Here is a 57,671-nt window from a genome sequence, read left to right as displayed (position 1 = left end):
AGCGAAGAAATCGCAAGAGTTCTGAGAGGACAAAGAGCTAGAGGGTGGAAAATCCATATCCATTTCGACCGAAGCGAAGCGTAGCGGAGAAATCTTCAGTAAATCGCAAGACCTGAGATCTCTCCGCTCACTGTGTTCGGTCGAGATGGAATACATTTCACATTAATGACAAAGAGAAGATACGACAACCCATTTCGACTGAAGCGAAGCGTAGCGGAGAAATCTTCAGTAAATCGCAAGACCTGAGATCTCTTCGCTCACTGTGTTCGGTCGAGATGGAATATATTTCACATTAATGACAAAGAGAAGATACGACAACCCATTTCGACCGAAGCGAAGCGTAGCGGAGAAATCTTCAGTAAATCGCAAGACCTGAGATCTCTCCGCTCACTGTGTTCGGTCGAGATGGAATATGTTTCACATTAATGACAAAGAGAAGATACGACAACCCATTTCGACCGAAGCGAAGCGGAACGGAGAAATCTCAAGTGTATAGTGCAAATAAAGAGATCTCTCCGTGCATTCGCTATAGCTCATTTAGTCGAGATGGTTTATAGGTATTCTTGTTATTATATTAATCATATGGGTTAAAAGTATTACCCATTTCGACTGAAGCGAAGCGGAATGGAGAAATCTCCAGTAAATCGCAAGACCTGAGATCTCCACTCCATGCACTCGATGCAGATCGTTATAAATTATACCATTCCAACTAAGACTCAATAGACATCAAACTCCAAACGTGGTACACTTAAAGACAGATATAGACAATAAATGTCTAGTATCGCGAAAGGAGGTATAAATGGCAGGTGACATTATTGCAGTACTTCCAGAAGAAGTAAAAGGAACTGGTATATGCGCTCGCATTTATAGCCAAACAGAAGTCAAACTTAGTCTCAAAACTCCAAGCCTTTACCTAGATACTATGTATAAGGATAAGGGCAAAAACAAAAAGTTGGTAAATAAACAAATTAGCAGAGAACTCCAAATAAGTAAAAACCTACCATATGTTATAGACACTAGTCACGTATTTTTTGCCTTCAAATATAGGAAAGCTATATATGACAAACAGTCACGTGGATTTGTAAATGTAAAATATGTAAAAAAGATAGTAGGTCCCGAGATTATTCTAATAACAGGAGAATCGGTAGCAACTCTTGCTACAAGACAAACCCTAATAACTAACTTAAATAATGCTAAGCTAATGTTGTATAAAGAAATTAATAAGTCGTTAATAGAATCAGATGCAAACATTAGATATATAACTGCTCGTATTCTAGATGATTATGTATAGTAAATTAGTAAGAAAAAGTAAACAAGTAAAAGCTTGACTAAAAGGTTAATAGTGCTAAAATAATAAAGAACTATACGTTTTATTAAACAAAGATTAATACCAATAGGTAAAATCTTAATTATGAGTGCATAAGTAAACGGTAGTTTCAAATAGATTGTAGTAACTTTATATCAATTTAAATAAATACAAATATCTTTTATGTTTATTGAAAAATAGAGGATATGCATTCTATTGCCATCTATAATCACAAAGATTATAAATTACACATTAGTTACAATATTGAAGATATTGTGAGCATTAGTTAAACTATATTTTTTAGAAAAATTGAGAAAATGCAATAAATGTGTTGCAAAAATGTAGAATCTAGTGTACTATAGATAGTGTAAAGTGAGTACTATTTAAGATACAAATAGTAATTAAAAAAATAAGGAGATAACTTATAATGAAAAGAAATAAAATTGCTGCTGGTGCATTAGCATTAGCAATGGGTTTAAGTGCAGTAGCTCCATCATTTGCTGCTGAGGGAAAAGATACAAAACCATCTGAATACACATATGATTATAAAAAAGCAAAAGAAGAATTCGTAAAAGAATGGAACAAGGTTAGAAATGCTGAGAAAAATTTAGAATCTGCAAAAGCTTCAGAAGCTACAGCAGAAGCTAATTACGAAAAAGCTCTTCAAAAATTAGCTGAACTTGAAGCTAGATACGGAAAAGTTGCAAATGATCCAGATTCTAAATATCAAGAAGATGTTGATAGAGTTGATTCTGAAAGACAAGCAGCTATACAAAAATATGAAGGAAACATTTCTTCAGGATTTACAGGAAAACCTAACTATGATTATTTAACTGAGAAATATTTAAATAATTTCTCACAATATATTGATCAATCTGTAGATCAACCATCTCAAGAAGCTCAAGCTGAAGCTATCAAAGACATCATTTCATTAAATGAAAGAAAAAAAGCTCTTAAAGATGAATATAAAGAAGTAGAAAATAAAAGATCAGAACTTCAATCAGAAGTTTCTAGAAGACTTGGGGATTACAACGAAGCTAAGAATAAAACACAAGAAGCTAAAAATGTATTAGCAAAATTAACAAACAATGCTAAGACAGGCACATATGATAAAGCTAAAGCAGAATTAATCTCAGAAGGTCTTTCTGTCGATACAATAAACAAAGCTGAAAAAGCAGGTGACATCAATATCGTTATTGATGCAGATAAAGAAGAAAAACCATCTAAAAAAGCTCCAACAAAAGAAGAATTAGCTGAACTCGATGCAGCTATCCAAGATGCTAAAGCAACACTTAAAGCTGTTGATATTCTTAAAAAGAAAGCTGAACACATTTCAGATAAAAATGAAGCTTACCTTAACAAATTAGTAAAAGAAGCTAACGAACTAATCAAAAAAGGTGAAGCTGCACTTAAAGATTACAACTACAAAAAAGTAGCTTTCTCTGTATTCTCAACAGCATATGCTGCTGAAGAAGAAGCAGTTGAAGAAGAATATGATGTTAAGGATCTTACAAACAAGATCAGAGACAAAGATGCTGAATTACAAGATGCTATAGAAGCAATCGACAAAGAAGAAGAAATCGAAGATAAAAAAGAAGATAAAAAAGACAATAAAGAAGAAGACAAAAAAGAAGATAAAAAAGACAACAAAGAAGAAGACAAAAAAGAAGATAAAAAAGACAACAAAGAAGAAGACAAAAAAGAAGACAAAAAAGAAGATAAAAAAGATGAAAAAGTAACAAATGTTGTTACACCATCTAAAAAAGCTTCTTCAAACAGAACAGCTGGACGTAATGCTAAAACAGGTATTGCTGGTGTTGCTGGTGTTGCAGGTGTATTAGCAGCAGCTTCAGTTGCTTACGCAGCAAGCAAAAAAAATAACTAATTAATAGTTAGATTTACTAAAAAATATTAATAGAGCCAAAAAAGAGTGCACTCGCTAGGGGCTCTATAGATAAATATTAGATACCGCGGTACTCACTTGAAAGATCTTCCACCAAAAGGTGGAAGATTTTTTTGTGCTTATTATATAAACTATTTCGCTTTCGCTATCTCGACTTAACTGTCTTGGTGAGCGCAAATATATTATTGACGTTTACTAATACTTTGTATATTAAGCAAGATATTTCTTTTTTTTACTTAAATCATCTACTAATAACTTTTTTAAAAAATTTCGGGAAAAATTCCTCTTGATTTCTATATACATATGTAGGGCCACTACAAAAACAAAAAACGGAGGAAAATATGAAATTACAAATCAAATTTAAAGTTGAATCAGAAGAAGGATCATTAAAAAAAGTAAGCAAGACATTTTCTCAAATAGATGAAAATGCAGGTGCAGAAAACTTCAAAAACTTTGCTCTAGCATATACTGCTTTAGTAGATGCTACAGAAGTCGAAGTATATTTAATAGATGTTAAGGAAATATAAGGGAGGATATATAAATGGCAAGCAGAAAATTAAAATTATATTTTAAAGATCAAGCAAATAATTCAAAATCAGTTACAGTAGATTATCCTAAAGGAAGCTATACATCAGAAGATATAAAACTAGCTATGGATTCTATGATTAAATCAGGAGTACTATTAACCAAAAATGGACCATTAGCAAATAAGGCTAAAGCTGAAATAGAAACAATAGATAGAGAAGAACTTACAATAGCTTAATATGTGAAAAGATGCGGAGGTATATAAATATCTCCGTATTTTTATTTTGCCTCACTCTGGTCGAAATAGATAGTGCTTTAATTTTAAAATAAAAAACCGTCTCGACTAAATGAGTGGTAGCGAATGCATGGAGAGATCCCAATTCTTAATCTTACAAGAGATTTCTCCATTTCGCTTCGCTCCAGTCGAAATGTGTGGTGGTATTTGTGCTAGAATGTTATTGTAAAAAATATCCCAACTCGACTGAACGAAGTGAGCGGAGAGATCTCATTTATTGATAATATAATAAAGCTATTTAGTCTGCTTTATTTATGATAATTTATAAAAATTTCTCAAATTTTTTATAGCTAAACTAGATCTATTAGCAACCGTTTTATAAGAAATATTCATCACTTTAGCAATTTCGGCTAAGTTCATATCATAAAAAAACTTGTACATAATAATTTTTCTATCTTTCATATCTAAGTTATTTATAGCCTTATACAAAGATTTATATTCTTCTTTGTTAAATAGCATTTCTTCAAAATCAAAGTCATCTATTAAAGTATCTATTATAGCTTGACCATTGCTATCCAAATCATCCAAGGAATTTACTGGATCAATCTTTGATTTATCTAGATAATGATACAAAAGCTTAAGCTTTAAGAAATTACCAAAACTCCCTTTACTTTCATCGTATTCACAAATTGCTTCAATAGCTAACATTTTTGATTCATCTATCATTTCATCGTATTCAAATCTAGAAAATTTTCTGGCATTTGCCTTGATTAGTGGCATATAAGCATCAATAATTTGCTCTGAATTGTCTATATTTATTTGCATATTAAACCTTTCAAAGCGCGCGCTTATTTTATTTGTCGACACTTGTATGGTATATCAAATTATCAGAAAAGTTTAATTGGATAAGTAGAGATAAAGCTTAGAAAATAAGTCTATATGGATAATAGGTAAACATAATAAGCTTCTAAGATCTATATAGGCTAAAGGGAAAAATTTTACTATTTTTCTATATACATATAGGGGGTGATGATATGGCAGTTATTTTAATATATTCAGAAAATGAAGAAAATGACGATCAAGAAATAAAAAAAGAAGACTAAATTATAAAGAAAGGAGTGGCGCACCTATCTTAAGGAGTTTTGAAAGAGAAACTGACAAATAGTCTTTTCTATTAAGATAATAAGCTTTTTAGAAATTAGCCGAAATATTAAATGGATATAACAAAATTAATAGGTGATTTAGGATTTCCGATAGTAGTAACTCTCATCATGATTTACAAAGTAGATGTAAAACTTGATGAAATATTAAAGGAAATTAGAGAACTTAAAAATAATAAGGAATAAAGGAGTGTATATGTCATCAATTGAAAACATGTTAGATTATGCAAAAAGTAAACACAGAAGAGTCCGTTATTCTATGGCTTATCCTCAAAGGTTAGGCCCAGAATATCTGGATTGTTCATCTTTTGTATATTATAGCTTAAAAGCTGGAGGATTTTTATCAACCAACCATCCTATAGGAAATACTGAAACTCTATATAAATTGAAAGGAACAGTTCTAGATGAAGTTTATTCATATGAAAGTATTAAGTCTGGAGATATATTTATAAGGGGAAAAGAAGGGAGAAGCTTAGGTGCAGCCGGTCATACTGGGATTTTCTTAAAAAAGGGTGAGATAATACATTGCAATGCCTTTAATGGAACGGTCAGCATAAACAATGAATCGAGTTTTATAAGGTATTTTTTGGATTGTAAAAGAAGTGAAAATGAAAGATATTTTAGACCAATTATAAATCAGAAAGAATTAAAAAATAAGTCACATATAAAAATGGCAAGGGTAAAAGCGGCAACCTATGTTAGATCTGCTCCAAGTACAAATGCCCATGCAGTATCAAGTTATCATCCTGGTCAAGTTATATATTATGATAGTATTGTTAAGGCAAATGGCTATTATTGGCTATCATATATAGGACAAGAGAGCGGGAAGAGGAGATATGTAGCTTATAAGAATTATAGGGGATTTTCTTGGATGGATTTGTAATGTGAATATAAAAGAGATTTCTCCATTTCACTTCAGCCGAAATGGAGGTATTACGCTAAGATATTAATGTAAAAAATATCCCATCTCGACCGAACGAAGTGAGCGGAGAGATCTTGTTATTAGAGTGATTATGCTAGATTTCTCCACTCCGCTTCGCTCTGGTCGAAATGGATAGTGCTTTAATTTTAAAATAAAAAAACCATCTCGACTAAATGAGCGATAGCGAATGCATGGAGAGCTCTCAGTATTTGGTCTGAGATTTCTCCGTTTCGCTTCAGCCGAAATGGAGGTATTACGCTAAGATATTAATGTAAAAAATATCCCATCTCGACCGAACGAAGTGAGCGGAGAGATCTTGTTATTAGAGTGATTATGCTAGATTTCTCCACTCCGCTTCGCTCTGGTCGAAATGGATAGTGCTTTAATTTTAAAATAAAAAAACCATCTCGACTAAATGAGCGATAGCGAATGCATGGAGAGCTCTCAGTATTTGGTCTGAGATTTCTCCGTTTCGCTTCAGTCGAAATGGAGGTATTACGCTAAGATATTAATGTAAAAAATATTCCATCTCGACCGAACGAAGTGAGCGGAGAGATCTTGTTATTAGAGTGATTATGCTAGATTTCTCCACTCCGCTTCGCTCTGGTCGAAATGGATAATGCTTTAATTTTAAAATAAAAAAACCATCTCGACTAAATGAGCGATAGCGAATGCATGGAGAGATCTCTCTTTTTTATATCTTTTTAGTCGAAATGGATTATAAAATCTTGTTTATTTTTCTTCCTTTTTTTCTATTTCTTTTCTATTTGTATCTTGCATTTCTTTAATTAGTTCGTTTATACGCTTTTTGTTTAGCCTTGATAGACCGCTTCTTTCGCTATCGAACTTTTCGTCATATGGCTTTTTGCCCATTTCATCTTCCATAACTTCTAAAACTCTTGGTTTACAGAATTGACCTTGGCAGAATCCCATTCCTGCACGTGTTCTTCTCTTTACTGCATCTAGAGTTTCTACTGGTATGCCTCTATTCATTGCATCTCTAATTGTTTTTTCTGTTACTTGTTCGCAACGGCAGACAATTCTTTCTGGATCCCCTAATGGTAGGTTGACTTTGTCTTTAATCTTGTTCATATCTTCAAGTTCTTTGTATTCTATAATTGGATCTCTATGTGGATCATAATTTGGATCCTCTTCTAGATTTAGGCCACTATCTTTTAGTATGCTCTCTACAATTTTAGCGATTTCTGGACTTGATGTGATTCCTGGTGACTGGATGCCAACAACATTTATAAACCCTGGAACATTGCTTTCTTCTATGATAAAGTCATGGGTTGAGCTTGCTGGACGCAAGCCAGTGAAAGATCTGATGAATTCTCTTAGATTTATTACATCATCTTTTACAGATTTTTGAGCTTCTTCATATATATACATTAGTCTATCTTCATGGGTTGATAAGTCTATTTCTTCTTCGTCTATAGCATCTGGTCCTAGAAGTAGGTTTTGGTGGAAAGTTCTTGTGGCAAGTATACCTTTTGATTTTTCTGTTGGTACTTGAAATAACACGTTGTTTATTTTTTTGCCTGTTCCTTTTTGGAAAATTAAGTATTCACCACTTCTTGGGTGGATATCAAAGTCTGTTTCTGCTATCATTTTTGAAACTATAGCACCTTCAAGGCCTGAAGCATTTATGACATATTTTGCTTCTAATTCTTTATCGTTTTCTGTTTTTACAACAAAATGATCATCATCTTTTTTTATGTCACACACTCTAGAGTTTAGGAAAAGTTCTGCCCCATTTGCTACAGCATTTTCTACTAAAGCTATTACATACTCATATGGTGAACATACACCTGCACCCTTGCACCATAAGGCTGCAATAGCATCGTCGGAAACATTTGGTTCTATTTCTCTAAGTTTTTCTTGATCGATGATTTCCATATCTGGTAAACCATTTTCTATACCCATATCATAGAGCTTTTGTAGGGCATCTTTGTCTTCTTCTTCAAAGGCTAATACTAGTGAACCATTTGCAACAAAACCAAAGTTTAACTCCTTGTTTAATTCTTCAAATTGTGTTCTGCCTGGATAGCAAATTCTACCGCGGAGCTCCTCATGTGGTTCTGCATAACCACCGTGCACTATAGCTGAATTAGCCTTACTGGCACCCATAGAAACATCAACATCTTTTTCTACTATTGCTATATCTAGCTTATATCTTGATAGACGACGAGCTATTGAAGCTCCAGATACACCAGCGCCTATAATTAAAACATCATACATATATATTCCTTCTTTCTCTAAATAATTTATAATAATAAAAGGGCAAGTATATTATAATACTTACCCTCTTTAGCTATATTTCTTATATAATAATTATACAATAAGAAGAAAAGCTATCAATAATTAATTAAAATATCCAGTTATAGCAAAGTACTGCTATTAATCCACCAACTATTGGTGCTATGACAGGAATCCATGAATAGTCCCACATAACATCTGCTTTTTTATCAAATGGAAGTATTTGATACATAATTCTAGGTCCAAGATCACGAGCTGGGTTAATAGCATAACCTGTTAATCCACCTAAACTCATACCAACAGATACTATAAGACCGTTTACATATAAGAAGTTCATTCCAACATCGCTAGCACCTGCTACATTGCCAAAACCTAAGATTGCAAATACAAGCACAAATGTTCCTACCATTTCTGAAAGGAAGTTTCTTCCAGTATTTTTGATAGAAGGAGCTGTACAGAAGCATCCGCGTACTATTGCTGGGTCTTCTTGGCAAGCATCGTTAAAGTGATCTTTGAATAATAGATAGACCATCAATGCACCAAGCATAGCGCCTAGCATTTGTCCAAGTATGTAATAGAAGACTGTGTTCCAAGCAATATCACCTTTAAATGCAAGTGCAATAGTTAAAGCAGGGTTAAAGTGAGATCCACTCATTGCACCAAAAATGGTTGCAGGAATCATTACTGCAAGACCCCAAGCTAAAGTAATTTGAACAGGGCCACCTTGAAACATTCCAGATTTACGTGTAAGTACGTTAGCAACAACACCATCACCTAATAAAATCAATAAAAAAGTACCAACGAATTCTGCCACAAAAATATCTCTCATAATATCCTCCTTGCTCTAGAACGCAAAAAGCGAGTGTAAAAATAATCCAACTCGCCCTCATCCTAATATATATTTGTGGAAACCTTTTCAGTTCTACACTAATTATAACATAAAAATAAATAAAGGCAATAGTAAATATATATTTTTAATAGATTTCATTATAAGTTCTTCTGAACTTTGAAGGAGATATGTTATTTTTTGCTTTGAAAGCACGATTAAAGCTTACAATATTGTTAAAACCAACTTCTGAACTTATTTGTGTGATACTTTTATTAGTCTCCATTAGTTGCTTTTCGGCTACAGTTAGCCTTGTTGTATTCAAATAATCATAGATAGTATGAGATGTATACTTTTTAAATTTCTTACACATATAATACTTGTTGAGATAGACCTCTCTAGCTATATCATCTAAGCAGATATCTTTACTGAAGTTATCATTTATGTAGTTCATGATTTTTAGAACACTCATGTCCATATTTTTATTAATAATATTTTCCTTATGCTCTATTATACTTATTAATAGTAAGTTAAATATAAGTTTGATTTTTTCGTACTCAATTTTATTCTTACTTACTGGAGTGGAGTTTAATAAGTCGAATATACAAGCTCTAGTATTAGTGGATTCTTTAGCACTGTAGCCATTATTCCCAAGAAGATAAAATCTTTCTTTGATATCTTTAGATATAAAAAAATCATCTGTGAAATAAATTAGTACACGATCAAAACTTACGTTTTCCTCTCCATACGAATAGTGTTTTATATTAGGGGCGATAATGACGAATTCATTCTTTTTAATCTTAAGTATATTGTTATTTATTACTTGAATCCTTTCTCCATCTAAAAGATAATAGATTTCATAATATGGGTGAGAGTGAGCCTTAGTCATATTTGTATTTACATCTGCTAATCTTTCTAAGGAAAAGGAGTCTCCTATATTCATATAGACGGCTGCTTTATCAAACATATGCAATCTCCTTTAATCTAAGTATAAATCAAAAGACAATATATGTAAAATATTAATCGTTTTCATACAACATCAGAATAGAATTAACCAATATTTATATATATCATTTATTTAGGAGGTTAAAATGAAACTGACTAGAAATCTTGATAAGATTACAGATAAAAGTTCCTATGTATCTTTAATATCGGAAGACAATGAAATTAGAATTTATTATCTAACTGATGATATAGTAAGAATTCGAGCAAACTTTAATGACGATTTTAAGGAGAAAAGTTATTCCTTAGTATCCACATTCTATGAAGATGAATTAGACGAATTTTTTGGGAATGAAAGGAATCGATTTGTTCCACTTAAGTATGATTTTTATAAGACAAATGATAGATATGTAATTTCTGGTGGAAACTTAAAAATAGAGATTACAGAAAGTCCTATGACTATAGGTGTTTATGATAGTTATGGTGATAAGATTTATAAGTCAATTAATGATGTGGGATTTTATGAGGATTCTAATGGAAGAATCATTAATAAATTTGAAATAAAAGACAATGATAATTTCTATGGTTTTGGCGAAAAAAGTGGTGACATAAACAAGATAATGACTAGAATGATCAACAATCCTATGGATTCTATGGGATATGACCCTAAGCATACTGATTCTCTCTATAAACATATACCTTTTTATATAAAACTAGATAGTGACAGCAAAAAGGCTAGTGGATTTTTCTATCATAATTCATTTATAAGTGAATTTAATATGGGCAAGGAAAAAAGTAATTATTGGCATAGATATGGATCATTTAAAGCCGATGGTGGGGATATAGATTTATTTATTATAAATGGACCAATGATTAATGATGTAATAGAAAGATATACGTTTTTGACAGGTAGGAGTGCATTGTTGCCAAAAAAATCTTTGGGATATTTAGCAAGCTCTATGTATTATTCGGAACTAGATAAGGATTGTGATAAGGCTATAGAAAAGTTTGTAGACATAGCAAAAAAGGAAGACTTTCCTATAGATGGATTCCAATTGTCTAGCGGCTATACAAATTATAATACTAGTCAAGGACCTAGGAGATGTGTTTTAACTTGGGATAAGCGAAGATTTCCTGCTCCAGATAATTTTTTTAAGTCAATGGATGAGAAAGGCATAGTAGTAAGTCCAAATGTAAAGCCAGGTATTCTTACTCTACATCCCGATTATAAGAGGTTTAAAGATAATAATATGTTTCTTTATGATCCTTATAAAAAGGAGGAATATATAGGCAATTGGTGGGGAGGGTACGGAGCTTTCATAGACTTTACTAATGAAAAAACTCGCGATAAATGGAAAAGTATGCTCAAAGCAAATCTTATAGAAATGGGCACAGCATCTGTTTGGAATGACAATTGTGAATATGACTCTGTATTTGATGATGATGTAATGTGTGATTACGAAGGAGAAGAAGTTCCTATTACAAGAAATAGAGTTGTTATGAGTAATATTATGTGCAAGATTACAAACGACGCTATAAAAGAAGTCTATCAAAACACTCGACCATTTGTTGTATGCAGGTCTGGCCATGCTGGTATACAAAGATATGCTCAAACTTGGGCTGGGGATAATTTTACTAGTTGGGATAGTCTAAAGTACAATGTTGCGACAATTTTATCTATGGGCTTATCTGGTGTATCTAACCAAGGATGTGATATCGGAGGATTTTCTGGCTCTGCTCCTAGCGAAGAACTATTTGTAAGGTGGGTTCAAAATGGTATTTTTCAACCACGTTTTTCTATACATTCTGCAAGTAATGATAATACAGTCACAGAACCTTGGATGTTTGATGAAATTAAGGATATCGTAAGGGACGCTATGAATTTACGATATGCACTGTCTCCATACCTATACTCTCTTATGTATAGAGCTAGTGAGTGTGGTCTGCCAATAATGCAAGCAACTTTTTCTCTTTATCAAGAAGATCCAAATACTTACAATAATGGAATGGATTTTTTTGTAGGTGATAGCTTATTTGTATCAAATATTTTAGAGGAAGGTCAAAATAAGCATAGGGTTTATTTTCCTGGAGAAGATGAAGAGTATTATGATTTTTATACTAAAGAAGTGTATAGGGGCGGTCAAAGTTATGACTTTGATGTGAACTTAGAATCTATACCTATATTTGTAAAAAAAGGCTCTATTTTACCTATATCTAAAACTAAACTAAGAAACTTAGGGAATGATGAAGTTAAGGATTTATATATACTAATTGCAAATGGTAAAAACAATGAATTTATAATGTATGAAGATGATGGTAAGACCTATAACTATAGAAATGGAGACTACCTAAAAACATTGATTAGTTTAGATGCTGGTAAAAAAACATATATAAATTTCAAAAAAGAAGGTAAGTACAAATCATCTATAGAAAATATAGATTTAGAAATTATTAATAAAGAAAAATCTCCATATTTTGTTAATATTGATGGAAAAGAAATAGAACATTATTTAAACAAGAGATTATTTGATAAAGCAAATGAAGGTTGGTATTATAACAACTCATCTCGTTCGGTTTTAATAAAATATGCAAATTTAGATAAAGATTATGAAGTTTTAATATCATTTGAAGAATTTGATTTGGTAGGTATGTAATGAAAAGGATTTTATATTTTATTTTAAGCTTATTTTTAGTAGTGGGGTTAAGTTCTTGTAATCAGGAAGATGATGGAAATGAAACTACTACACTTACATTAGCTCATTCTTTAAGCCAGGATCATCCTGTACATATAGCCCTTGAGGAATTCGCTAAAGAAGTGGAAGAAAAGACTGATGGACGTTATAAAGTGAAAATATTCCCTAATGGACAGTTAGGAAGTGAAAATGAATCTATGGAACAAATATTAGCGGGTGTACTTTCTATGGCAAGAGTTGCATCCCCTAGTCTTGCAACTTATGAAAGGGGGTATGATACTTTTGGTCTCCCTTATATTTTTAATGATACACAAGACTATTATAATATAATGGACTCTGATGAAATAAGAGATTTTTTTATGTCAAGTGAGGATAAAGGATTTTTAACTTTAACATATTATGATTCAGGAGCTCGTAGTTTTTATACAAAAAATAAAGCTATTAGAACTCCTGATGATTTAAAGGGACTCAAGATAAGGGTGCAAGATATGAAAAGTCAAACAGAAATGGTTAATCTTTTAGGCGGAACACCAGTAGCCATGGGTTATGGTGATGTTTATACATCCCTTCAAACTGGAATTATAGATGGAACAGAAAACAATGAAACCGCTTTAACTATTGGAGGGCATGGTGAAATAGCAAAAGTTTACTCAAAAGATGAACACGCTATGATACCAGATGCACTAGTAATATCTTCTGAGATTTGGGAAAAAATAGATGCTAAGGATCAAGAAGTTATATTAGAAGCTGCAAGAAATTCAACAGAACTTCACAAAAAATTATGGGCTGAGTCAATAAAAGAAGCTAGAGAAACAGCTGAAAAGGATATGGATGTTGAATTTATAGATGATATAGATAAGACACCATTTATAGAAAAAACCAAACCATTAGTAGAGCAATATAGAAAAGATTACAAAGAAGTTGATGAATTGTTAACTACTATTGAAAAAGTAAGGAGTAAATAATGGATAAAACCTTTTACAATCTAAAAAGAGGGCTTATATGGTTACTTTCAAGACTTTCTGCTATATTGCTTTCTGTTATGACTATATTAATCATATACCAGGTTTTTACAAGATATATTTTAAATAATCCTGCAGATTTTACTGAGGAGATTATAAGATATATGTTGATATGGATAGGGTTTATAGGGGCAGCTTATGGATTTTTAACTCGTGAACATATGTCTTTAACATTAATACCTGATAGGGTTAATTCAAAGTCTCAAAAAAGAATAAGAGTTCTTATAGATTTATCAATCCTACTTGTAGCTCTTTTTATAATAGTTATAGGAGGATTTAAATTAGTACATTCTGCTAGATCACAGAGATCAGCCTTATTAGGTATTCCTAGATCTTTAGTTTATATTGTTGCCCCGATCAGTGGTATTTTTATAGTTTTAGCTCAGATAATAAATTTATGGGAATCGTGGACTGGAAAGAAAGTTGCTTCTAAGTATTATGAAGCTAATCAAGAGAAAAGAAGTGAAGATTTTTCGTTTCAAAAAGTAGATAAGACAACAAATTTAGATAAAAATAGAACTTCATACGAAGGCAACTTAGATTAGGGGGGATTATGTCAATAGGAATGACAGCACTAGCACTATTTTTGATATTTTTTATATTTTTATTTATTGGAGTACCAATATCAGTTTCTATACTCCTGTCATCTATAGCTACAGCTATTTTATCTGGATTAACTTGGAATCATATCCAATTTATAGCTATGCAAAAAATGAATTCGGGAATAGAATCATTTTCACTTTTGGCTGTACCTTTATTTATATTAGCTGGAAATATAATGAATAATGGAGGTATAGCTCGTAGGCTTATAAAATTCTCAGAGTTATTTGTTGGTAATATTAGAGGATCATTAGCTCATGCAAATGCATTAGGAAATATATTTTTTGGAGCATTATCAGGATCAGCAGTTGCAGCGGCATCAGCTATGGGAGGAACTATATACCCAGTACAAAAAGAACAAAGCTATGATAAAGAAATAGCCACAGCTGTTAATATTGCTTCAGCTCCGGCAGGCTTATTGATTCCACCAACTTCTGCACCTATTGTGTATTCAACAGTTGCAGGTGGAGTTTCAATCTCTGCTATGTTTATGGGAGGATATATACCTGGAACAATAATGGGTTTGATTGCCATTTACTTTGGATATAGATATGCAAGAGAGCATAATTATCCAGTAAGTGGTCGACCAAAAAAACCAGGAAAAGTTATACTTGATGCTCTACCATCTTTGCTAATGATATTAATAGTTATAGGAGGAATTGTAGGAGGCATTTTTACAGCAACTGAAGGAGCTGGTATATCAGTTCTATATTCGTTGATACTTTCTATACTATATAAGTCTATTAATTTAAAAACTCTTCGACAAATCCTTCTAAAGACTGCAGAAACTTCTGGAGTAGTTTTGTTTTTGATTTCTGCATCTACAGTGATGAGTTGGGTAATGGCTTATACTGGTATCCCTCAAGCAATATCCGATGGTATCTTAGGTCTAACAAATAATAAATATGTTATTCTATTGCTTATGAATATAATCTTATTACTTGTAGGTATGTTTATGGATATAACACCTGCTATATTAATATTTACACCAATATTTTTACCTATTGCAGAGTCACTAGGTATGAATGCTATACAATTTGGTATAGTATTGATCTATAACATGTGCATAGGTACCATGACACCGCCAGTTGGATCTGTGTTATTTGTGGCAAGTGGAATTACTAAAGTAAAGATAGAAAATTTAGCTAAAGTTTTGCTGCCGTTTTTACTAGCAAACTTAGTAGTACTATTATTAATAACTTTTATACCTCAAATTATTATGTTCCTTCCTGAAATTATGGGGCTTATATAATTAGTTAAAAAATGTTATTTATAGACAAAGGTTAACATTTATAATAAAATATAATTATAAGTAAATAATTTTTGGAGGAAGAGATGAAAATTAAAAACTTTATGTCATTAGCAGCAGCACTATCATTATCAGTAGTACTTGCATCTTGCGGTAATGATACAGCTAATAAAGAAACAAAAACGAATGATAACAAAGCAGCTGTTGAAGAAAAAGTAGATGAAACTGAAAAGAAAGATGAAGATACAAAAGTAGATGATACAGCCGATGAAGCCGAAGAAGATAAAGATACTGAAGAGGGTGATAAGACTCCATCTGAAGATGCTGTTTCAGTAACAATGGTAACAGACTTTGGTGGTATAAATGACAAATCATTTAACCAATCAACATATGAAGGATTACAAAAAGCTGATAAGGATGGCACAGCTACATTTGATTATATAGAATCTCACAAAGAAGATGATTATGTGCCAAATCTAGAATCTGCTTTGGATTCAGAATCAGATATCATCCTTACAGTAGGATATGCTTTATTTCCAGCTACAGATGAAGCAGCGGAAGAAAATCCAGAACAAAACTACGTTATTATTGATAACAAAAATCTTAACGACAGAGACAACCTTCTTGGAGTAACATTTGCAGATCATCAAAACTCATTCCTTGTAGGATATATAGCTGGTATGACTAGTGAAACTAATAAAGTTGGATTCGTTGGTGGACAAAAAAGTGAAGTTATAGATAGATTCGAATATGGCTATAGAGCTGGTGTAGCTCAAGCATCTAAGGATAAAGGCGAAGACATTGATGTAATCGTTCAGTATGCGAATAGTTATAGTGACCAATCAGCTGGTAAAAATATCGCTAATAAAATGTACCAAGATGGAGCTGATGTAATATTCCATGCAGCTGGTGGTGTAGGAATAGGTGTTATCGAAGCAGCAAAAGAAAATGATAAATGGGTAATCGGTGTAGACCGTGACCAATCTGATGAAGCTCCTGATAATATGCTAGTTTCTACAATCAAAGGCGTAGGTGAAGCTGTTAATAGTGTAATAGATGAATATGCTAAAGGAAACTTCAAAGCAGGAGACCAAGAATTTACTTTAGCTGATGGAGATGCTGTAACAATTGCTTATCCAACTACAAATGATTTAGTAAGTAAAGAAACAAAAGATAAAGTCGAAGAAATCAGAAAAGATATCGTAGATGGTAAAATCGAAGTTCCAGAGAATGAAGAAGAAGCTATCGAACAAGGATGGATTAAAGAAAATAAATAATTTTTACTTCTTAATATAATGGTTGGTATATATTATTAACTCGAAATATAGGATCTTTTAAGATAAATAATCGTTATAACTTATTGGAAATCTCTAATAAAGATAGACTAAGGCTGATTATTTAGTATCTTGAAAGATCCTTTTTCTTTGCAATTTATTTTCAAAAATATTCCCCTAATTAGTGGATTTATGATATTATTATATGTAGAAACTATTAGAAAAGCGAGGGTATTATGGATAAGTATTACAACGAAACTCCTGTTGTATCTATGAGAAATATTACCAAGCGTTTTGGGGATAAGGAAGTTTTATCAAATATAGACTTTGATCTCCATAAATGTGAGGTACACGCTCTTTTGGGCGAAAATGGTGCTGGTAAAACCACACTTATGAATATCCTTTATGGAATGTTTGCTCCGACGGATGGAGCGATTACTATTAATGGCAAGACATGTGCTAATATGACACCAAAAGAGGCCATAGATGCAGGAATTGGTATGGTTCACCAACATTTTATGTTAATAGAGCCTCTTACGGTTACAGAAAATATAATCCTAGGTTATGAAGAAGATACAGGGCTGTTTTTGGATAGGAAAAAAGCTCGTGAGAAAATTCAAAATCTCTCTGACGAATATAGCTTACATATTAGTCCAGATGCAAAAGTTGAGGATATATCTGTAGGTCAACAACAAAGAGTAGAGATACTAAAGGCCTTATATAGGGGAGCTGATGTACTCATATTTGATGAGCCTACAGCAGTTCTTACTCCTCAAGAGATTAAGGAGTTTATAGATATAGTAAATAAGCTTACAACAATGGATAAATCTATAATTATAATTACTCATAAACTTTCTGAAATCAAGGCTATGGCTGATTATTGTACTATTATTAGGCGTGGTAAATATATAGATAAGCTTAAAGTTGCTGATATTGATGAAAATATCTTAGCTGAAAAGATGGTAGGACGAAATGTAAGCTTTAATGTTGATAAGAAAGCTCAAGAAACTGGAGGAGTAGTACTAAAAATCGATGATTTGTGGGTTAAGGACAATCGAGGAATAGATGTACTTAAAGGTCTTGATCTAGAACTGCGTGCTGGAGAAATTCTTGGCATAGCAGGTGTTGATGGCAATGGTCAAACAGAGCTTATAGATGCAATAACTGGTATGGCTAAGGCTAATAGAGGGACAGTTATATTGAATGGTAAAGATATAACTAACGCCAATCCTCGTAGTATTATAGATACTGGCATAAACTCAATACCAGAAGATAGGCAAAAAAGAGGACTTATTCTGGAATATCCTATAAAAGATAATCTGATTTTGGAAAATGTGGAGCACGAGCCTTTTTCGAGTAAAGGTAAGTTAAATTTTAAAAATATTGAAGATAATGCAAAAAACCTGGTAGAAAAGTTTGATATAAGGCCTGATGATATTAATGAAAAAGCAGCAAGTCTATCAGGAGGTAACCAACAAAAGGTCATTATAGCTCGTGAGATATCAAATAATCCAGAGGTATTAATTGCAGCTCAGCCAACGCGTGGGCTTGATGTAGGAGCTATAGAGTTTATTCACCAATATCTAGTCGAGCTTAGAAATTCTAACAAAGCTGTTTTATTAATATCATTTGAGCTAGATGAAGTTATGGATTTATCTGATAGGATTCTTGTTATCTATGATGGAAAAATTGTAGGCGAGAGATACCCAAAAGATACAGATGAGTTTGAGCTAGGTAGATTAATGGCAGGTGGTAAATAATGGAAAATTCAAAAGAAATTAAAGCGCAAAGAAGTATTTCTCGTGGCAATAATAAGATCTTATTTACTATAATATCTATATTATTAGGACTCATAGTAGGAGCTGTAGTTTTGCTTGTATCAGGATACAATCCTCTAGAAGCTTACAAAGCGCTTATTGAAGGGATCAGTAAAAGTCCTCGTAATATAGGTTGGGCTATAGTAAACTCCACTCCAATTATACTTACAGGTCTAGGTGTATGTTTTGCCTTTAAAACGGGTTTATTTAATATGGGAGCTGAAGGTCAATTTATAATAGGTTCGGTTGTAGGATATTTAATAGCTTATGCCTTGCCTCTTCCTCCGATCCTTCATCCAATAGTAGCTATATTACTTGCTATGCTTGCAGGAGCTTTATATGGAGCTTTGGCTGGTTGGATCAAGTCGAAATTTGGTATACATGAAGTAATTTCTACAATAATGCTTAATTGGGTTGCCTTCTATTTTTCTAATTTTGTGGCTTATAAATATTTAAAACCAAATTCTATGGCGACTTTTGATGTCATTGATACTGCAAAGATTACCTTGGTCAGTAAAAAGACAGCAAAGACTATGGGACCATTCTTCTCAAAGTTTTTCAAGGCGCCTATTCATTGGGGAATAATTTTAGCCATAGTTGCAGTTATAATCGTTTGGTATATTCTAAATAAAACAGTTTTAGGTTATGAGCTTAAAGCGGTAGGACTTAATCGTGAAGCAAGTGAATACGGTGGAATAAATGCTGGTAAAAAAATTGTTCAATCAATGGCTATATCAGGTGCTATATGTGGCCTTGCTGGAGCAACACAGATTCTAGGATTTACATATGCAATATCAGTTACAAGTGCTATGGATAACTATGGTTTTGATGGTCTAGCAGTATCACTTTTGGCATCTAATAATCCAATAGGTGTGATTTTTTCTGGATTATTTTTTGGGTCTCTCAAATATGCAGGTAGCAATTTACAAAGGGTTTTAGGAGTACCATCTGAATTAATCAATATTATAATAGGTACAATAATACTCTTTACATCAGTTCCTCTAATATTTAGAATAATTAGAGCAAAGAGAAGAAATAGAAAACTAAAAAATACCGAAGTTAAAGATATAGGAGAAAAGAATCCTAAAGAAAAAGTTAATCCAACAAGGATTAGAAAAGAAAACGTTCAAAATGATTCGGTTACAAGTGATAATGTAGAAGAAAAGAAAATTGTATCAAATAATAAGTCATCTTCTAATATTATAAATGAAACTGGAGAAGACATAATTGTAAGAACAATAGAAAGTGAGGAGGAGTAATGAACTGGGTAATGCTATCGTTAATATTAGGGAATACTTTGTCAAATGCTGCTCCTGTATTAATGGCAGGTCTTGGTGGTATGATGAGTGAAAAATCTGGTGTTATAAACATCGGCCTTGAAGGCATGATGACCATTGGAGCTCTGGTAGGGGCTGTAGTTGGCTATTATCTTGGAAAGCCATGGCTTGCATTTTTATGTGGTGGTCTTGCTGGAGCTTTCTTTGGGTTAATTCATGCAATTATTTCTGTAAGTCTTGGAGGAGATCAAACTATTTCAGGTATTGCTATTAATACTCTAGGACCAGGTCTTGCTCTATTTTTAGCTAGGATGTTTTTTGATGGAGCAACTCAAACGCCATCTATTGATCTTAAAAATAAGATTCCAAGATTATTTAGAGGATCTGAAAATCAAGTTATGCAAAACTTATTTGGTCAATATGCAACAGTTTATATAGCTCTTATAATGGTATTGGTTTTATACTTATTTCTTTATAAAACAAAATGGGGTCTTAGGGTAATAGCAGTAGGAGAGCATCCAAAAGCTGCTGAGACACTTAATATTTCTGTGACAAAAACACGTTATTGGTCAGTGATATTTTCAGGGTTTATGGCAGGCTTAGGTGGAGCTAGTATGTCACTTGCAGTTGTTTCAAGTTTCTCTCAATCATTGATAGCTGGGCAAGGATATATAGCCTTAGTTACTGTTATATTTGGCAATTGGAGACCGCAAGGTGTATTAATAGGATCATTATTTTTTGGGCTTGCACAATCGATAGCAACATATTTAGGTGGATCATCTATAAATGTACCAATAGAATTTATTTCTATGATTCCATATATAGCTACATTATTAATACTAATAATATTCCAAAGAAAGTCAAAAGCTCCAAAAGCTTCTGGTAAAGCTTATTTAACAGTCGATAATTTATAACGTTAATTAATATAAACCCTATATAGGGTTTATATTTTTGTTGTTTTGTTGTATTATAATATATATAACTTTATAAGGAGTACAAATGAAATGTACTAATTGCGGTGCTCTGGTAGATGACAAATCTATTTTTTGCCCGGTTTGTGGTAATAAAATGGAAAAATCAACGGACATGCATAAAGAATATGATGATGTTATAGAAAAGTCTACCTACGAATCGGTAAAAAATAATGAAAATTTAATAGAAGAGAAGTCTCAAAACAAAAAGAGTAAAGATAATAAAGTAAGTAGCTTTATAAGTAATCTAGTTAAAAAGAATAATCAAAATTCCAAAGAAGATAAGAATATTATTAATAGCTCAGATAATAATCTAGAAAATAAAAATGATGACTTATCTAATAAAATTAATTCTTCCAAGAATATTTCAAAAAGTTCCCCTATCATTAATCAAAGTAAAGTAGTAAGTGATAAAGTAAGATATGATTCTGATACACTAAAAGATGAGATAAATAAGAAAGGCGAGAACAATCTTTCAGCTCAAGCGAGAATTGCTAATAAGATTGGTAAAGAAAAAGGATTTAATAATAACGCTGAATCTGTATTTGATATAAAATACGATGACATACCAAAAGAGTATGTGGAAGCGAGAATCGCACGACAAATTTTAAGCAAAAATCGTATTAGAGATCTTAGTTATAACAACGAAAAGGCTATAAAGAGCGGTAATATATGCGGGGTTATAAGAAATAATCAAAAGCCTAGTTTTTACACAGGGTATGATTCTAGTTATCATGTATCTACGAAAAATTTTAATGAAGAAGCTCCGCCTCCTAAAGAGGAATCATTTGAAGTAAATCCTAAGTTTAAAACTACGAGTCTTGCAGTAGTAGAAGAAGAAGCTAAAAAGAAAAAGCATAAGTTTAAATTTAAACCTATTTATCTTATTCCAATTCTTATAGTTTTGGCAGGACTTATAGCAGCTTATTTTTTCACACATAAAAAAGCTCCTCAGATTGAGGTAGACTTAAGTGACTATATAGATGTAGCTTACAATGGGGATGACGGAGCTGCAAGCCCAAGTGCTAGTATAAACACTTCTAAACTACTTTCGGATTATGGTAATCAAATAGCCTATAAGAATAAAGATAGAAAAAAAGATGAATTTTCATCAGCTGCTAATCAATTTGTTTCAGAACTTGAAAATGGGACTACTTTCCAATATAGCAAAGATAATGGGCTATCAAATGGAGAAGAAATAACGGTAGTTGCTAATATTACAGATTCCTCATTAATGGAGGATTATAATGTAATGTTTACAAATACAATGAAATCTGCAATAGTAGATAATCTAATAACTAGTGAACACCAAGATCCATTTGAATATATAGATGTATCATTTAGTGGGGAAAGTCCAAATATAAGCCTTACAGCAAATTTAAAAGAAGATGCACCAGAGTATATGGCAAATATAGAGATTGCTCCAAGTAAGACAACAGACTTATCTAGTGGAGAAGAGGTCAATGTAAGCCTGATTTATGATGAAGATGAACTTTACAAAAGCTATGGTATAAAACTTGATCCTAAGGATAAGGTCTTTACAGCACCAGGTGAAAGTAACGATGAGTCTGATGCTAATAAAGAGGACGCTAAAGATAAAAAGTCAAATAAGGATTCAGCAGACGGATACATTACTAGCATTGATAATATTGATGAAAATTTACTAGGTACTATGAAAGAAAAAGCTGGAGATCTTATTAAAAATACTTTTGCGGATAGATCTTTTACACAAATAGATCAAATTAATTACCTGGGAGCTATTACAGGATCGGATGCTAACGCACAAGAACTTAAAAATAGAGTGATGTTAGTTTATGAGATAAAAGCTAAAGAAGATTATGAAGGCAAGTACACTAACGATTACACTTACTATAGCTTTGTAGAATATCAAAATGTAAAAGATAAAAAAGGTGAAGATGGATCTTTCTATACAGAAGGGCCAATCACTACAGACAATGAAATCTTTCATAAGTTCTTTGTGGAAGATGATTACACTTATTATGAAATCCCATATTATGGATTTGCCTTTTTAGAAGAAGTTATAACAAGAGTAAATAATGCTCTATCAGGGCTAGATATTGATGATTCAATAGCAGAAGATGTTTCAAAATATTTTGAAAAAAGTGATGGTGTTGCTGGTGAATATCAAGGCGATAACACTAGACTTTCGCTTAAGAGCGATGGAACACTAAAATATAAAATAGATCAAAGGGTACACCAAGGAATATGGAAAGAAGATGGATCAGATGTAACCCTTACAATTCAAGGAGTTAATGTAGATACACCAATTAATGCGAAATTTGAAGATGGAGCTTTAGATGTTTCAGAACAAGGTGAAATGCAAGGACAAACTTTTAATAAGATGAAGTCCTTCTGATTATAAATACTCTAACCAAGTAAAGGTTAGAGTATTTTTTATGCGGATTTACCCATTTCGATTGGAACGGAGCGGAATGGAGAAATCTCTGGTAATACTAAGGTATTGAGATCTCTCCGTGCATTCGCTACCGCTCATTTAGTCGAGATGGTATATTGGTATTCATGATTATTTTATTAAACATATGAGTGAAAAAGCTTACCCATTTCGACCGTAGCGGAGAAATCTCACGGTTCTATTTATATGTTCCTTATACTTACTTAGTTAAGATTTTAAATTATTAATAAGATATAAAAAATGCGATTATTTCGACTGAAGGCAGAAAGCGGAGAAATTCCAATAGATCTCTTCATACATTCGTTTCATTCATTTAATCAAGATTGGCTTTAGCTTAATTTAAATTTTAAATTATTAATAAAATATAAAATATATTACCATTTCGACCGAACGTAGTGAGCGGAGAAATCTCGTGAGATCTCTTAATGCGTTCGTTCTACTCTTTTAGTTGATATGCGATATAGCATAATTTAAATTTCTCAAAGCCAGTGCTAGCAAAATATGATTAAATTCCAAAATAAGACAAAAAAATAAGAATCTAAGTCTAAAACCTAGATTCTATAATTCTATGGTCGGGGTGAAAGGATTCGAACCTTCGACCTCATGTTCCCAAAACACGCGCGCTACCAAGCTGCGCCACACCCCGTTAAGTGATTACTAATTAAGTATACGATATATAAATTGCTTTGTCAAGTATTTTTTTGATTTTTCTAAAAAATACCTATATTTATTTAATGGCTTTTAGAAAGTCTGTTATAATAATACCATAAGTAAGAAAAAAATCAAAATAAAAAATCTGAAAAGGAAAGTTATGATAGAAATAGATGCAAATGATTTTAAAGACAAAGAAACTGTGTATAAAATTTTAAATGAAAAATGCGACTTTATATATTATGTCCAAAATCTAGATGCCCTTTATGATCAACTTGTAACTAAAGATAATGAAATAAAGATTATTAATTTTAGACAGATATTTTTAAATCTAGGTGATTATGGTAATATTCTAGTGAGAGTATTTATTGATGCTGTCAAAGATTATGATTCTAAAATAAGTTTGGTGTATTAATATGGCTTATAAAAGTAAAACAAAAAAAATTAAAGAATATATAATTTTAGATATACTCAAAGGAAATCTTAACTATGGTGATAAACTTCATGATAGGAAATTTTTTACTAGTCTTTTTAAGGTAAATCCCACCTATGTAGATGAGGTTTTTATGGAGCTTCTAGATGAAAACTTAATAGAAAATATAGATGGGTCTTACTATATAAAAGCAGACGAGCATCATATAATGATTTTAAGAGATGAGTATCTGAATGATTATATAAATGATTTTATAGATAATCTAGATACTATCGATGTTAGCATTGATGAAGCTATAAGAGTGTTGAATATAAGGAATATGGCTAATGGATAATTATATAGAGGTAAGAAATCTTACAAAAACTTACAAAAAAACTGTAGCTTTGGATAATTTGAATTTAGATTTAGAGAAAGGAAAAGTCTATGGGCTCCTAGGTCCTAATGGTTCAGGTAAAACTACTTTACTTAAATCTATCGCAGGACTTGCTCGCCCTGATAATGGAGAAATTATTATTTCGGGTGAAAAATTAAGTTATAAGAGTAAAAACAATATATCTTTTCTTGCTGATAAGAGATTTTTATTTGATAATTTAACAGCAAAGGATAACCTTAATATTTTTGCTGATTTTTATGATGATTTTGATAAGGAATTAGCGGAAAGACTAATGGATTATTTTAGTGTGGATCTAAAAGACAAACCCTTAAATTTTTCTAAAGGTGATTATAAAAAACTTGCTATTTGTTTAGTTTTATCAAGAGATACTGACTTATATCTACTTGATGAGCCTACTAATGGTCTTGATCCTATAAGTCTTGCTAAAGTTCAAGATTTATTAATTGAAAAGTTTGATGGAAAAAAAACATTTCTAATGGCAACACATCAAATTGAATCTATGGAGAATCTTTTTGAGGAGGTCATATTCTTAGATAGGGGTAGTATCCACCATATTGATCAAGCTAAAAATATTAGAAATGAAAATATGTCTGATATTTATGATTTTTACGATGAGATTTATTTAGGGTAGTTATGAATAATTTATTAAAATATAATTTAAAAAGTAATAAAAACGTTATAGGAAAGATAGTAATCATACAATTTATTTTCATTTTGCTAGGAGCTATGGGACGTAGTATTATTGCAAATAATGGTTCAGCAAAGACTGTTCTGCTATTAGGACTATTTATTTTTCTAATATTTAATATGTTTTATTTAATCTATTCTGTCCAAAGAGACTATTATAGAAATAGTGTAATTTTAACATATTCATTGCCACTAAATCCAGCAAAGATACTAATAGCCAAATTAATAGAGATTGGTTTAGTTTATTTATTAAACCTTTTATTTTTCTTTATATTTTTTAAGATAATAAATTTTAAGCTAAACTCATCTATAAGTTATTACTTTTTATTAGGACTTATATGGGATTTAATCTTTACTTCTATAATAAGCCTTATTATCCAGATAAAAAGGTTTGACTTAGAAGTAATGTTTTACTTTTATATAATTGGGTTATTTGTATTGATCTTATTGTTTGGATATATTATATGTAAGTACTTTTCATTAGTGATAGTAAATGGATCTTTACAAAAGGCAAATCCTATGAACTATGCTTTTATATATCCATTTGCAAGTGGAAAATATGGTCTTTATAAAAATATAACGCCGATACTTTATTATATATTGGTTCTTATTCTTGTGATTTTTGTAAATAAACTTAATTTAAGAGATAATATAGACTTATAGGAGGCTATTATGGATAATATAAAAGAGGTAAGTGAATTAATTAGAGACTCTAATAATATTGTTTTTTTCGGAGGAGCTGGAGTATCCACAGCAAGTGGTTTGCCAGATTTTAGGTCTGCAACAGGTCTTTATAATAGGGAAAATAACTCTAATTACTCTCCTGAATATATGCTAAGTCATGAATTTTTTTCTAAATCTCCTGATGAATTTATGACTTATGTAAAAGAAAATCTAATGATAGATGGAGTAGAACCTAATGATTGCCATTATGCCTTAGAAAAATTAGAAAAAATGGGAAAACTTAAAGGAATCATTACTCAAAATATTGATGGTCTCCATCAACTTGCTGGAAGTAAGAATGTTATAGAGCTTCACGGTAGTCTTGCTGAGTACTATTGCACATCTTGTGGCAAAAAATTTGACTTAGACTATGTAAATAAGTTTGATGATATAGCATACTGTGATGAGTGCAAGGGTATAGTTAGGCCTGATATAGTTCTTTACGGAGAAGGACTTAATCAAGATAATTTATCTTATGCTATAAATTTAATTAGCAATGCTGATGTATTAATAGTAGGCGGCACATCTTTAGCTGTTTATCCTGCAGCAGGGCTTATAGATTTCTATAGAGGAAATAAGCTAATTTTAATTAATATGGAAGCTACAGGCAGAGAATCAGCAGCAGATTATGTTATTGCAGATGACATAAGCAAAGTGATGAAGGAAGTAGTTGAGGAATTAGATGGAAAATAAATTTAATATAGATGAATATGGGATTTTTTTGGTTTGGACAGGGATAATTATAAGTATTATTTCCTATTTTGCTAAATCTTCATTTTTAAATTATCTAGCAGCAATCGTAGTGATTTATGCTATATATAGGTTTTTTTCAAGAAATACTACAAAAAGATCTATGGAGAATGCACAATTTAAAAATAGTTTTTTAAATCCAGTAAAAAAGTCATTTAAAGGCTTTAGAAAAAACACGGTTGGGGACAAAAACTTTAAGTATGTAGAGTGCCCTTCTTGCAATCAAAAGCTCCGTATTCCCAAAAAAAAGGGTAAAATAAAAGTTAGATGCCCTAAGTGTGGTAATAAGTTCGATGCTAGAAGTTAACTTCTAGCATCTTTTATTTTTTTTTAATAAGATGTATAATTTTTTAGAAAGGGGATTATAATATGGAAAGAATTATAGGAACAAGATCAATGGGACTACGTGCCCCAATTATTGAAAAGGGAGATAGCTTAGAAGATATAGTTTTTGATACAGTCAAAAGAGCGGTTACAAATCATAATATCACACTAAATGATAAGGATGTGGTTTGTGTAACAGAATCTCTAGTAGCACGTGCTCAAGGTAATTATGTAAGTATAGATACAATAGCAAAGGATTTAAACAATAAGTTTAAAGGAGATGAACTAGTAGTATTATTCCCTATTTTGTCAAGAAATAGATTTTCAATTATACTAAAAGCCATAGCTTTAACAGGTAAGAAATTACATATATGTTTATCATATCCACAAGATGAGGTTGGTAACTATCTTATGGATGAGATGGATTTATTTAACAGTGATATAAACCCTTATAAAGATGTCTTAGATTTAAATGAATTTAGAAAAATAGCGGGAGAATATAAGCATACTTTTACAGGCATTGATTATCCTGAGCTTTATAGCCAAATCGCACCAAATTCAGAAATTCATCTTCTAAACAATCCAGTAGATGCTTTAGAATTTTCTGACGAAGTTTTAGTCTCATCAATTCATACTAGAAATATTGTAAAAAGACAGCTTAAAGAAGCTGGCGGGAAAAACATTCTTTCTCTAGATGAAATATTAACAGAATCTATTGATGGATCTGGTTTTAATGCTGATTATGGTTTATTAGGATCTAATCTTTCAACGGAAAATGAAATCAAACTTTTCCCTAGAGATGGTCAAAAATTTGTTGCTAGTTTACAAAAGAAATTGGTAGATGAATTTGAAAAAGAAATAGAAGTTATGATTTATGGTGATGGAGCTTTCAAAGATCCGGCAGGCAAAATTTGGGAACTTGCAGATCCAGTTGTATCCCCAGCTTTTACAAAAGGACTTTTAGGTACTCCTAGTGAGCTTAAAATCAAATATATAGCTGATAATGAGTTTTCAGATTTATCTCTTGAAGAAAGAACATCGGCTATGGTAGATAGAATTTCAAAAAAGGAAAAAGAATTAGTGGGTAGAAATGAAACTTTAGGAACTACTCCTCGTCAAATCACAGATCTTTTAGGATCACTTGCTGATTTAACTTCAGGATCTGGTGATAAAGGAACACCTATAGTTTTAGTTCAAGGATATTTCGATAACTACTCTAATAATTAGTTTTTAAGGAGAATATGGTGGCAAAATCAAGCGGCCAGCAAAAAAAAGATAATAAAGCTTTTGCTAACTCTTATATAAATACTTATTTTGAAAAAAGAGCAGAAGCCAAATATAACCATGATCCTATGAATGAGCTACAAAGGTATCTTATGATGGCCTTTGCGGCTATTCTTATGGCTTTTGGAACCCATTTTTTTAAATATCCCAACTCTTTTGTAATAGGTGGAGTTGAAGGTATCAGTATTATAGCTTCAACATTTATTCCCCTTACAAGAGCTGTGCTAACTCTAATAATAAACTTAATATTATTAACAATAGGATTTTTTGTATTAGGTAAGCATTTCACTTTAAGAACAGGCTTTGTTGCGATATTAAACTCACTGACTGCTATAGCACTTGATTATATAGCTCCTTTAAATGCAGCTTTAACAGATAATAAGTTATTAGAATTAATTTTCACTCTACTTATATCAGCATTTGGATCTGCAATTTTATTTAATCTTGCAGCAAGCTCAGGTGGTACAGATATTATAGCTATGATTATAAAAAAATATTCATCCATAGAAGTAGGTAAGGCTTTATTATGTGTAGATAGTATTTTTACTATAGCATCTATCTGGGTCTTTAATGTTGAGATTGGTTTGTTGTCTGTACTTGGTCTTTTACTAAAGGGTATAATAGTAGATATTATAATTCAGTCGATGAATACGGATAAACTTTTTATAATAATAACTACAAAGCCTGATCAAGTAGGGAGTTATATAAGAAATGAACTTAATAGATCTGCTACAGTTATAGATGGGGTAGGTATATACAAGGGAGCTGAAAGATCGGTTTTTCTTTCTGCCCTATCACCCAAAGAAGCACCTAGATTTAAGGCTTATATAAAAGGGGTAGATCCATATTCATTTATTACTATAATAAATACCTCAAAGATTGTTGGCAAGGGATTTTATCTAACTAATGACCAGGATTAGGAGAAGAAATTGAATATATTAGTAAGTTGCGATACCAATTATCTAAATCCATTAAAGACAATGCTATATTCATTGTTTTTAACAAATGATAATTATATTAATATTTATATTCTTCATTCATCAATTAGTGATGAAAATATAAAAGAACTAGAAAATTATATAAAAGATAAGTCAAATGCCAAAGCAAGGCTTATTAACTTAAAAGTAGTAGACGAGTTTAAAAAAGCTCATACTACTTTTTATTATACAAGCGAAATGTACTTTAGGCTTATAGCATACAAGTATCTTCCAGAAGATCTTGATAGAATCCTATACTTGGATCCTGATACTCTTATATTAAATTCACTTATGGATTTATACGAGTCAGACTTTGAAGAAAATTATTATATGGCTGCTATCCATACCATACCAACAGTCCAATCGGCAAATAAAGCAAGGCTTATACTAACATCGGAAAAGAGTGATATAGTAAATTACTATAATTCTGGAATCCTTATGATAAATCTTAAAAAAGCAAGAGAAAAATCATATGATGATAAAATTATAAATTATATAGAACACTCACCCAAAGCAGGTCTCATGATGCCTGACCAAGACTTATTAAATGTAGTATTTAGAAATAAGATAAAAGAAATTTCAGAGTTAAAATTCAATTATGATGCCAGAAGGTATTCTACCTATAAGGTTAAATATGGTTATGAGCTAGAAGATGTTATGCTGGATACAGCAATATTACATTTTTGTGGCAAGAGAAAGCCTTGGAAAGGTAATTATGTAGGGAAGTTTAATTCTTTATATCAATTTATGTGGAAGCAAGCTGTGGTAAAAGATAATAAATAATTTTTGAATTGTGTAGTAAATAAGTGTAAAATATCAGTGTAAAGTTATGCTGGAGGAAATATGAACAAATTAAGAAGATCTCTTTGTTTCATAGTTGCTTTTTCTTTTATCACAAAATCTTATGCGACTGAAGAGGAAAGTCAAAGAGTTGAATTTAAGCAAAAATCAGATATAAAAACTGGTGATGAACTGGTAATTACAGAAGATCCAGCTGATGGTAAAAAGGAAACAACTAATATTCCTGAAAAAATTAATAAGAAATCAGAAGATAATAAAGATGTTGGTTCCCAAGAGGTAATATCAGTTAAAGTGAATAGCAAAAATGCTGGAGATAGGATTTATCCAAAAGAAGATCAGAAAGATTCTAATTATGGTAAAAATAAAGAGACAGATAATAAGAATTCCCAAAAACATAATGAAGGTCCCACTAGAGATGGTGGTAATAAGAAAAGTGATATAAAAAAAGAAACTAAAAAGAAGTCTACTGAAAATAAATACACTGAAAAATTAGATAAACCTAAAAATAGAAGAGAAGAAGAAGCAGATATAGAATATAAAGAAAATAAAATCAATAGAAAAAATAAGCCAATAAAAACATCTATACCTAAACCTAATATAAATAAAACTTCCAGTGATGGTATAAGTTATAAAGAATCAGTTGATTTAGCAAATAATATTATTTCGTCCAAAAAACTTAACAAAGAGGAATCGAAAAAAATTGAAACTGATACAAAAGATATAGTAAAAGAGTACAACAAAAAAATTGAAGCTGCAAAAACTTCACAGGAAAAAAAGGAATTAGCTAAAGAAGCTAGTGAGAAAATCAACAAAACCTTAGAGCAAACGTCAAAATTAGCCTATGATGATGCTAAAAATGAAGTTGAACCATCAATATTAGATCAAAAGAATGAGACCCTAGTTATAGAAATAGATGGTGAAGATGAAGTAGGTAGTAAGGAAGATAACTCTGAAGAGGATTATAATACTAATCCAAAAGGATTATCAAAAGATCCTAAAGTATACAAAGAAGAAAATCATTCTTATAAAGCCAAGGAAATAGCTATGGTAATATTACTTATAGTAGGACTTTCTTTAGCTTTTATTTATACATTAAAAAGACGAGAAGATAGTTAACAAATAAGCCTTATGGCTTATTTTTTATTTGCAAAAAAAATAAAGGAGGCATAGAGCCTCCTTGTTAATTTTATTATTCTTGTGGTTCAAACATATCTTTGCCTACTCCACAAACTGGGCAAACCCAATCTTCTGGAAGTTGGTCAAATTCTGTTCCTGCTTCGATTCCGTTATCAACATCTCCTTCAGCAGGATCATAAATGTATCCACATGCTGTACATACGTATTTCATACCAATGTCTCCTTTCATTGTTATTACATTTTATATTATACCCTATTTCCTAAATTTATTACATACTTTTACAATAATGCATAGGATTTTCATAAGTTTATAATTTTATTAATTTTGGGTATAAACATAATAGTTTAAGGAGCATGCTATGGAAATTATTAGAAATCTAATTCATAGTGATCTTTCATTAATAAAAGAATTTAGGGATAATACGATAAGTTTATTAGAAGAACAGAACTATAATGAAGATTTTATCTTTAAAATTAGACTCGTTCTAGACGAATTAATCGTAAATTCTTATAAACACGGTAACCACAAAATTTATGAAAAATTAATTGATATTATTATTGTGATTGATGAAGATTATTGTATGATTAAAGTTAAAGACGAGGGAGATGGCATAGATTATGCTAAATATAGGGATATACTATCAGATCATGGCAGAGGCATCCAATTAGTCTATTCCCTTGCAGATAATTTTTTGGTGCAGGATAATACTACTGTAGCTTTTTTAGAACTAAATGATCAAAAAATTTGTTAAGCATCTAGTGATTAATAAAGTACCTAGATGTTTTTTTATGGCTTTTATTGATAATATTTGCGCAATTGATATAATATATTGATAGAATTTGTTAGTTATGAAAGAAGGATATATGAAAAGAGAAGATGTAAGAAATGTCGCAATCATAGCCCACGTAGATCACGGAAAAACAACACTTGTAGATGGTTTACTAAAAAGTTCAGGAACATTTAGAGAAAACCAAGAAGTCAAGGAAAGGGTTATGGACTCTAACAGTATAGAAAAAGAAAGAGGGATTACTATTCTTTCTAAGAATACTGCTATCCATTACAATGATAAAAAGATTAATATTATAGATACACCAGGCCACGCGGATTTTGGTGGTGAAGTAGAACGTGTACTTAATATGGCTGAGTCAGTTGTTTTAGTTGTAGATAGCCATGAGGGTCCTATGCCTCAAACTAAGTTTGTATTAAGAAAGGCTATTGAGCTTAATCTACCAGCAATTATTTGTATAAACAAAGTAGATAGACCAGATCAAAGAATTGATGAAGTTGAAGATGAAATATTAGATTTATTTATTTCTCTAGACGCGGATGAATCCTATCTAGAAAGTCCATTTGTCTATGCTTCTGCTAAAAATGGTTGGGCAAGCCTTGAAAAAGATACAGTAAAAAATGATATGATTGACCTTTTAGATACAATTATAGAGTATACACCAGCATTTGAAGCTGATGAACAAGCTCCATTTAAGGTGTTAGTTTCAACAACCGACTATAGTTCTTTTTTAGGTTCTATCGCAATAGGTAAGGTAGAGCAAGGTGTTATTAAGAAAAATGCCAATGCTGTAATTACAAACTATAATGAAAAAGATAGGCTTGAAAAATCTAAAATTGTAACAATATATGAATTTGATGGTCTAGAAAGAGTAGAAGTAGAAGAAGCTAAGTTTGGATCTATTGTAGCTTTATCAGGTATGGAGGATATATCAATAGGTGATACTATTGGTACAGAAGAAGATCATGAGCCAATTGAATTTACAAAGATTTCTGAACCAACTCTTTCTATGACATTCTCAGTAAATGATTCACCATTTGCAGGACGCGATGGGAAATATGTTACAAGTAGACATTTAAGAGAAAGATTGTTTAAAGAAAAAGAAACAGATGTTTCTCTAAGAGTGGAAAATACAGATTCAACAGAAAGTTTTAGAGTTTCAGGACGTGGAGAACTTCACTTATCAGTACTTATAGAAAATCTAAGACGAGAAGGATATGAATTCCAAGTTTCAAAACCTGAAGTTATGTTTAAAGATATAGATGGAAAAAAACATGAACCAATAGAACTAGCAACAATAGATGTTGACCAAGAATATACTGGCTCTGTTATAGATAAACTTGGTCGTCGTAAAGGCGAACTTGTAGATATGAGTCCAACTTCATCTGGATACACAAGGATGATATTTAGAATTCCTGCTCGTGGTCTTATAGGCTATAGAACAGAGTTTTTAACAGATACTAAGGGCACAGGTATACTTAACTCAGAATTTGAAGAATATGCACCATATAAAGGCGATATGGAGACACGTCAGGTGGGATCTCTTATAGCTAGTGAACAAGGTATAGCAAGAGCATATGGTTTAAATGCTGCTCAATCTCGTGGACAATTGTTTATCGAAGCAGGGGATGAAGTTTATGAAGGTGAGGTAGTAGGTATGAATGCCAAAGGTCTAGATATTGATGTAAATGTATGTAAGACTAAAAAGTTAACAAATACACGTGCCTCAGGATCTGATGATGCTATTATGCTAACACCTGCTAAAAAAATGAGTGTAGAAGAAATGATGGAATTTGTAGAAGATGATGAATTAATCGAAGTTACCCCAAATAATTTAAGAATAAGAAAGAGAATTCTAGATAGCAATCTAAGATATAAGTCAAAGAAAAACAAATAGGTGATTATATGGATAGAAGATTTGAAAAGACCCTTAGCCAAATATTGAGCGTAGTGGTTCTTACTTTGTTTATCATTACTATAATATCGTCTCGTGCAAATATTTTTGCTATAAATTATATTTGGGCGGTGGGCTTTTTGATAGCTTGGGCCCTCATGTTAGTCTATGGAATATACATATTATTTCAAAAAAATTCCTATGGCTTATCTATATTTACGGCTATTGTAACGGCTATTGGATTTGGAGTTTTAAGTGTTCCTGCGATTTTAGTATTGGCAAGATTTATACCAGGATTACCAGTAGGTCTTAATTTAAATAATCAGTTCCTTAATTTAAATAATCAATTGATTCTCTATACAGTTCTAATAGTTGTGTACTTTATTCACATTTTAAATATTTTAAAGCTTAGAAATATGACAGAAAAATATGTAGAGTGTAGTGATAATGAAGATATTAGTTCTATAATTAACAATGATTTGGAAGAAAACGATGAAGATTATGATATAATAACTAAGAATTCTGATGATAAAATTGTATTTGAATCTGATATTAATGAAGAAGTGGAGTATAATACAGAAAAAGTTGATCTTGTAGAAGAATTAACAGATGAAGATTTAAAACTTATGGAAGGTGAGGATAACAATGGCTAAGGAAAATGGAGTATCATTATCAGTAATAAAAAGATTGCCTAAGTATTATAGGTATCTAGAAAGTATTAATGATCGTGGGATTGTAAGAGTTTCTTCTAAGGAGCTTTCAGAAATTACAGGTCTTACAGCAAGCCAAATTAGACAAGACTTAAATCACTATGGTTGTTTTGGTCAACAAGGCTATGGTTACAATGTAAAAGAGCTTATGGATGAGCTTTCAAAAATCATAGGTGTAGATAAACAATATAATATGGTTTTGATAGGATATGGTAATATAGGCCATGCCCTATACCAATATAAAACTTTTAGAGATTTAGGCTATACTTTTACTGCAGTTTTTGATAAAGAAACATCTAATAAAGAGATTGAAGTAAAAGATATAGATGAACTTAGCGATTATCTGAAAAATAACAAGGTAGATATTGGAATAATTGCAACGCCAAAAGAAGCAAGTCAAGATGTTTGTGACGTACTTTGTGATGGTGAAGTTATGGGTATTTGGAATTTTTCTCCAGTAGATCTTAAAACAAAAAATGGAGTTGTTTTAGAAAATGTACACTTAGATGAGTCACTATTTACGCTTACATATTTTATAAACTCTCCAGAGGATTTTAATTATTAATGAATATACTTACAGCAAGCAATTTAAGTAAATCATATCCTACTAAGGAAATATTTAAAGGCTTAAGCTTTAAGATTGAAAAGGGTGATAAGGTCGGCCTCATTGGCATAAATGGGGCAGGCAAATCCACCCTTTTTAAAATTTTAATGGGGGAAGATTCTAAAGACAGTGGAGATATATATATCCCAAATGATATTAAAGTAGGGTATTTAAAACAGCAATTAGCAATAGATTATAGTATTTCGATCTATGATTACTGTATGAAAGTTTTTGATAAAATCATAGATATAGAAAAAAAGTTAAGAAATATAGAAAAAAAATTAGCTGATCCAAACATGAATTCAGATAAGATGGATTCATTATTAGAAGAACATAATAAGTTATTTGAGAAGTTTGAAGCACAAAATGGATATTCTATAAAATCAGAGCTTGAAGGAACTCTTAAAGCTATGGGTTTTTTAGAAGAAGACTTTGATAAAAATATCAATGACCTATCAGGTGGACAAAAAGCTAGGGTAGAGCTTGCTTATTTACTATTAGAAAAGCCAGATCTAATCTTACTAGACGAACCTACCAATCATCTAGATATAAATGCTATAAGATTTCTTGAAAATTTCATAAAAAATTATCAAGGTTCGGTAATAGTCATCTCCCATGATAGGTACTTTTTGGATAATACAGTAAATAGAATATTTCTTCTAGAGAATGGTAGTCTAAATACTTATAATGGTGACTACACTACTTTTATGAATAAGAGAAAAAAAGATTTAGAAGTTAGAATGCACCAATATAAGGCTCAACAAAAGGAAATTGACCGTCAAGAAGAGATAATAGAACGTCTTAAAAATCAAGGTGGGTCCAAACGTAAGAGAGGCATATCACAATCTAGATCCCGTCAAAAACTTTTAGATAAGATGGATCGTATAGAAAAACCTGATAGTGTAAATAGTTCAATGAAACTAAAGTTTACTCCAAGAATACAAAGCGGTGAAGATGTATTAAAGGTAGAAAAGCTAGAGAAAAATTTTTTAGATAAAGAAGTTTTCAAAAATATTAGCTTTGATTTATACCGAAATGAAAGAACAGCTATAATAGGAGAAAATGGCGTTGGTAAGACCACATTGTTTAGAATCATTATGGGAGAAGAACTTCCGAGTGGTGGAAAAATTAAACATGGACAGAGTGTAAATGTAGGATATTTTGATCAGGAGCAAAAATCACTTAACTTAAATAACACTATTTTTGATGAAATAAGGGAAACTTATCCTATGCTTACCAACTTTGAAATTAGATCTTATTTAGCTAAATTTATGTTCTATGATAGTGATGTAGATAGAGAAATTTCTGAACTTTCTGGTGGTGAGAGGGCTCGTATCTCTTTACTTAAGCTTATGATCTCTGATACAAATTTTATATTAATGGATGAGCCTACTAATCATTTAGACATAGATAGTAAGGAAATCCTAGAAGATGCTATCCTAGATTATGAAGGTACCATGCTTATAATAAGCCATGATAGATATTTTTTAAATAAGATAGCAATAAAAATTTTAGAGATGAAATCAGATGGTATGGATGAGTATATGGGTAACTATAGTTATTATGAAAATAAACAAAAAGAAATAAAAGAATCTTCTATAGAAAGAGAAAGTCAGATAGTAAGTAAGACTCAACTTGCAAAAGAAAAGAAAAAGCAAAACCTTAAAAAAAATGAAATAAAAAAAATTAAACAAACTATTAAAAATATAGAAAAAGAAATGGAAGATATAGATAGTAAGGTTGATGAGTTAACTGAACTTACTTTAATGGAAAATTTTTATAGTAACCAAGATAAGGTCAAAGAAACATTTGAAGAAATAAAGAGTTTAGAAAATAAAAAAGAATCTTTGTCAGATCAGTGGTTTGACCTTAATATTTCTTTAGAAGAATAGATATTTAGAGGTGAAGATGAAAGAAAAAAACAAGTTAGATGAAAAATCTAAAAATAATTACAAGGTAGGTTTGTACCTGATATTAACTTTCTTTGCATTGTGGTATATAGAACCTCTATCAAATTTTTTACTTAGTACCTATGGGGTTGTTAGACCAATGATAATAGGATTTGCTATAGCATTTGTGATAGATTTACCTATGAGCTTTTTTCAAGAAAAGGTATTTGGTAAATTTATAGATCCATTAAAGCATAGAAATCTTGTATTAGCGCTTTCCTTATTTATAAGCTGGATCATATTTTTTGCTATAATTACGTTGATATTAGTTGTAGTCATACCAGAATTAATAAATGCAATTCAATCAACTATACAAAACCTTCCAGCCTTTATGGATGCTGTTATAAAATATACACAAAAAATGCCATCTATAAATCAAGCAGCTATTGATTTTAAAGAAAATTTTGCTAATCTTGATTTAAGCACTATATCTCAAAAAATTACTGATTATGCAAGTGGAGATAGCACAAATTTATTAAGTAGAGCACAAAATATAATATCATCTGTAAGCTCAGGATTGGCTGCAATTGGACTTGGTTTTATTTTTTCAATATATGTTAGTATAAACAAAAAATCATTGAAATTAAACTCTAATAGGTTGCTTTATGCTAATTTTAATGAAGAAACTGCAGATCAAATTAATTATGTATTTAAGCTAAGCTATGATGCTTTTGCTAAATTTTTAAACTCAAAAATCTTATCATGCATAACATTAGGTATTTTAAACTTTATAGGAATGAAAATACTTAGATTGCCTTATGCAGGGATGATATCAGTTTTGGTTGGTACATTGGATATTATTCCATACTTTGGAGCAATAATAGCTGCAGCAATAGGCGTGATTTTGATATTTATCCATTCACCATTTAAAGCTTTGGTGTTTATAATATTTCTTGTGATTTTACAACAATTACAAGAAAAAATTATTTATCCTTTATTTATTGGTAAAAATTCTGGGCTTCCAGCAATATGGATTTTTGTATCAGTAATATTAGGAGGCAGATTATTTGGTATACCAGGTATGATCTTATTTATGCCAATAGCAGCTGTACTTTATACTTTAAGTCAAGATAATGTAAATAAAAAACTAAAAGAGAAAAAAATGGATAGGATAACAGTGGCAGAAAAGGCAAAAAAATCATATGATGAGATGAGAGAAGAAAAATTGAGAAAAGAATTTTAAAAGAGCTGTTGATAAAGTTTTTATCAACAGCTTTTTTATACATTTTTATTTTCAAATATTATTAGAAGATATCCATCGTTTACATTTATTGAAAAATCTTTCTTACAAGTTTCATTGGATACTCCCAAACTGCTATCTAGGGTTAAATCATAATCATTGAGTTCATAAAATAAACCGCTTATACTAATTCCTTTAACAACTTCACTGAGCGCAAATATTGAAACATAAAAATCATCTTCATTTTTAAATTTATAAGTAAAGCTATCATTAATTATAAATATTTTTTTATATTTTGACTTTATAATTACATCTATACCTAGTTTTTTATATTCTAGGCTACTTCTAATATTTGCAAAGGTATGAGAATCACGCCCTCCAAGACCTCCGTATATTATAATTTTATCATAATCCTTATCTTTAGCTATCATCATTGCAGCTTTTGTATCTGTATAATCTTTTATAGGATTAAGTTTAATTACTTTATTATTATCTATTGGTTTATCACTTGAATCAAAATCTCCAATTATTATATCTGGATTAATTCCTGATTTTTTTGCATGATCAAATCCTCTATCAGCAGCTATCACCAAATCATCATCTCTGATTTGATCATAAAATCCATCAAAATCTCCACCTGCAATTATAAAACACCTTTTCATATCTTCTCCCTTTTATTTATTACATATCATTATAACACTTTTAATTTTATAATCGGGTAAAATATATTGTATATTAACCTTTATGTAAAGGGGAAGATTATGAAACTTAAAAATAGCAAAGTAGGAAAATTTGTTCCTATAAAAACCACTGAAGGTATTTATTATGGTGGATATCAAAACTCTTTGATGGAATTAGGAGTAAATAAATTTTATAGGGATAGATCTTGTGTTGTAACAGCGTTTACCAATACTTATTTATATATGTATCACCCTGACGAAGAATTTAGCTTAGATGAGTATAACAAGTATCAGTATGAATTTTATAAAAGGCTTAGGCCTCACATTAATGGTGTACCAACTGTAAAGGCTTTAAATAATAGGGTTAATCGTATAAGGAGAATTCATGGATTAAAGCTTGATGCTCACTTATTAACTGAGAATTATTTCAAGAAAGTTTCTACAGAGCAAAAGATTGCTTTTATAAATGATGGATTAAGGAAAAATTGTCCAGTTATTTTTATAAATTGGATGAGTAATGTTATAAATGTTATGAAACATCATGGAGTAACTATTACAGAATGTAATGATATGGGGGACTACCATGAACTAGTAATCTCAAGTTGGGGTAGAAGGTATAAGATAAATTTTGAAATTTTTGATAGACAGATAAGATCATATACTGGTCTTATATATTTTGAAAGGAAAGATCATGGATTATATCAAAGTTGAAGTATTTGTACCAGAAGAAGACAAATGGAAAATTATAGAAGGTCTTAATAAAAAAGAAATTTTAAAAGATAATGGATACGACTCCGTATTTTCAGAAGCTAAGGTCATTGGTCACTTTATTCCTCTAAAAGGATCTAATCCTGATAAGGGAGAAATAGGTAAGCTTTGCGATGTAAATGAAGTAAAGCTTGAATTTAGGATAAAAGAGACTGATAAAGATTTAGCTTTTGACATAATTAAGAAAAATCATCCTTATGAAGTTCCAGTCATAAATTTCATAGATTTATTATAAGGGGGAGTAATGAGTAAGACTCAAGAAAGATTACAAAGATCTAATGGTGTAATAATGCCTATATTTTCTATCCCATCACCATATGGTATAGGAACTTTTGGTAAGGCAGCCTATGATGTAGTCGATTTTATATCAGATGCGTCACTTAAATATTGGCAAATTTTACCATTAGGACAAACTTCCTATGGAGATAGTCCCTATCAATCTTTTTCGTCATTTGCTGGCAATCCTTATTTTGTTGACTTAGATATGTTAATAGAAGATGGATTTTTAAAAGAAGATGACTTGGATAATCTTAACTTTGGAGATAATGATAGGTATGTAGATTATGCTATTCAATATAATTTAAGATATAGAATTCTAAAAAAAGCATATGAAAATTCTAAGGGAAAGCTTGATAATAAAATAAAAGAGTTTAGAAAAAAAGAAGCTTATTGGATAGAAGACTATGCTATGTTTATGGCTATTAAACACGATAATTTAGACATAAGTTGGGTCGAATGGGATGATAAGTTGCGTGATCGTGATACTAAGGCCTTGGATGAATTTAGAAAAAAACACAAAGATGATATAGATTTTTATGTATTTATTCAATATGAATTTTTTATCCAATGGGGAAAACTAAAAGATTATGCAAACCGTAGAAATATAGATATAATTGGTGATTTGCCAATATATGTAGCATTTGATAGTTGCGATGCTTGGGTGAATTCTGAAATACTAGCAATGGATGAAGTTACAAAAAAGGCCCTTATAGTGGGAGGAGCACCACCAGATGCTTATTCTGAAGATGGTCAATTATGGGGTAACCCAGTATATAATTGGGATAAGGTAAAAGAAACTTCCTATGATTTTTGGGAAAAGAGAATTGGTATGGCTTTACGAACTTATGATTTATTAAGACTTGACCACTTTAGAGGATTTGAAAAATACTACGCAATTCCTGCGACAGATGAAAATGCTAAGTTTGGTAGCTGGGAAATTGGTGGAGGTTATGAATTTTTTGATCATATAATGAAAAAGTATCCAGATAGACAATTTATTGCTGAAGATTTGGGGTATATCACTAAAGAAGTTGATGATCTAAAAGATTATTATGGTTTCCCAGGCATGAATGTTATACAATTTGCTTTTAACGAAAACTTCGATAGCAATTACTTGCCCCATAATTATGAGAGAAACTCAGTAGTCTACGCATCAACTCATGATTCATCTACCCTTAAAGGGTGGCTTGATAATCTAGATGAAGAAGAATTAAGTTTTGTAACTAGATATTTTGGATTAGAAGAAGATGATGATTACCTTTGGGAAATTATTAGAGCCTTGATGGCTTCAGTTTCAGATGTAGCTATGTATCAAATCCAAGATTTCTTTGAAATGGGAGATGAATCAAAAATAAATAGCCCATCCACTCTAGGAATTAATTGGAAGTGGAGAAGTAAAGAAGAAGATTTTACAGATGAGTTAGCAGAGAAGATTAAAGAAATGTCAAGATTATACGGGAGATACAATGGATAAGTTAGAAAAAGATAAGTTTACGGATAGCTATGTCGAAAACCTACAGAGAATTACTCTAAAAAACTTTGATGAAACTAGTGAGAAAGATAAATATGATGCACTTTGTGATACCATTATGGAACTAATCAATCAAGAATGGAGAGAGAGCAAAGAGAAATCAAGACATGAAAGGAAAGCATATTATTTTTCTGCTGAATTTTTAATTGGTAGATCACTTGGTAATAATCTCATTAATTTAGGTATTTATGATGATGTAAAGGAATTATTATGTGAACTAGGTATTGATTTTGAGGCTTTAGAGGATTATGAAGATGATGCTGCCCTTGGAAATGGCGGATTAGGCCGACTAGCAGCTTGTTTTATGGATTCTGCTGCAACTCAAGATATCAATATGTATGGATATGGTGTACGTTATCGTGAGGGTTTATTTAAACAATCATTTGAGAATGGATTCCAAAAGGAACAAGGAGATAGCTGGATAAAAGACGGAGATGGCTGGTCTATAAGAGTAGATTCTGATTCAAGAATAGTAAACTTTAAAGATCAACAGGTTAAAGCTGTGCCATTTGATATGCCAGTTGTAGGGCTTGAAAATGGTAAAGTAAATACCCTAAGACTTTGGCAAGCTGAACCGTTTGAAGAGTTTGAATTTGATAAATTCAATAATTTTGAATACGATGCTGCCGTTGCTAAAAAAAATAGAGCGGAAGACATAACAAGAGTTTTATATCCAAATGATATACAAAGAGCTGGTAGGGTTCTTAGATTAAAACAACAATATTTCTTTGTATCAGCATCTATCCAAGATATAGTTGCTAAGTATAAGAGGTATTTTGCAGATGATATGAGATTTAAAAATTTCCACAAATATCATGTTATACAACTTAACGATACTCATCCGAATATAGCAATTGCAGAATTAATTAGAGTACTAGTGGATGAGAATAGTCTAAGTTTTGAAGAAGCTCTTGAAGTTGCAAGAAAGGTCTTTGCCTTTACAAATCATACGGTTTTGCAAGAAGCTATTGAAAAATGGCCAATAGATATAGTAGAAGAAGTAAGTCCAAGGTGTTTAGAGATAATCTATCAAATTAATGATGTTTTAGTAAATCATTTTAAGAAAAAAGGATTATCAGAAACAGAAATAGATCCTTATAGAATAGTAATAAATGATCAAGTTCATATGGCAAATCTTGCAATATATGTAGGATTTTCTATAAATGGTGTAGCAGAGCTTCACACAGGGATATTAAAGGTGGATACTTTTAAGCACTGGTATGAGGTATTTCCAGAAAAGTTTAATAACAAGACTAATGGTATAACACCTAGAAGATGGTTACTTTATGCTAATAGACCATTATCAAGTTTTATAACAGAAAAACTTGGAAGTGATAATTGGAAATATAATCTAGATGAGCTTAAAGGACTTGAAAAGTTTGCTCGTGATGAAAAAACTTTAAATGAACTTTGGGATATCAAACATGCTAATAAAGAAAGATTAGCAAAATATATTCTAGAACATGAGGGAGTTAAGATTGATCCAAATTCTATATTTGATATTCAAGTAAAAAGAATTCACGAATATAAACGTCAACATTTAAATATACTTCACATCATTTATCTATATCATGAGCTTAAGAAGAATCCTGATATGGACTTTTATCCAACGACATTTATCTTTGGTGGTAAGGCGGCTCCAGGATACTTTAGAGCAAAGGGTATTATAAAGCTTGCCAACGAAGTATCAAGAGTAGTAAACAATGATTCAGAAGTAAATGATAAACTGAAAGTAGTATTTGTAGAGAACTTTAGAGTATCATACGGAGAAAAAATCTATCCTGCAGCAGATGTTTCTGAACAAATATCAACAGCTGGTAAAGAAGCTTCTGGCACAGGGAATATGAAATTTATGCTAAATGGTGCTCCAACGCTTGGAACCCTTGATGGAGCAAATATAGAGATTTTTGATCACGCTGGAGAAGAGAATAACTACAGATTTGGTGCAACTGTTGAAGATTTAAAGAATATTCAAGCAAGCTATAATCCAGTAAAACTCTATCAAACTGATAAGAATATTAGAGATGCAGTTGATGCTCTTGTAAATGGAGAGCTAGATGATAATAATTCATATATGTTCCTTGATATTTATAATGAATTGATAAATCCACAAGATGGATCTCGTGCAGATAGATACTATGTCTTAAAAGATTTTGAAGATTATAGAAAAACACATGCAAAAATTAATAAAGACTATAGGGATAAATTAGCTTGGTCTAAAAAATGTTTAATGAATATCGCAAACGCTGGTTATTTCTCATCAGATAGAACTATAATTGACTATGCAGATGATATATGGAAGATTGATTCTCCAAATTATTAAAAGGAATTATTATGAATAAACAAATACTCTTAGGTTTGCTTATACCATTTTTAGGGACATCACTGGGTGCAGCCATGGTTTTTATAATGCGTAATGAGCTAAATATAAAATTACAAAAACTTTTATCTGGCTTTGCTGCTGGTGTGATGGTCGCAGCAAGTATATGGTCTCTATTGATACCATCTATGGATATGGTAGAAGAAAAAATGGGGAATATGAGCTGGATTCCTGCTGTGGTTGGATTTATTATAGGAATTTTATTTTTGCTATTGCTTGATAATAAAGTTCCTCACCAACATATAGATTCTGACTTGCCAGAAGGCAAAAATAGTGAGAATTTAAGAAGAACAACAATGATGGTGTTGGCTGTAGTTATCCATAATATACCAGAAGGAATGGCAGTAGGTGTTGCCTATGCCGGAGCACATTATGGAGGCAATATAAACTACACTCAAGCTCTAGCTCTATCAATAGGGATTGCTATTCAAAATTTTCCAGAAGGAGCAATAATTTCTATGCCATTAAAGTCTGTAGGTGTCAATAAAAATAAATCATTTTGGGCAGGCGTAGGATCTGGAGCTGTAGAGCCAGTTGCAGGAATAATTACAATTCTTTTATCTCAAATAATGATACCAATCTTGCCTTATCTATTAAGCTTTGCGGCAGGGGCAATGTTTTATGTAGTAGTAGAAGAACTTATTCCAGAAGCAACAGGAGAAGGAGATGCGCACACAAATATAGGAACTCTAGGATTTGCAGCAGGCTTTGTAATAATGATGATACTTGATGTTATGTTGGGATAGAATTTAATAATTCTGTTGGTTTATCTTTGCCAAAGTAATTAATAAAATACCCAGTTTACTAGTATTGGTAAACTGGGTATTTTTTTATATAAAAGATTAATATAATAATTGAAGTTCTAGTTACTTAAAAGCTAGAATTGTTTGAATGAGAATAAATAGTTGATTAATAAAACTTAATTAATTTTCTAATGTGAATTACAACTAAAATATGGATAGTGTAATATTTTATGAGTAAGAGTTTGCACAAAATATTTGTGGTCACCTATTTTTTTGTTTTGCCTTAAAGTACACATTTATTTAAATAAATAGTACTATATTATTAGAAAAGTATAGGGGGTATTATGAATTATATAACAGATTTTATTAACTCTTTAGCACTTATAAGAGTTACAGATATTATTGATATAGCTATAATAGCTTTTGCTGTTTATAAGCTATTTTCACTTTTAAGAAATACAAGGGCTGAGCAAGTTTTATATGGGCTTATAATTGTATTATTATTCGCATCTCTTGCTGATATTTTAAATCTAAATACAGTAAGTTGGGTTATGAATCAGTTTTTGACAGTTGCACTTGTTTTTATCATAGTAGTATTTCAGCCAGAACTTAGATCAGCTCTAGAGAGGATAGGTCGAGGTAGATCAATTTTTACTGGTGAAAGAGCTGTAAAAAGTGAAAAGACTATAGATGAGCTTGTTAGGGCTATGACATCATTATCAAGGCAAAAAATTGGTGCTCTAGTAGTTTTGGAAAGAGAAGTGGGCCTGAATGATATAGTTGAGTCAGGTACTACTTTAGGAGCAGATGTTTCAAGTGAGCTTTTAATAAATATTTTTATACCCAATACCCCTTTACACGATGGAGCAGTTATCATAAGCAGTGATAAGATAAGAGCAGCAGCTTGTTATTTACCACTTTCTAATTCAAATACTATTTCCAAAGAACTTGGAACCCGTCATAGGGCAGCAGTTGGGATTTCTGAAAGATCAGATTGTTTAGTTGTAGTGGTTTCCGAAGAAACAGGAAATATTTCAGTAATAGAGTCAGGTAGAATAGACAGATATTTGGATGAGGACTCTTTTAAACAAAGACTTTATAATGAGTTGGTTGTAAAAGAAGTAATGAAAGAAGAAAAGGAAGTTTCAGATGAACAATAAAAATGATACAAAACTTAAAATACTTTCAGTTCTTCTAGCTATTTTTATGTGGACTTTTGTAATAAATTCTACTAATCCTACAGTAAATAAGACATATAGGAACATTCCAGTAGTTATTAAGAATCAGGATAATTTAGAAAAATCTGGATATACTATAGTTGGAAATGATGAGTCTTTAACTACTAATATTAAATTAAAGGGTACTCGCGAAAAACTAGTGGGACTTAAGACTTCTAATATCTATGCATATATTGATATCGCAGATGTTAAGGAAGGTATTCAATCAGTCGAGATAGTTGTAGATACACCTACAGGAGTGACAGTAGATGAGTTAGAACCTGAAGAAATAAACCTTAATATTCAAAAAGTTATAGAAAAAACATTGCCGGTTAATTTGATAATTAGTGATAAGATTAAAGATGGTAGAATTGTAGAAGTTAATGAACTTTCACCAGAAGATATAAAAGTGAAGGGGCCTGCTTCATATATTAATAAGATTGATAGAGCAGAAGTAAGAATTGAGGATATGGATCTACTTGATGGTAAGATTCACAGCTTGCCTGTCGCAATTCTTGATAGGAGTGGGAATAAAATTTCTGGATTAGATATTTCAAATGATGATATAAACGTGTCATTTTTAGTTTATGAAACTAAAAAAGTTCCAGTGAATTTAAATACAACAGGAGAGCTTACTCAAGGATTTGAGGAAAGTTCTAGAGAAGTATCTCCAAATAAGGTAGTTATAAAAGGTCCGGAGTCCATTATAAGAGATATTGAACAGATAAATACAAAGCCGATAAATATAAATAATTTAAAATCTTCTTCTTATGGAGATGTAAGATTAGACTTACCTGAATATGTCGAGGTCTATAATGGTGAAAATCTAGTAAATTATAGAATTGATGTACAGAAAAAGTCTACTAATGATAAAGATGATGGCAAAGAAGAAGAAAAAAAAGATGAATGATGAGATTTTAGAAAAACTAGAAGTTTGTGGTTATGAAACTTATTTAGTTGGCGGCTATGTCAGAGATGAGCTTTTAGGAAGAAGAAATTATGATATAGATATTACTAGCCAAGCTAAGCCTAATGAAATAAAGGAAATTTTTAAGGACTATAAACTTGTTGACATAGGAGCTAAGTTTGGAACTATAAAAGTATTCAAAGATGATAAAGAATATGAAATAACTACTATGAGAAAAGAATCTTCATATAATGATAAGAGACATCCTGATAAAATAGAATTTTCAGATGATATATATGAAGATTTAAAAAGGCGTGATTTTACCATAAATGCTATGGCTAAGAGAAATAATGAAATTATAGATCCTTTTAATGGAAAAGTAGATATAAAGTTAAAAGTCATTAGAGCTGTAGGAAATGCTAATGATCGCATAAATGAGGATATGCTTAGAGCCTTAAGAGCAGTAAGATTTGCAACAACACTTGATTTTAAAATCGAAGATAATTTAAAAAAAGCTATTAAAAATAATGCAAGATTAATTTCAGATATATCTAAAGAACGTATACAAGTAGAGGTAAATAAGATTTTATTAGCAGATAATCCAAAAAGGGGAGTAAAATTACTGGATGAGGTCGGATTATTAAAATATATTTTTCCAGAAGTTTATAGAACAAAAGGTTTTAACCAACATTCGACTTTTCATTTTGAGGATGTGTATGATCATAGCTTAACAGTTCTAGCAAAAACTCCTCCTATTCTTGAAGTTAGAATGGCAGCTCTTTACCATGATGTTGGTAAGGTTGATACTTTCTTTTTGGATGAAAATGGAGAAGGAAGATTTTTTGGACATCAAAATTTATCAGAAGAGATTTTAATAAATAGACTTAAAGAGCTTAAATACTCTAGTAAGTTTATTAAGGAAACTTCAATTTTGGTAAAAAGGCATATGGATAATACAAATATCTATACTAAAAAATCTGTAAGAAAGCTTTTAAGAAATATAGGAGAAGATAATTTATTGAGATTATTTGCCTTGCAAAGAGCCGATGTTCTTGCTACAAGATATGGTAATGATTCTAATATAGATTTGGGACTAAAGCTTTTAGAAGAGATAAAAGATGACGATATTCCTAAGACTAGAAGTGAGATAAAAATCAATGGCAATGATTTAAAGCAATTGGGCTTTAAAGAAGGTAAAGAACTAGGGGATACTATTAGAAAAATAGAAAATTTAATATACGATGAAAAGCTTAAGAATAATAAGAAAGATATTATAAATTACATTAATTCCAGACTTAAAAATGTTGATTGAATAATACAAAAGTAGTATATTAGACAAATGAGTAGCTATAAAGCAGGAGGAAGAAATGACAGAATTAAAATCTCATGATAATAACCTTGCAAAATTTGAATTTGATGTTGCTTATGATGATTTTGCAAAAGCTGTAAACACAGTTTATAACAGAAATAAAAAAAGATATAGAGTAGATGGATTTAGAGCAGGACATGTTCCAAGAAGAGTTCTAGAAAAAATGTATGGTCCAGAAATTTTCTATGATGAAGCTATTCAAATAGTTTTTCCAGAACCATATGAAAAAGCAATTGAAGAATTAGAGCTTGAACCAATTGACCAACCATCCGTAGACTTAGATGATATAGAAAAAGATAAAGATATCACATTTAAAGTTGAGGTAGAAACAAAACCACATCCAACTTTAGGTGATTATTCAGAATTAATAATCGAAGAGATTCCATCAGAAGTAACTGATGAAGATGTAGAAAATGAACTTAAAAGACAACAAGAAGAAAATGCTAGATTAATCCCTGTAGAAGATAGAGAAGCTAAAGAGGGAGATACTGTAAATATTGACTTTGATGGATACCTTGATGGTGAAAGATTTGAAGGCGGTAAGGCAAGTGATTATGATCTAGTATTAGGTTCACATACTTTTATAGAAGGATTCGAAGATCAAGTTGCAGGACACAAAGTTGGGGATAAATTTGATGTTAATGTAACATTCCCAGAAGACTACCAAGCTAAAGAATTCCAAGGTAAAGATGCAAAATTTGAAGTGGAAATCAATTCTATAACAGAAAAAGAACTACCAGAATTAGATGATGATTTTGCTATGGACATTTCTGAATTTGAAACATTAGATGAGCTAAAAGCTGATCTTAAAGAAAGTCTTAAAGAAGAAAAGGCTAACTATGCTACAAATATGATGCAAAATCAAGCCATAGAAGCCTTAGTAAAAATAAGTGAAGTAAGCGCTCCAGAATCTTTAGTAAGCCAAGAAATTGACGTTGAAATGCAAAATCTTGACCAAAGATTACAACAAATGGGAATTGGTCTTAGCCAATATGTTGAAATGACACAAATGGATATGGACCAAATCAGAGACCAATACAGAGCTCAAGCTGAAGAAAAAGTAAAAGCTAATCTTGTAATGGATGAAGTAGCTCTAAAAGAAGCCTTTGATGTAACAGATGAAGAAATCGAAGAAGAAATCAACGAATCAGCTAAAATGTATGGTGTTGATGATATCGAAAAATTCAAAGAAATCTTTAGAAGTAATGTATCAGAAGATACTATGAAAGAAAATATTAAAAGACGTAAAGCTGTTGAATTATTAGTTGATAATGCAAAAGCTCTACCTCATGAAGAGTATCACAAAGCAGTTGGTGATGACCATGATAATGAAGATTCTAAAGAAGAAAGCGAAGAAAACTAAGATATCATCCTCCATTTTATAAATAAAAGGAGATTTTATGCAAGCAAGAAATTACTTAGTACCAACTGTAGTAGAATCAACAAATAAAGGCGAAAGAGCCTATGATATATATTCAAGATTACTAAAAGATAGGATTATTTTTCTATCAGGAGAAGTAAATGATCAAATGAGTGATATAATTATTGCCCAATTGCTTTTCCTAGAAAGTGAGGATCCAGATAAGGACATTCAATTTTATATCAATTCCCCGGGAGGAGTTGTAACAAGTGGTCTTGCAATTTATGATACAATGAATTACATCAAACCAGATGTATCTACAATTTGTATAGGTCAGGCAGCTTCTATGGGAGCAGTATTGCTTTCCTCAGGAGCTAAAGGCAAGAGATTTTCTTTACCAAACTCAAATATTATGATTCACCAACCAAGTGGTGGTGCACAAGGTCAAGCTTCTGATATAGTTATCCAAGCTGAGCAAATAATAAAAATTAAGGAAAGATTAAACCATATCCTTGCAAATAATACAGGTCAAGACCTAGAAAAAATAGAAAAAGATACAGATCGTGATTTTGCCATGACAGCTGAAGAAGCACTTAATTACGGCTTAATCGATCAAGTAATTGAAAGTAAGTAGGCAAAGATGGCAAACTTCGAAGGTGAAGATGTAAAATGTTCTTTCTGTGGCAAGGATAGTTCGCAAGTAGATCGTATAATCGCAGGTGCAGATGCTTATATCTGCAATGAGTGCGTAGATTTATGTAGTGATATTATTAATGCAGAAGTGAAATATAAAAATGATTACTTTGATGAAGATGGTAATGTAAATCTTTCTACACCAAAGGAAATCAATGAATTTTTAAACGATTATGTTATTGGTCAAAATGAGGCTAAAAAAACTCTATCAGTAGCGGTTTATAATCACTACAAGAGAATAAATGCAAATAATGAGAATATGGATGAAATAGAATTACAAAAATCCAATATTTTAATGCTAGGACCAACTGGTTCTGGTAAAACATTACTTGCTCAAACCTTAGCTCGTAAGCTAAATGTGCCATTTGCCATTGCAGATGCTACAAGCCTTACTGAGGCAGGATATGTAGGAGAAGATGTAGAAAATATTATCCTAAAACTTATCCAAGCAGCAGATTATGACATCGAAGCTGCTGAACACGGTATAATTTATGTCGATGAGATTGATAAGATTACTCGTAAGAGCGAAAATCCATCTATAACCCGTGATGTATCTGGTGAAGGTGTTCAGCAAGCACTTCTAAAATTAATAGAGGGCACAGAAGCTAATGTACCTCCACAAGGTGGCAGAAAACATCCTAGCCAAGAGTACATTCAGGTAGATACAAGTAATATACTATTTATTTTAGGTGGTGCTTTTGATGGCATTGAAGATATTATCAATCGCAGACAAGCTCAAAAGACTATAGGCTTTGGTGCTGAAATAAAGTCAAATGACCATGTTGCAAACTTATCTGATGTTAATACTGAAGATTTGCTAAAATTTGGATTGATACCAGAATTTATAGGTAGAGTTCCAATCATTGTTACTTTAGATAGTCTTGACCAAGATGCCTTAATACGCATATTAAAGGAACCTAAAAATTCTTTGATCAAGCAATATAAAAAGTTATTCGATTTAGATGATGTTAAACTAACATTTGAAGATAAGGCAATTAAGGAAATAGCTGATAAGGCTATTGCCCAAAAAACTGGTGCAAGGGGGCTTAGAACTATACTTGAAGATTTGCTTTTAGATGTTATGTATGATATACCATCAAAAACTGAAATAAAAGAAGTAGTTGTTACAAAAGAGTCGATTGATGATCACTCTAAATTAAAATATAAGAAAAAATAAGTAAAGATAAGTAAAAGGGGATGCTAGTCATTCCCTTTTTTAAAAGGGAGTTAAAGATGGCAGATGTTTATAAACTAAGCACAAATGAATATCCTTTAGTACCTCTTAGAGGACTTTGGGCATTTCCTAATACAATAATAAATTTTGACTGTGCTAGAGCTATCTCAAAAAAAGCAATTGAAGATGCTAATATTAGAAATACAGATGTATTTTTAGTAAACCAAAAAAATATTTTTGATGAAAATCCACGCACTGATGCTCTTTATGATTATGGAATGGTAGTAGGGATAAAAGAATCATTTACTCTTCCTAATGGTGATTTGAGAGTTTATGTTGAAGCAAAATCAATTGCAAAAGTCAATGAAATAAAGATAGGTGAAGGTTTTTATAAAGCAAATGTTGAGCAATATACTTATATAGAAGATAATGAAGAAATAACAGCTAAAAAAGAAGCTTTAAGAAAGCTCTTAGTAGAAGATTTCAAAAATTATGTAGAGCTTGACGGTAATGTATATGACGAATCAGTATTTTCAATGGGGGAAGTGCATAATCTTCATAGACTTGCTGATGTAATAATTTATCATCTAGATCTAAAAGCTGAAGAGTACTATGCACTACTTAAAGAACTAGATACAGAAGCCCGTCTTACTTTATTGCATGAGATTTTAACTAGAGAAATAGAGCTTAAGAACCTAAGCCTTGAAATAGATCAAGAAGTTCAAGAAAACATCAATCAATCTCAAAAAGAATATTTTCTTAGGGAAAAGATTGATGCAATTCAAAGAGAATTAAATGAAGCTACTGGTGATTATGAAAGTGAAGCCATAGAACTTATAAATAAGATTGAAAAACTTAAGCTAGATGAGAACAGCAAAAAATCTTTGTTAAAGGATGCTAATAGACTTGCTTCTATACCTGAAATGAGTCCAGATTATGGTGTTATCAGTGCTTACTTAGACTTTGTTGTTAATTTACCTTGGAATAAAAAATCTAAAGATAAATTAGATATAAAAAGATCTCAAAAGATCCTTGATGAAGATCATTATGGACTAGATGAGGTTAAGGAACGCATTCTAGAATCTATTGCAGTAAAGATTAAAAACAAAAATACCCAGGGTACGGTATTGTGTTTAGTAGGACCTCCTGGAGTTGGGAAGACTTCTATAGCTAAGTCTATAGCACGTGCTTTAAACCGTGAGTTTGTAACTATGAGACTTGGTGGTGTTACTGATGAGTCTGAGATTAGAGGTCATAGAAGAACATATGTAGGTGCTATGGCTGGAAGGCTTATGGCAAATATCAATAGATCTGGTGTTAAGAATCCGGTATTTTTATTAGATGAAATTGATAAGCTTGGATCAGATTTTAGAGGAGACCCATCATCAGCATTGCTAGAAGTTCTAGATCCTGAGCAGAATGATAAATTCATAGATAGATATTTGGACATACCATTTGATTTATCAGACGTATTTTTCATTACAACAGCAAATGATGCAAATGAAATTCCTGATGCTCTTTATGATAGATTAGAAATTATTGAGCTTTCTGGTTATACTCTAAATGAAAAATTAAATATAGCAAAGAAATACTTAGTATCTAAAGAAAAAGAAAGAAATGGTCTGAAAGAAAATGAGCTTACAATCTCTGATAGCGTCTTAGGGGCAATTATAAAAAATTATACTAGAGAGGCTGGCGTTCGTGAATTAGAAAGACTTATAGCAAAAATTTGTAGGCGTGCAGTAAAAGAAATCTTAGAAGGTAAAGCGCAAGTTAGAGTTACGATGGCTAATTATAACAAGTATCTTGGTAGAGAGAGATTCCTAGAAGATCATATATCTCGTGAAGATAAGGTAGGTGTTGTTAATGGATTGGCTTGGACGTCAGTTGGTGGTACTATGCTTACTGTAGAAGCAAATGTCATGGAAGGTAAGGGAAATGTAGAATTTACAGGCTCTCTTGGAGATGTTATGAAAGAAAGTGGACAAGCGGCTATGACATATATAAGGTCTAATGCTAATAAGTTAGGCATTAAAGGCAAATTTTATGATGATAAAGATATCCATGTCCACGTACCAGAGGGAGCTACCCCAAAAGATGGACCGTCAGCAGGTATTACTATGACAACAGCTATGGTAAGTGCCCTTACTGGAAAAAAAGCTAGAAATAATATAGCTATGACAGGTGAGGTTACTATAACAGGAGATGTATTACCAATTGGTGGATTAAAAGAAAAAGCCCTAGCGGCCTATAGTTATGGTATAAAAGATGTAATAATACCTAAGAAAAATAAAAGAGATACGGAAGATATACCAAGGGAAATTAGAGATAAGATTAATTTTATAGAAGTTTCAAATGTTTCAGAAGTTATAGATAGGACTCTGATATGAAATTTAAGTCAATAGAATTAGAACAAGTAGCAGGATTCAAATCACAGTGGCCAGATAGATCTATAGAAGAGATAGCTTTCGTTGGTAGATCCAATGTAGGTAAATCTTCTTTTATAAATGCATTTTTGGGAAGAAAGAATTTGGCAAGAACATCATCTAAACCTGGAAAAACTAGGACTATTAATTTTTATAATATAGATAGTAAATTTAGATTAGTAGATTTGCCAGGCTATGGATATGCCAAGGTATCTAAGGTAGAAAAGTCTAAATGGGATAAGTTAATCAATGAATATCTTCACCAAAGAGAAAATTTAAAAGAAGTTTTTCTTTTAGTAGATATTAGACACGATCCAACTGATCTTGACTGCAAGATGTATGAGTGGATAATTGATTCTGGATTTACTGGTTTTGTAATAGCTACAAAATACGATAAAATTTCTAAGAATCAACTTCATAAGCACATTAATGCTATAAAGAAAAAACTAAATATAGAAGATGAGGGTTTGATTTTTGCATACTCATCAGAAAATAAACATAACCTAGGCGTAATCCATGAACAGGTAGAGGTTATAATAAATAATTAAAATTTCTCACCTATTGCAAATGCTTGACACTTCCTTATATAAAGTCTTGGGAAATTTTAGTCTAAATTATTAACTATAAGTATTTTATATATAGGGTATATTTAGCTAAATTTCTTACAAGATACTCTATAATATAAGGGAGTGATTTTCATATTAATCAAAATAATTATAAAATAGATGTAAACCCTTGCATAAAACTATTTTATTTGTTAAAATTATATCTGTAACAAATTCATAGGAGGGGTGTATGAAAAAGAATAAAATCATACCTTTAATTTTATCCCTAGCAATGGGACTTTCAGCTTGCGGAGGTTCTAACAGTGGAACAGATGCAAAAACTACTGGAGAAGGAGTAGGCAAAGGAAATAAAGGCGATATTACAGCCACAGTTGATTTTGATGGAGATAAGATTAAATCAATAGAAACAGTACATAGCGAGACAGAAGGACTCGGAGATCAAGCTATAGAAAAACTTACAGATGAAGTCGTAGCTAACAATTCAGTAAAAGTAGATACTGTATCAGGAGCTACTAATTCATCAGTAGGTTTCTTAGAAGCTGTAACAGCAGCAATAGCTGATTCTGGAAGAGATGTTAAGAACTTCCAAAATGAAGTAGCTGCAAAAAATACAAAAGAAAAAACAGATTCAACAAAAGATGTTGATGTCGTAGTTGTAGGTGGTGGTGGAGCTGGATTTGCAGCTGCAGTAACTGCCAAAGAAGACGGAGCAAATGTAGTATTACTTGAAAAAATGCCACAAGTTGGAGGCAATACATTAATCTCTGGTGGAGAAATGGCAGCTCCAGATAATGAGCTACAAAAAGAAGAAGGTATAGAGGATAGCAAAGAACAATTTGCTAAAGATGTTAAAGAAGCTGGAGGAGATCCAGAATTAATAGATGTATTAGCTGATCATGCGACAGAAGATGCTTATTGGTTAAGAGATGATATAGGAGTTCACTGGTTAGATAGTTTAATGTTCTTTGGTGGACACTCAGTAAAAAGATCATTAATTCCAGAAGCACACTCTGGTAATGAATTAATTAAGAATTATACTAAAAAATGTGATGAACTTGGTATAGATGTAATCACAGAAGCTGACGTAAAAGAAATTCTTACTAAAGATGATAAGGTAGTAGGAGTAAAAGCAGAAACTCCTGATGGAGAATTAACAGTTAATGCAAAATCAGTTGTACTTGCAACAGGTGGCTTTGGTGCAAATGATGATATGACTTACGAGTATGATCATGAAATAGATGAACATGTTAAGTCAACAAACGCTCCTGGAGCAACAGGTGATGGCATAAAGATGGCAGAAAAACTTAATGCAGACACTGTAGACATGGATCAAATTCAACTTTATCCTATCTGTGATGTAGATACAGGTAGAATTCTTTATACTGGAGATACAAGACTTGTAGGTGGAGCGCTTCTAGTAAACAAAGAAGGCGATAGATTTGTAGAAGAACTTGCAACACGTCGTGAAATTTCTTTAGCAATTAAAGATCAAACAGATCATGTTGGATACTTAATCTGGGATGAAAAATCAAATAAAGAAACAGGAACAATGGAATCTAATCCAGAAGAAGCCAAAGAAGAGTTTGACAAAGGAAATCTATACAAAGCAGATACAATAGAAGAACTTGCAGAACACTTTGATATAAACAAAGATGAATTATTAAAAACTGTAGAAACATTTAACGAAAACTCTAAAAAAGAAGAAGACCCAGACTTTAACTTAAGAATGCTAGGATGGACAATAGATGAAGGTCCTTACTATATGTTAAAAGCAGGTCCAGCAGTTCACCATACAATGGGCGGACTTAAGATCAATACAGATGCTGAAGTATTAGATAAAGATGGAAATTGGATAGAAGGTCTATATGCTGCTGGAGAAGTAACTGGTGGAATTCACGGTTCAAATAGATTAGGATCAGCAGCTATAGCAGATATAACAGTATTTGGTAGAATAGCTGGAGAAAACGCAGCAAACAATGCAAAGTAAAATTAAATAGTACAACAAAAAGTAGCTTAAGTGAATGTAAGGTGACCCCATAAAGTTGGACCTAATAGCAGAGCAAGCTTTAATACTAGCTCTGCTATTTCTTTGTTCTTTCCTACCCCTAGGGGTAGGAAACTTTTATGCTGCATTTCTCTTTCTAAATTCTATTGGACTTAAATAGTCTAATTTTTCTTTTATTCTTTCTTCGTTGTAATATCTTATGAAATCTTCAATTGTTTGTTTTAAGTGTTCATATGAGTAGAATTTATTTCCGTAGTATACTTCTTGTTTTAATATTCCAAAGAAATTTTCCATTGGTGAGTTGTCCAAGCAGTTTCCTTTTCTAGACATGGATTGGATTATGCCATTAGATTCTAGTTTTGATGTGTATTGTTTTATTTGGTATGCCCAGCCTTGATCTGAGTGAAATATTCTTTCTTCTTTGCTTTTGTTTGTTATTTTTATTGCTCTATCTAAGGCTTTTAGGATTGGTTCTAGTGTTGGTTGTTTTGATATTTCATAGCTTAATATTTCACTGTTGTACATATCTAAGTATGGATTTAGATAGAGTTTCTTTATTTGATAATTGCCTGATTTATCTTTTTCACAATACTTAAATTCTGTTGTATCTGTTGTTATTTGGGTGTATGGTTTTTCCACTTTAAAGTTTCTCTTTATTTTATTATCTGCAATTTTTCCAACAGTTCCCTTATATGATGAGTATTTTCTTGTTTTTCTAGAAAAGTTCTTTACTTGTATTTTTAGCTTCTGGACTAATCTTTGTACTTTCTTTTTATGTATGCTTAGTCCTAATCTTCTTAACATTGCTGTTATTCTTCTGTATCCATAGTTTGGATTTTCTTTTCTGATTTCTAGGATTTTTGCTTCAATTT

At 31.4% G+C, this 57,671-nt stretch carries 50 protein-coding genes, 1 tRNA gene and 2 pseudogenes; 45 read left to right on the top strand and 8 right to left on the bottom strand.

Annotation, left to right across the window (positions count from 1 at the left end; all coding sequences use genetic code 11):
• Positions 1-799: 799 nt before the first annotated feature.
• The 4 genes and pseudogenes from J2Z39_RS00265 to J2Z39_RS00250 all read left to right on the top strand — a co-directional run bounded on the left by J2Z39_RS00265 (position 800) and on the right by J2Z39_RS00250 (position 3,972).
• Entirely contained in the window at positions 800-1,291 is a 492-nt protein-coding gene (locus J2Z39_RS00265) for a hypothetical protein (RefSeq protein WP_209813161.1), read from the top strand.
• 442 nt (positions 1,292-1,733) lie between these two features.
• Positions 1,734-3,191, top strand: coding sequence for a V-type ATP synthase subunit I domain-containing protein (locus J2Z39_RS00260; protein ID WP_209813160.1), 1,458 nt, complete (start codon positions 1,734-1,736; stop codon positions 3,189-3,191).
• A gap of 353 nt (positions 3,192-3,544) precedes the next feature.
• Positions 3,545-3,736 (top strand): annotated as a pseudogene (locus J2Z39_RS00255) (DUF1659 domain-containing protein); the annotation flags it as partial.
• A gap of 14 nt (positions 3,737-3,750) precedes the next feature.
• Positions 3,751-3,972: a DUF2922 domain-containing protein gene (locus J2Z39_RS00250; RefSeq protein ID WP_117519881.1), complete on the top strand. Its 222-nt coding sequence runs from the start codon at positions 3,751-3,753 to the stop codon at positions 3,970-3,972.
• Positions 3,973-4,281: 309 nt separating this feature from the next.
• Here J2Z39_RS00250 and J2Z39_RS00245 read toward each other — a convergent pair whose 3' ends face one another.
• Positions 4,282-4,794, bottom strand: a complete 513-nt coding sequence (locus tag J2Z39_RS00245; RefSeq protein ID WP_181965089.1) for a sigma-70 family RNA polymerase sigma factor — start codon at positions 4,792-4,794, stop codon at positions 4,282-4,284.
• Positions 4,795-5,183: 389 nt separating this feature from the next.
• Between J2Z39_RS00245 and J2Z39_RS00240 the strand changes: the two genes are divergently transcribed.
• Both J2Z39_RS00240 and J2Z39_RS00235 read left to right on the top strand, forming a co-directional pair.
• A complete protein-coding gene (locus tag J2Z39_RS00240; protein ID WP_117519879.1) occupies positions 5,184-5,315 on the top strand; it encodes a YvrJ family protein in 132 nt (43 codons plus the stop codon).
• 10 nt (positions 5,316-5,325) lie between these two features.
• Positions 5,326-6,012, top strand: coding sequence for a peptidoglycan amidohydrolase family protein (locus tag J2Z39_RS00235; RefSeq protein ID WP_209813159.1), 687 nt, complete (start codon positions 5,326-5,328; stop codon positions 6,010-6,012).
• A 771-nt stretch (positions 6,013-6,783) separates the two neighbouring features.
• Here J2Z39_RS00235 and J2Z39_RS00230 read toward each other — a convergent pair.
• From J2Z39_RS00230 to J2Z39_RS00220, 3 genes are all read right to left on the bottom strand, one after another.
• Complete coding sequence (locus tag J2Z39_RS00230; protein ID WP_209813158.1) at positions 6,784-8,292, bottom strand: NAD(P)/FAD-dependent oxidoreductase; 1,509 nt, start codon at positions 8,290-8,292, stop codon at positions 6,784-6,786.
• Positions 8,293-8,419: 127 nt separating this feature from the next.
• Positions 8,420-9,139: an MIP/aquaporin family protein gene (locus J2Z39_RS00225; RefSeq protein WP_117522296.1), complete on the bottom strand. Its 720-nt coding sequence runs from the start codon at positions 9,137-9,139 to the stop codon at positions 8,420-8,422.
• Between the two features lie 145 nt (positions 9,140-9,284).
• Complete coding sequence (locus J2Z39_RS00220; protein WP_117522297.1) at positions 9,285-10,103, bottom strand: AraC family transcriptional regulator; 819 nt, start codon at positions 10,101-10,103, stop codon at positions 9,285-9,287.
• A 124-nt stretch (positions 10,104-10,227) separates the two neighbouring features.
• Here J2Z39_RS00220 and J2Z39_RS00215 point away from each other — a divergent pair, with 124 nt between their 5' ends.
• From J2Z39_RS00215 to J2Z39_RS00175, 9 genes and pseudogenes are all read left to right on the top strand, one after another.
• Positions 10,228-12,732 (top strand): glycoside hydrolase family 31 protein, encoded by a 2,505-nt coding sequence (locus tag J2Z39_RS00215; RefSeq protein WP_209813157.1) that lies wholly within the window; start codon positions 10,228-10,230, stop codon positions 12,730-12,732.
• Positions 12,732-13,736: a TRAP transporter substrate-binding protein gene (locus J2Z39_RS00210; RefSeq protein WP_209813156.1), complete on the top strand. Its 1,005-nt coding sequence runs from the start codon at positions 12,732-12,734 to the stop codon at positions 13,734-13,736. Before J2Z39_RS00215 ends, J2Z39_RS00210 begins: the two co-directional genes overlap by 1 nt.
• Complete coding sequence (locus J2Z39_RS00205) at positions 13,736-14,338, top strand: TRAP transporter small permease (RefSeq protein WP_117522300.1); 603 nt, start codon at positions 13,736-13,738, stop codon at positions 14,336-14,338. Before J2Z39_RS00210 ends, J2Z39_RS00205 begins: the two co-directional genes overlap by 1 nt.
• Positions 14,339-14,346: 8 nt before the next feature.
• Positions 14,347-15,645, top strand: coding sequence for a TRAP transporter large permease (locus J2Z39_RS00200; RefSeq protein WP_209813155.1), 1,299 nt, complete (start codon positions 14,347-14,349; stop codon positions 15,643-15,645).
• 83 nt (positions 15,646-15,728) lie between these two features.
• Positions 15,729-16,919 carry a BMP family lipoprotein gene (locus J2Z39_RS00195; RefSeq protein WP_209813154.1) on the top strand — a complete coding sequence of 397 codons (1,191 nt, stop codon included), beginning with the start codon at positions 15,729-15,731 and terminating at the stop codon, positions 16,917-16,919.
• Between the two features lie 233 nt (positions 16,920-17,152).
• Entirely contained in the window at positions 17,153-18,676 is a 1,524-nt protein-coding gene (locus tag J2Z39_RS00190; protein ID WP_209813153.1) for an ABC transporter ATP-binding protein, read from the top strand.
• A pseudogene (locus J2Z39_RS00185) lies at positions 18,676-19,785 on the top strand (ABC transporter permease); the annotation flags it as partial. The gene J2Z39_RS00190 and the pseudogene J2Z39_RS00185, both read left to right, overlap by 1 nt.
• Before the next feature lie 206 nt (positions 19,786-19,991).
• Entirely contained in the window at positions 19,992-20,924 is a 933-nt protein-coding gene (locus J2Z39_RS00180) for an ABC transporter permease (protein ID WP_117522305.1), read from the top strand.
• An 85-nt stretch (positions 20,925-21,009) separates the two neighbouring features.
• Positions 21,010-23,358 (top strand): zinc ribbon domain-containing protein, encoded by a 2,349-nt coding sequence (locus J2Z39_RS00175; protein WP_209813151.1) that lies wholly within the window; start codon positions 21,010-21,012, stop codon positions 23,356-23,358.
• Positions 23,359-23,984: 626 nt separating this feature from the next.
• Here J2Z39_RS00175 and J2Z39_RS00170 read toward each other — a convergent pair.
• Positions 23,985-24,061 (bottom strand) — tRNA-Pro (locus tag J2Z39_RS00170).
• 165 nt (positions 24,062-24,226) lie between these two features.
• On the opposite strand from J2Z39_RS00170, the gene J2Z39_RS00165 reads away from it, so the two are divergent.
• The 10 genes from J2Z39_RS00165 to J2Z39_RS00120 all read left to right on the top strand — a co-directional run bounded on the left by J2Z39_RS00165 (position 24,227) and on the right by J2Z39_RS00120 (position 31,555).
• Positions 24,227-24,481, top strand: coding sequence for a barstar family protein (locus J2Z39_RS00165; RefSeq protein ID WP_117522307.1), 255 nt, complete (start codon positions 24,227-24,229; stop codon positions 24,479-24,481).
• A gap of 1 nt (position 24,482) precedes the next feature.
• Entirely contained in the window at positions 24,483-24,833 is a 351-nt protein-coding gene (locus J2Z39_RS00160; protein WP_117522308.1) for a GntR family transcriptional regulator, read from the top strand.
• On the top strand, positions 24,826-25,524 hold the full coding sequence (locus J2Z39_RS00155) for an ABC transporter ATP-binding protein (protein WP_209813150.1): 699 nt from the start codon (positions 24,826-24,828) through the stop codon (positions 25,522-25,524). The genes J2Z39_RS00160 and J2Z39_RS00155 overlap by 8 nt, the downstream gene beginning before the upstream one ends.
• Positions 25,525-25,526: 2 nt before the next feature.
• Positions 25,527-26,243 (top strand): hypothetical protein, encoded by a 717-nt coding sequence (locus J2Z39_RS00150; RefSeq protein ID WP_117522310.1) that lies wholly within the window; start codon positions 25,527-25,529, stop codon positions 26,241-26,243.
• Between the two features lie 9 nt (positions 26,244-26,252).
• Complete coding sequence (locus J2Z39_RS00145) at positions 26,253-26,996, top strand: NAD-dependent protein deacylase (RefSeq protein ID WP_209813149.1); 744 nt, start codon at positions 26,253-26,255, stop codon at positions 26,994-26,996.
• The gene (locus tag J2Z39_RS00140) at positions 26,986-27,360 is read left to right on the top strand and encodes a zinc ribbon domain-containing protein (protein ID WP_117522312.1); all 375 of its coding nucleotides are present in this window, start codon (positions 26,986-26,988) and stop codon (positions 27,358-27,360) included. Before J2Z39_RS00145 ends, J2Z39_RS00140 begins: the two co-directional genes overlap by 11 nt.
• Before the next feature lie 62 nt (positions 27,361-27,422).
• Positions 27,423-28,604, top strand: a complete 1,182-nt coding sequence (locus tag J2Z39_RS00135) for a coenzyme F420-0:L-glutamate ligase (RefSeq protein WP_117522313.1) — start codon at positions 27,423-27,425, stop codon at positions 28,602-28,604.
• Positions 28,605-28,618: 14 nt separating this feature from the next.
• Positions 28,619-29,581: a YitT family protein gene (locus tag J2Z39_RS00130; protein WP_425353058.1), complete on the top strand. Its 963-nt coding sequence runs from the start codon at positions 28,619-28,621 to the stop codon at positions 29,579-29,581.
• A gap of 9 nt (positions 29,582-29,590) precedes the next feature.
• Positions 29,591-30,421 carry a glycosyltransferase family 8 protein gene (locus J2Z39_RS00125; RefSeq protein WP_209813148.1) on the top strand — a complete coding sequence of 277 codons (831 nt, stop codon included), beginning with the start codon at positions 29,591-29,593 and terminating at the stop codon, positions 30,419-30,421.
• A gap of 60 nt (positions 30,422-30,481) precedes the next feature.
• A complete protein-coding gene (locus J2Z39_RS00120; RefSeq protein ID WP_209813147.1) occupies positions 30,482-31,555 on the top strand; it encodes a hypothetical protein in 1,074 nt (357 codons plus the stop codon).
• A 73-nt stretch (positions 31,556-31,628) separates the two neighbouring features.
• Here J2Z39_RS00120 and rd read toward each other — a convergent pair whose 3' ends face one another.
• The gene (gene rd / locus J2Z39_RS00115; protein ID WP_019190929.1) at positions 31,629-31,787 is read right to left on the bottom strand and encodes a rubredoxin; all 159 of its coding nucleotides are present in this window, start codon (positions 31,785-31,787) and stop codon (positions 31,629-31,631) included.
• 148 nt (positions 31,788-31,935) lie between these two features.
• Between rd and J2Z39_RS00110 the strand changes: the two genes are divergently transcribed.
• The 6 genes from J2Z39_RS00110 (at position 31,936) to J2Z39_RS00085 (ending at position 38,704) form a co-directional block, all read left to right on the top strand.
• The gene (locus tag J2Z39_RS00110; RefSeq protein WP_209813146.1) at positions 31,936-32,328 is read left to right on the top strand and encodes an ATP-binding protein; all 393 of its coding nucleotides are present in this window, start codon (positions 31,936-31,938) and stop codon (positions 32,326-32,328) included.
• 112 nt (positions 32,329-32,440) lie between these two features.
• On the top strand, positions 32,441-34,261 hold the full coding sequence (gene typA / locus J2Z39_RS00105) for a translational GTPase TypA (protein WP_117522317.1): 1,821 nt from the start codon (positions 32,441-32,443) through the stop codon (positions 34,259-34,261).
• Between the two features lie 8 nt (positions 34,262-34,269).
• Positions 34,270-34,911, top strand: coding sequence for a hypothetical protein (locus J2Z39_RS00100; protein WP_209813145.1), 642 nt, complete (start codon positions 34,270-34,272; stop codon positions 34,909-34,911).
• Positions 34,904-35,533: a redox-sensing transcriptional repressor Rex gene (locus J2Z39_RS00095; protein ID WP_117522319.1), complete on the top strand. Its 630-nt coding sequence runs from the start codon at positions 34,904-34,906 to the stop codon at positions 35,531-35,533. The genes J2Z39_RS00100 and J2Z39_RS00095 overlap by 8 nt, the downstream gene beginning before the upstream one ends.
• Positions 35,533-37,464 (top strand): ribosomal protection-like ABC-F family protein, encoded by a 1,932-nt coding sequence (abc-f, locus tag J2Z39_RS00090; RefSeq protein ID WP_209813144.1) that lies wholly within the window; start codon positions 35,533-35,535, stop codon positions 37,462-37,464. Before J2Z39_RS00095 ends, abc-f begins: the two co-directional genes overlap by 1 nt.
• A gap of 16 nt (positions 37,465-37,480) precedes the next feature.
• The gene (locus tag J2Z39_RS00085) at positions 37,481-38,704 is read left to right on the top strand and encodes an AI-2E family transporter (protein ID WP_117522321.1); all 1,224 of its coding nucleotides are present in this window, start codon (positions 37,481-37,483) and stop codon (positions 38,702-38,704) included.
• 35 nt (positions 38,705-38,739) lie between these two features.
• Here J2Z39_RS00085 and J2Z39_RS00080 read toward each other — a convergent pair whose 3' ends face one another.
• A complete protein-coding gene (locus J2Z39_RS00080) occupies positions 38,740-39,363 on the bottom strand; it encodes a thiamine diphosphokinase (protein WP_209813143.1) in 624 nt (207 codons plus the stop codon).
• Positions 39,364-39,462: 99 nt separating this feature from the next.
• Here J2Z39_RS00080 and J2Z39_RS00075 point away from each other — a divergent pair, with 99 nt between their 5' ends.
• From J2Z39_RS00075 to J2Z39_RS00010, 14 genes are all read left to right on the top strand, one after another.
• Positions 39,463-40,092, top strand: coding sequence for a hypothetical protein (locus tag J2Z39_RS00075; RefSeq protein ID WP_209813142.1), 630 nt, complete (start codon positions 39,463-39,465; stop codon positions 40,090-40,092).
• Positions 40,073-40,384, top strand: a complete 312-nt coding sequence (locus tag J2Z39_RS00070; protein ID WP_209813141.1) for a YqfO family protein — start codon at positions 40,073-40,075, stop codon at positions 40,382-40,384. The genes J2Z39_RS00075 and J2Z39_RS00070 overlap by 20 nt, the downstream gene beginning before the upstream one ends.
• Positions 40,385-40,393: 9 nt before the next feature.
• Positions 40,394-41,902, top strand: coding sequence for a 4-alpha-glucanotransferase (gene malQ / locus J2Z39_RS00065; protein WP_209813140.1), 1,509 nt, complete (start codon positions 40,394-40,396; stop codon positions 41,900-41,902).
• Positions 41,895-44,282: a glycogen/starch/alpha-glucan phosphorylase gene (locus J2Z39_RS00060; protein WP_209813139.1), complete on the top strand. Its 2,388-nt coding sequence runs from the start codon at positions 41,895-41,897 to the stop codon at positions 44,280-44,282. Before malQ ends, J2Z39_RS00060 begins: the two co-directional genes overlap by 8 nt.
• Positions 44,283-44,293: 11 nt before the next feature.
• Positions 44,294-45,085 carry a ZIP family metal transporter gene (locus tag J2Z39_RS00055; protein ID WP_209813138.1) on the top strand — a complete coding sequence of 264 codons (792 nt, stop codon included), beginning with the start codon at positions 44,294-44,296 and terminating at the stop codon, positions 45,083-45,085.
• 341 nt (positions 45,086-45,426) lie between these two features.
• Positions 45,427-46,242, top strand: a complete 816-nt coding sequence (cdaA, locus tag J2Z39_RS00050; RefSeq protein ID WP_117522005.1) for a diadenylate cyclase CdaA — start codon at positions 45,427-45,429, stop codon at positions 46,240-46,242.
• Positions 46,232-47,209 (top strand): CdaR family protein, encoded by a 978-nt coding sequence (locus tag J2Z39_RS00045; RefSeq protein WP_209813137.1) that lies wholly within the window; start codon positions 46,232-46,234, stop codon positions 47,207-47,209. Before cdaA ends, J2Z39_RS00045 begins: the two co-directional genes overlap by 11 nt.
• Positions 47,178-48,518 carry a CCA tRNA nucleotidyltransferase gene (locus J2Z39_RS00040; protein WP_245325640.1) on the top strand — a complete coding sequence of 447 codons (1,341 nt, stop codon included), beginning with the start codon at positions 47,178-47,180 and terminating at the stop codon, positions 48,516-48,518. The genes J2Z39_RS00045 and J2Z39_RS00040 overlap by 32 nt, the downstream gene beginning before the upstream one ends.
• 55 nt (positions 48,519-48,573) lie before the next feature.
• On the top strand, positions 48,574-49,938 hold the full coding sequence (tig, locus tag J2Z39_RS00035; RefSeq protein WP_117522007.1) for a trigger factor: 1,365 nt from the start codon (positions 48,574-48,576) through the stop codon (positions 49,936-49,938).
• 37 nt (positions 49,939-49,975) lie between these two features.
• The gene (gene clpP, locus J2Z39_RS00030; protein ID WP_209813136.1) at positions 49,976-50,569 is read left to right on the top strand and encodes an ATP-dependent Clp endopeptidase proteolytic subunit ClpP; all 594 of its coding nucleotides are present in this window, start codon (positions 49,976-49,978) and stop codon (positions 50,567-50,569) included.
• 6 nt (positions 50,570-50,575) lie between these two features.
• Positions 50,576-51,805, top strand: a complete 1,230-nt coding sequence (gene clpX / locus J2Z39_RS00025) for an ATP-dependent Clp protease ATP-binding subunit ClpX (RefSeq protein ID WP_209813135.1) — start codon at positions 50,576-50,578, stop codon at positions 51,803-51,805.
• A gap of 56 nt (positions 51,806-51,861) precedes the next feature.
• A complete protein-coding gene (gene lon, locus J2Z39_RS00020; protein ID WP_209813134.1) occupies positions 51,862-54,192 on the top strand; it encodes an endopeptidase La in 2,331 nt (776 codons plus the stop codon).
• The gene (gene yihA, locus J2Z39_RS00015) at positions 54,189-54,776 is read left to right on the top strand and encodes a ribosome biogenesis GTP-binding protein YihA/YsxC (RefSeq protein WP_117522011.1); all 588 of its coding nucleotides are present in this window, start codon (positions 54,189-54,191) and stop codon (positions 54,774-54,776) included. Before lon ends, yihA begins: the two co-directional genes overlap by 4 nt.
• Before the next feature lie 247 nt (positions 54,777-55,023).
• On the top strand, positions 55,024-56,781 hold the full coding sequence (locus J2Z39_RS00010) for a flavocytochrome c (protein WP_209813133.1): 1,758 nt from the start codon (positions 55,024-55,026) through the stop codon (positions 56,779-56,781).
• A 135-nt stretch (positions 56,782-56,916) separates the two neighbouring features.
• On the opposite strand, the gene J2Z39_RS00005 is transcribed toward J2Z39_RS00010, so the two are convergent.
• The coding region (locus tag J2Z39_RS00005) for an IS3 family transposase (protein ID WP_209813132.1) at positions 56,917-57,671 on the bottom strand (755 nt) is incomplete at its 5' end.

This window comes from Anaerococcus nagyae, from assembly GCF_017874535.1.
In the GTDB taxonomy this organism is placed as follows: domain Bacteria; phylum Bacillota; class Clostridia; order Tissierellales; family Peptoniphilaceae; genus Anaerococcus; species Anaerococcus nagyae.
This window is presented reverse-complemented; position numbering and strand designations above follow the sequence as displayed.

Excerpts from the sequence above, each read along its gene's own strand:
- J2Z39_RS00265 (WP_209813161.1), top strand. The coding sequence starts at position 800 with ATGGCAGGTGACATTATTGCAGTACTTCCAGAAGAAGTAAAAGGAACT.
- J2Z39_RS00260 (WP_209813160.1), top strand. The coding sequence starts at position 1,734 with ATGAAAAGAAATAAAATTGCTGCTGGTGCATTAGCATTAGCAATGGGT.
- J2Z39_RS00250 (WP_117519881.1), top strand. The coding sequence starts at position 3,751 with ATGGCAAGCAGAAAATTAAAATTATATTTTAAAGATCAAGCAAATAAT.
- J2Z39_RS00245 (WP_181965089.1), bottom strand. The coding sequence starts at position 4,794 with ATGCAAATAAATATAGACAATTCAGAGCAAATTATTGATGCTTATATG.
- J2Z39_RS00240 (WP_117519879.1), top strand. The coding sequence starts at position 5,184 with ATGGATATAACAAAATTAATAGGTGATTTAGGATTTCCGATAGTAGTA.
- J2Z39_RS00235 (WP_209813159.1), top strand. The coding sequence starts at position 5,326 with ATGTCATCAATTGAAAACATGTTAGATTATGCAAAAAGTAAACACAGA.
- J2Z39_RS00230 (WP_209813158.1), bottom strand. The coding sequence starts at position 8,292 with ATGTATGATGTTTTAATTATAGGCGCTGGTGTATCTGGAGCTTCAATA.
- J2Z39_RS00225 (WP_117522296.1), bottom strand. The coding sequence starts at position 9,139 with ATGAGAGATATTTTTGTGGCAGAATTCGTTGGTACTTTTTTATTGATT.
- J2Z39_RS00220 (WP_117522297.1), bottom strand. The coding sequence starts at position 10,103 with ATGTTTGATAAAGCAGCCGTCTATATGAATATAGGAGACTCCTTTTCC.
- J2Z39_RS00215 (WP_209813157.1), top strand. The coding sequence starts at position 10,228 with ATGAAACTGACTAGAAATCTTGATAAGATTACAGATAAAAGTTCCTAT.
- J2Z39_RS00210 (WP_209813156.1), top strand. The coding sequence starts at position 12,732 with ATGAAAAGGATTTTATATTTTATTTTAAGCTTATTTTTAGTAGTGGGG.
- J2Z39_RS00205 (WP_117522300.1), top strand. The coding sequence starts at position 13,736 with ATGGATAAAACCTTTTACAATCTAAAAAGAGGGCTTATATGGTTACTT.
- J2Z39_RS00200 (WP_209813155.1), top strand. The coding sequence starts at position 14,347 with ATGTCAATAGGAATGACAGCACTAGCACTATTTTTGATATTTTTTATA.
- J2Z39_RS00195 (WP_209813154.1), top strand. The coding sequence starts at position 15,729 with ATGAAAATTAAAAACTTTATGTCATTAGCAGCAGCACTATCATTATCA.
- J2Z39_RS00190 (WP_209813153.1), top strand. The coding sequence starts at position 17,153 with ATGGATAAGTATTACAACGAAACTCCTGTTGTATCTATGAGAAATATT.
- J2Z39_RS00180 (WP_117522305.1), top strand. The coding sequence starts at position 19,992 with ATGAACTGGGTAATGCTATCGTTAATATTAGGGAATACTTTGTCAAAT.
- J2Z39_RS00175 (WP_209813151.1), top strand. The coding sequence starts at position 21,010 with ATGAAATGTACTAATTGCGGTGCTCTGGTAGATGACAAATCTATTTTT.
- J2Z39_RS00165 (WP_117522307.1), top strand. The coding sequence starts at position 24,227 with ATGATAGAAATAGATGCAAATGATTTTAAAGACAAAGAAACTGTGTAT.
- J2Z39_RS00160 (WP_117522308.1), top strand. The coding sequence starts at position 24,483 with ATGGCTTATAAAAGTAAAACAAAAAAAATTAAAGAATATATAATTTTA.
- J2Z39_RS00155 (WP_209813150.1), top strand. The coding sequence starts at position 24,826 with ATGGATAATTATATAGAGGTAAGAAATCTTACAAAAACTTACAAAAAA.
- J2Z39_RS00150 (WP_117522310.1), top strand. The coding sequence starts at position 25,527 with ATGAATAATTTATTAAAATATAATTTAAAAAGTAATAAAAACGTTATA.
- J2Z39_RS00145 (WP_209813149.1), top strand. The coding sequence starts at position 26,253 with ATGGATAATATAAAAGAGGTAAGTGAATTAATTAGAGACTCTAATAAT.
- J2Z39_RS00140 (WP_117522312.1), top strand. The coding sequence starts at position 26,986 with ATGGAAAATAAATTTAATATAGATGAATATGGGATTTTTTTGGTTTGG.
- J2Z39_RS00135 (WP_117522313.1), top strand. The coding sequence starts at position 27,423 with ATGGAAAGAATTATAGGAACAAGATCAATGGGACTACGTGCCCCAATT.
- J2Z39_RS00130 (WP_425353058.1), top strand. The coding sequence starts at position 28,619 with ATGGTGGCAAAATCAAGCGGCCAGCAAAAAAAAGATAATAAAGCTTTT.
- J2Z39_RS00120 (WP_209813147.1), top strand. The coding sequence starts at position 30,482 with ATGAACAAATTAAGAAGATCTCTTTGTTTCATAGTTGCTTTTTCTTTT.
- rd (WP_019190929.1), bottom strand. The coding sequence starts at position 31,787 with ATGAAATACGTATGTACAGCATGTGGATACATTTATGATCCTGCTGAA.
- J2Z39_RS00110 (WP_209813146.1), top strand. The coding sequence starts at position 31,936 with ATGGAAATTATTAGAAATCTAATTCATAGTGATCTTTCATTAATAAAA.
- typA (WP_117522317.1), top strand. The coding sequence starts at position 32,441 with ATGAAAAGAGAAGATGTAAGAAATGTCGCAATCATAGCCCACGTAGAT.
- J2Z39_RS00100 (WP_209813145.1), top strand. The coding sequence starts at position 34,270 with ATGGATAGAAGATTTGAAAAGACCCTTAGCCAAATATTGAGCGTAGTG.
- J2Z39_RS00095 (WP_117522319.1), top strand. The coding sequence starts at position 34,904 with ATGGCTAAGGAAAATGGAGTATCATTATCAGTAATAAAAAGATTGCCT.
- abc-f (WP_209813144.1), top strand. The coding sequence starts at position 35,533 with ATGAATATACTTACAGCAAGCAATTTAAGTAAATCATATCCTACTAAG.
- J2Z39_RS00085 (WP_117522321.1), top strand. The coding sequence starts at position 37,481 with ATGAAAGAAAAAAACAAGTTAGATGAAAAATCTAAAAATAATTACAAG.
- J2Z39_RS00080 (WP_209813143.1), bottom strand. The coding sequence starts at position 39,363 with ATGAAAAGGTGTTTTATAATTGCAGGTGGAGATTTTGATGGATTTTAT.
- J2Z39_RS00075 (WP_209813142.1), top strand. The coding sequence starts at position 39,463 with ATGAAACTTAAAAATAGCAAAGTAGGAAAATTTGTTCCTATAAAAACC.
- J2Z39_RS00070 (WP_209813141.1), top strand. The coding sequence starts at position 40,073 with ATGGATTATATCAAAGTTGAAGTATTTGTACCAGAAGAAGACAAATGG.
- malQ (WP_209813140.1), top strand. The coding sequence starts at position 40,394 with ATGAGTAAGACTCAAGAAAGATTACAAAGATCTAATGGTGTAATAATG.
- J2Z39_RS00060 (WP_209813139.1), top strand. The coding sequence starts at position 41,895 with ATGGATAAGTTAGAAAAAGATAAGTTTACGGATAGCTATGTCGAAAAC.
- J2Z39_RS00055 (WP_209813138.1), top strand. The coding sequence starts at position 44,294 with ATGAATAAACAAATACTCTTAGGTTTGCTTATACCATTTTTAGGGACA.
- cdaA (WP_117522005.1), top strand. The coding sequence starts at position 45,427 with ATGAATTATATAACAGATTTTATTAACTCTTTAGCACTTATAAGAGTT.
- J2Z39_RS00045 (WP_209813137.1), top strand. The coding sequence starts at position 46,232 with ATGAACAATAAAAATGATACAAAACTTAAAATACTTTCAGTTCTTCTA.
- J2Z39_RS00040 (WP_245325640.1), top strand. The coding sequence starts at position 47,178 with ATGGCAAAGAAGAAGAAAAAAAAGATGAATGATGAGATTTTAGAAAAA.
- tig (WP_117522007.1), top strand. The coding sequence starts at position 48,574 with ATGACAGAATTAAAATCTCATGATAATAACCTTGCAAAATTTGAATTT.
- clpP (WP_209813136.1), top strand. The coding sequence starts at position 49,976 with ATGCAAGCAAGAAATTACTTAGTACCAACTGTAGTAGAATCAACAAAT.
- clpX (WP_209813135.1), top strand. The coding sequence starts at position 50,576 with ATGGCAAACTTCGAAGGTGAAGATGTAAAATGTTCTTTCTGTGGCAAG.
- lon (WP_209813134.1), top strand. The coding sequence starts at position 51,862 with ATGGCAGATGTTTATAAACTAAGCACAAATGAATATCCTTTAGTACCT.
- yihA (WP_117522011.1), top strand. The coding sequence starts at position 54,189 with ATGAAATTTAAGTCAATAGAATTAGAACAAGTAGCAGGATTCAAATCA.
- J2Z39_RS00010 (WP_209813133.1), top strand. The coding sequence starts at position 55,024 with ATGAAAAAGAATAAAATCATACCTTTAATTTTATCCCTAGCAATGGGA.